The organism is Paludibaculum fermentans (assembly GCF_015277775.1).
Taxonomy (GTDB): Bacteria; Acidobacteriota; Terriglobia; order Bryobacterales; family Bryobacteraceae; genus Paludibaculum; species Paludibaculum fermentans.
In genome coordinates, this window is sequence record NZ_CP063849.1 from 1959201 (window position 1) to 2016871 (window position 57671).

33 protein-coding genes (2 of these 33 cut by a window edge) are annotated in these 57671 nt (G+C 63.2%); 18 read left to right on the top strand and 15 right to left on the bottom strand.

The window, feature by feature from the left end; translation table 11 throughout:
- From IRI77_RS07845 to IRI77_RS07865, 5 genes are all read right to left on the bottom strand, one after another.
- Window positions 1–1784, bottom strand: the 5' portion of a protein-coding gene (locus IRI77_RS07845) for a carboxypeptidase-like regulatory domain-containing protein (protein ID WP_194451518.1). It extends 1543 nt beyond the left edge of the window; 1784 of the gene's 3327 nt are visible here — the first part of the coding sequence; it begins with the start codon at window positions 1782–1784; the stop codon falls past the left edge of the window.
- A 185-nt stretch (window positions 1785–1969) separates the two neighbouring features.
- The gene (locus IRI77_RS07850) at window positions 1970–2707 is read right to left on the bottom strand and encodes an MBL fold metallo-hydrolase (protein ID WP_194451519.1); all 738 of its coding nucleotides are present in this window, start codon (window positions 2705–2707) and stop codon (window positions 1970–1972) included.
- Between the two features lie 102 nt (window positions 2708–2809).
- Window positions 2810–3607 (bottom strand): class I SAM-dependent methyltransferase, encoded by a 798-nt coding sequence (locus tag IRI77_RS07855; protein WP_194451520.1) that lies wholly within the window; start codon window positions 3605–3607, stop codon window positions 2810–2812.
- Between the two features lie 32 nt (window positions 3608–3639).
- The gene (locus tag IRI77_RS07860; RefSeq protein WP_194451521.1) at window positions 3640–5442 is read right to left on the bottom strand and encodes a gamma-glutamyltransferase family protein; all 1803 of its coding nucleotides are present in this window, start codon (window positions 5440–5442) and stop codon (window positions 3640–3642) included.
- A gap of 67 nt (window positions 5443–5509) precedes the next feature.
- Window positions 5510–7282 carry a family 43 glycosylhydrolase gene (locus IRI77_RS07865; RefSeq protein ID WP_194451522.1) on the bottom strand — a complete coding sequence of 591 codons (1773 nt, stop codon included), beginning with the start codon at window positions 7280–7282 and terminating at the stop codon, window positions 5510–5512.
- 105 nt (window positions 7283–7387) lie between these two features.
- On the opposite strand from IRI77_RS07865, the gene IRI77_RS07870 reads away from it, so the two are divergent.
- Window positions 7388–8989 carry a cellulase family glycosylhydrolase gene (locus IRI77_RS07870; RefSeq protein WP_194451523.1) on the top strand — a complete coding sequence of 534 codons (1602 nt, stop codon included), beginning with the start codon at window positions 7388–7390 and terminating at the stop codon, window positions 8987–8989.
- 7 nt (window positions 8990–8996) lie between these two features.
- Here the strand turns inward: IRI77_RS07870 and IRI77_RS07875 are convergent, their stop codons facing one another.
- Both IRI77_RS07875 and IRI77_RS07880 read right to left on the bottom strand, forming a co-directional pair.
- Window positions 8997–10034: an aldo/keto reductase gene (locus IRI77_RS07875; RefSeq protein ID WP_194451524.1), complete on the bottom strand. Its 1038-nt coding sequence runs from the start codon at window positions 10032–10034 to the stop codon at window positions 8997–8999.
- Window positions 10035–10143: 109 nt separating this feature from the next.
- Window positions 10144–10632 (bottom strand): hypothetical protein, encoded by a 489-nt coding sequence (locus IRI77_RS07880; protein WP_194451525.1) that lies wholly within the window; start codon window positions 10630–10632, stop codon window positions 10144–10146.
- Between the two features lie 465 nt (window positions 10633–11097).
- On the opposite strand from IRI77_RS07880, the gene IRI77_RS07885 reads away from it, so the two are divergent.
- The 4 genes from IRI77_RS07885 to IRI77_RS07900 all read left to right on the top strand — a co-directional run bounded on the left by IRI77_RS07885 (window position 11098) and on the right by IRI77_RS07900 (window position 20340).
- Window positions 11098–14547, top strand: coding sequence for a TonB-dependent receptor (locus tag IRI77_RS07885; RefSeq protein ID WP_194451526.1), 3450 nt, complete (start codon window positions 11098–11100; stop codon window positions 14545–14547).
- Window positions 14548–14813: 266 nt separating this feature from the next.
- Window positions 14814–17696, top strand: coding sequence for a beta-propeller fold lactonase family protein (locus tag IRI77_RS07890; RefSeq protein WP_194451527.1), 2883 nt, complete (start codon window positions 14814–14816; stop codon window positions 17694–17696).
- A 62-nt stretch (window positions 17697–17758) separates the two neighbouring features.
- Window positions 17759–18919, top strand: a complete 1161-nt coding sequence (locus IRI77_RS07895; RefSeq protein ID WP_194451528.1) for a WG repeat-containing protein — start codon at window positions 17759–17761, stop codon at window positions 18917–18919.
- 170 nt (window positions 18920–19089) lie between these two features.
- Entirely contained in the window at window positions 19090–20340 is a 1251-nt protein-coding gene (locus IRI77_RS07900) for a ComEC/Rec2 family competence protein (RefSeq protein ID WP_194451529.1), read from the top strand.
- Between the two features lie 577 nt (window positions 20341–20917).
- On the opposite strand, the gene IRI77_RS07905 is transcribed toward IRI77_RS07900, so the two are convergent.
- Window positions 20918–21583: a hypothetical protein gene (locus tag IRI77_RS07905; protein WP_194451530.1), complete on the bottom strand. Its 666-nt coding sequence runs from the start codon at window positions 21581–21583 to the stop codon at window positions 20918–20920.
- A gap of 348 nt (window positions 21584–21931) precedes the next feature.
- Entirely contained in the window at window positions 21932–22492 is a 561-nt protein-coding gene (locus IRI77_RS07910; RefSeq protein ID WP_194451531.1) for a YceI family protein, read from the bottom strand.
- A 290-nt stretch (window positions 22493–22782) separates the two neighbouring features.
- Here IRI77_RS07910 and IRI77_RS07915 point away from each other — a divergent pair, with 290 nt between their 5' ends.
- The 8 genes from IRI77_RS07915 (at window position 22783) to IRI77_RS07950 (ending at window position 32710) form a co-directional block, all read left to right on the top strand.
- A complete protein-coding gene (locus IRI77_RS07915) occupies window positions 22783–23670 on the top strand; it encodes an alpha/beta fold hydrolase (RefSeq protein WP_194451532.1) in 888 nt (295 codons plus the stop codon).
- A gap of 593 nt (window positions 23671–24263) precedes the next feature.
- The gene (locus IRI77_RS07920) at window positions 24264–24953 is read left to right on the top strand and encodes a type 1 glutamine amidotransferase domain-containing protein (protein WP_194451533.1); all 690 of its coding nucleotides are present in this window, start codon (window positions 24264–24266) and stop codon (window positions 24951–24953) included.
- Between the two features lie 131 nt (window positions 24954–25084).
- Window positions 25085–25609: a cupin domain-containing protein gene (locus tag IRI77_RS07925; protein WP_228486640.1), complete on the top strand. Its 525-nt coding sequence runs from the start codon at window positions 25085–25087 to the stop codon at window positions 25607–25609.
- Window positions 25606–26913 (top strand): c-type cytochrome, encoded by a 1308-nt coding sequence (locus IRI77_RS07930; RefSeq protein ID WP_194451534.1) that lies wholly within the window; start codon window positions 25606–25608, stop codon window positions 26911–26913. The genes IRI77_RS07925 and IRI77_RS07930 overlap by 4 nt, the downstream gene beginning before the upstream one ends.
- Window positions 26914–26943: 30 nt before the next feature.
- Window positions 26944–27417, top strand: coding sequence for a (2Fe-2S)-binding protein (locus tag IRI77_RS07935; protein WP_194451535.1), 474 nt, complete (start codon window positions 26944–26946; stop codon window positions 27415–27417).
- A complete protein-coding gene (locus IRI77_RS07940) occupies window positions 27410–29692 on the top strand; it encodes a xanthine dehydrogenase family protein molybdopterin-binding subunit (RefSeq protein WP_194451536.1) in 2283 nt (760 codons plus the stop codon). The genes IRI77_RS07935 and IRI77_RS07940 overlap by 8 nt, the downstream gene beginning before the upstream one ends.
- 250 nt (window positions 29693–29942) lie before the next feature.
- The gene (locus tag IRI77_RS07945; RefSeq protein WP_194451537.1) at window positions 29943–31229 is read left to right on the top strand and encodes an alginate export family protein; all 1287 of its coding nucleotides are present in this window, start codon (window positions 29943–29945) and stop codon (window positions 31227–31229) included.
- Between the two features lie 41 nt (window positions 31230–31270).
- Entirely contained in the window at window positions 31271–32710 is a 1440-nt protein-coding gene (locus IRI77_RS07950) for a methyl-accepting chemotaxis protein (protein WP_194451538.1), read from the top strand.
- A gap of 105 nt (window positions 32711–32815) precedes the next feature.
- Here IRI77_RS07950 and IRI77_RS07955 read toward each other — a convergent pair whose 3' ends face one another.
- On the bottom strand, window positions 32816–33679 hold the full coding sequence (locus IRI77_RS07955) for a PEP-CTERM sorting domain-containing protein (protein WP_194451539.1): 864 nt from the start codon (window positions 33677–33679) through the stop codon (window positions 32816–32818).
- Between the two features lie 18 nt (window positions 33680–33697).
- A complete protein-coding gene (locus IRI77_RS07960; RefSeq protein ID WP_194451540.1) occupies window positions 33698–34261 on the bottom strand; it encodes a hypothetical protein in 564 nt (187 codons plus the stop codon).
- A 248-nt stretch (window positions 34262–34509) separates the two neighbouring features.
- On the opposite strand from IRI77_RS07960, the gene IRI77_RS07965 reads away from it, so the two are divergent.
- A complete protein-coding gene (locus IRI77_RS07965) occupies window positions 34510–36399 on the top strand; it encodes a hypothetical protein (protein ID WP_194451541.1) in 1890 nt (629 codons plus the stop codon).
- A 73-nt stretch (window positions 36400–36472) separates the two neighbouring features.
- Window positions 36473–37441 carry an RraA family protein gene (locus IRI77_RS07970; protein ID WP_194451542.1) on the top strand — a complete coding sequence of 323 codons (969 nt, stop codon included), beginning with the start codon at window positions 36473–36475 and terminating at the stop codon, window positions 37439–37441.
- A 13-nt stretch (window positions 37442–37454) separates the two neighbouring features.
- Here IRI77_RS07970 and IRI77_RS07975 read toward each other — a convergent pair whose 3' ends face one another.
- From IRI77_RS07975 to IRI77_RS07990, 4 genes are all read right to left on the bottom strand, one after another.
- A complete protein-coding gene (locus IRI77_RS07975) occupies window positions 37455–38708 on the bottom strand; it encodes a mandelate racemase/muconate lactonizing enzyme family protein (RefSeq protein ID WP_194451543.1) in 1254 nt (417 codons plus the stop codon).
- 106 nt (window positions 38709–38814) lie between these two features.
- On the bottom strand, window positions 38815–41157 hold the full coding sequence (locus tag IRI77_RS07980; RefSeq protein ID WP_194451544.1) for a tetratricopeptide repeat protein: 2343 nt from the start codon (window positions 41155–41157) through the stop codon (window positions 38815–38817).
- A gap of 103 nt (window positions 41158–41260) precedes the next feature.
- Window positions 41261–42322 carry a uroporphyrinogen decarboxylase family protein gene (locus tag IRI77_RS07985; RefSeq protein ID WP_194451545.1) on the bottom strand — a complete coding sequence of 354 codons (1062 nt, stop codon included), beginning with the start codon at window positions 42320–42322 and terminating at the stop codon, window positions 41261–41263.
- A gap of 213 nt (window positions 42323–42535) precedes the next feature.
- A complete protein-coding gene (locus IRI77_RS07990) occupies window positions 42536–43612 on the bottom strand; it encodes a VWA domain-containing protein (protein WP_194451546.1) in 1077 nt (358 codons plus the stop codon).
- A 165-nt stretch (window positions 43613–43777) separates the two neighbouring features.
- Between IRI77_RS07990 and IRI77_RS07995 the strand changes: the two genes are divergently transcribed.
- From IRI77_RS07995 to IRI77_RS08005, 3 genes are all read left to right on the top strand, one after another.
- Window positions 43778–48094: an InlB B-repeat-containing protein gene (locus IRI77_RS07995; protein ID WP_267239373.1), complete on the top strand. Its 4317-nt coding sequence runs from the start codon at window positions 43778–43780 to the stop codon at window positions 48092–48094.
- A gap of 310 nt (window positions 48095–48404) precedes the next feature.
- Complete coding sequence (locus tag IRI77_RS08000; protein ID WP_194451548.1) at window positions 48405–55217, top strand: InlB B-repeat-containing protein; 6813 nt, start codon at window positions 48405–48407, stop codon at window positions 55215–55217.
- A gap of 108 nt (window positions 55218–55325) precedes the next feature.
- Window positions 55326–57671, top strand: partial view of an InlB B-repeat-containing protein gene (locus tag IRI77_RS08005; RefSeq protein ID WP_194451549.1) — the 5' portion only. The gene runs 342 nt beyond the window's last position; 2346 of the gene's 2688 nt are visible here — the first part of the coding sequence; the start codon lies at window positions 55326–55328; its stop codon lies beyond the right edge, outside the window.

Sequence of the window (57671 nt, forward strand, 5' to 3'; positions counted from 1 at the left end):
GAGTTCAGGGCGTTGAGCAGGAAGTCGCCGAAGTTGACGCCGGAGTACACGTTGGCATACGTGAACGAGCCGAGAGCGCCATTGTTACCGGCATAGTAGCGGTTCTGCTGATAACGAACGGCCGAACCACCCATCTTGATCAAGTGACGGCCCTTGACCCAGGTCAGGTTGTCGAAGTACTGATACTTGTTGTCCATCGTGGAACCGATGGAGGCGATGCTGCCAATACCCGTCAGGCCGTCACCCAAAGTGATGGAGCTGAGACCCGGGATGGGCTGGCCGCCGCCGATGCCGAAATCGGCATTGCCGTTGGTAAGCTTGCCGGACCAGTCGACCACGTTGTCGTCGATGCCGATGCGGCTAAAGCCGACGCGGAACTCGTTGACGATCGTCGTCGTAAAGGTACGGTTCCAATTGATCACCGCGGTCTGCGTCGGTCCCGTGGTACCGCCACCCATCTGTTCGATGAGGGGATTCAGGCTGGTGTATTGTTCGTAGCGGCCAATCGACCAGCGGCCACTGATGTTGTCTTTATCGCTGAGGCGGTAGTCGAGTTTGACGTCCGCCTGATGGTTCTTCGTCAACGCTGCCGTGCCGGCCTGGTAGTTGCTGGTGATACCTAGCGTGCCCGAGCCGGCCTGATTGGGCAGCGGGTAGTACGTGGGATCAGCGAACAACTTCTTGGCGACGGGATTGGTGATGCGCGAAACCGGAATCTGATTGTTCGGGAATGGGGTGCGGTCCGTCAGGATCGCACCGGTCGTCGGGTCTCGGACAATTTGTGGAGTGGACAGCTTCAGCCAGTCGCTGAGATCACCCGTTCGCCATGCGGACTTGGCCACGCTGGCGGTGGAAGCTCCGCTCGAGCGCTGCTCCGTGCCCTCATAGTCCATGAAGAAGAATGCTTTATCTTTCTTAATCGGACCACCGAAGGTGCCGCCGAAGATGTTGCGCTTGAACGGCGCGCGCGGCGTGAGGTTCTTGTTGCGGAAGAAGCCGTTGGAATCGAGCTTTTCGTTTCTCAGGAACTCAAACACATTGCCGTGGTACTGATTTGTTCCACTCTTGATCGACATGTTGACGATCGCGCCGCCGACATTTCCGAACTCGGCGCCGCCATTGCCGGTGATTACCTTCACTTCTTCGAGGGCATCCACGCTGGGCTGGTAGCCGATGCGGTTATCGATCGAGTCGTTCACATCGATGCCGTCGAGGAGGAAGTTGTTGGTTTGCTCGCGGTTGCCGTTGACTTGCGGCCGGCTGCCGCTGCCCTGGAACCGGCCCGAGGTATTCATTGCGTTCGGGCTGGTGCTGATCGCGCCAGGGATCAGCAGAGTGAGGCTGGCGAAATTGCGCCCATTCAGCGGGAGGGCGGTCAGTTTCGAGGCGCTCAGAGAGTCGCCCGTGGCCGTCGATTCCGTCTGGAGGATGGGCGCGACGTCTTTCACCTCTACGGTCTGGCTGGTGTCGCCGACCTCGAGCTTCACGTCCACGCGAGCGATCTGGTTGACCTCGAGCTTGAACGGCCCGAGGCTGGATTTTTTAAAGCCTGATACTGAGATGGTGAGGCTGTAATCTCCGATAGGCAGGAACGGCAGGTTATAGAATCCTGACTCGTTCGTCTGGGTTTCGGACGAGATGTTCGTCCCTTTGTTGGTCGCCGTCACTTTCGCGTTCGGGATGATCGAACCGCTGGGATCCGTTACCGATCCTGTGATGGCGCCCGTGATAGTCTGCCCTTGAATGCCGACTGGCAGGGCAAGCAGGCCAAGGCAAAATGCCAAGGTCACTCTATTGCAGGTCATTAAGATTTACCCCTGTGTCACGAGACTGTAGCAGGCAATGTTGCCCGAATCAAGGGGTAAGTGCATGAATAGACTGGGACTAGTTTAGGATTTAATAATCTTGAGACTTTCTCGCGGGAATCATTCCTGCGATAGTTGAATTGATTCATCGCCCACTTAGGGGGTTAGCTCTTGGCAAGGTCCGGCTTCGTGGGACGGCCCGCAACCAAGTCTTTCATGGTGTCGGCAGCCCCACGGATAATCGGGTCGCCGTGTCCCACACAGAGCACCTCGGCATGTACCATGTCGCACAGTTTTCCGACCGATTCACGGTTCTGCTTATTGTCCAGGGTGATTTGGGGCCATCCCAAAGCCACCTCCGGCCAGGTCACCACGATATCTCCCGCGATCAGGGCCTTTTTCTCCGGCCAGTAGAAGGTGATGCTGCCGGGCGTATGACCGGGGGCTCCCATGACGGTAAGGGGGCCGATGTGATCGCCATCCTTCAGGTTCTCGTCCACTTCGCAGGGCGGCGGAACGCCGAGGCCCAATACGAAGGCAACCTGCAAGTAGTAGATCTTCAGTGGCTTCTGCGGCCATAGCGTGGTGGTGGGCGGAACCTGGACCTTCTTACGGCCAGCCAGGATGTCGGCTTCCCAGGCGTGGGAGTAGACCCGCGCACCGGTGGCCTTCTTCAGGGCGGCCAGGCCGCCGAAGTGAGACTGGTGGGCGTGCGTCTGGATGATCGACTTCACATCCGACGGCTTCTTGCCAATCTTGGCCAGTTCTTCCAGTACGAGTTTGCCGGTTTTGTCGAGCAGCGTGTCGATGAGAATCAGGCCGTTGCCGTCATCGATCAGGTAGGAGCGGACGTAGCCGCCGCTGCTGTCCCCCAGGGCGTACAAGCCGGGTAGAATCTGCATTGCATCCTCCAGAAAGGGCGCCGGAATGATCCCGACACCGAAGTATGGGTAGGCTAACAGAAACTTAGGAAACAGGATAGGGGGTAGAAGGATGGGAAACGACTAAGGCTTGCGGGCGATGGCCAGCAGGTGCTGGCTGGCGCCGAGCAGGGTTTCCTCGCGCTCAATGCGGCGCAGGACCTCCAGCAGGAACGCCCGGCGGACCGGATCGCGCCAACGGGCTTCCAGGTCGGGTGCAATGTAGGCGGGACCTTCGACCCCGAAGATCTGGGGCTCGACGAAGCCGCCGTGCTCGATCTCAGTGCGCAGTTCGGCCGGCAGGTGGTAGTGGGCGGAGGTGAAGTAAGACGGGTCGCCCGAGTCGTTTTCGTGAATCCCGGAGTCGATTGTTTTCAACAGGATCGGCTGGAACAAGGGATCGTCGATGAAGCCGCGGTTGAGGCCGTCGAGGAAGGCCGTGAAGCGGCCGATGGCGGCAGCGGCCAGGATGCCTCCGCGCTTCAGGACGCGGCGGGCCTCCAGCAAAGCGGAGTGCCGGGCGGAGGGTTCGGCCAGGTGGTAGAGCGGCCCCATTAAGAGGATAGCGTCGGCCTGGTTGCCGGACCAGGGCAGGCGGCGGGCGTCGCCCCTGGTGACGCTGGCGATGCCGGTGCGCTGGGCGGCGATTTCGATGTGGCGGGGAATGGGGTCGAGCAGGTGGGTTTCGTAGCCCTGCGCAGCCAGGGCCTCGGAGTAAGGTCCGGTGGCGCCGCCAATGTCCAGGATGCGGGCGGGCGGAGGCGGCAGGTGGCGGGCGAGGATGTCGAGAGTCCGGGCGAATTCGAACTTACCGGCGGGGGTGGTCAGGCGAGCATCCTCGTCGTAGAGGTCGTAGAATTCGAACACCGCCGGGTCAAGCATACTTCCATTGTCCCATTGGCGGAGGAATTCGCCTACCAGGCGACGGCGGAGCGGTAGCCGTAGGGGTCGGCGCCGGCTTCGATGACGCCGTCGGGGCGGATGCGGATGGCGACCGGGGCGGCTCCGCTGCCGTAGCGGGAACGGATCTCCACGCGGTGCCCGCGCTGCATCAGATCGCGCTGGACGGTCTGGCCCATGCGCTCATCCAGGATCAGGTCAGCCGGACTCATGGCGTGGTTGTCGAAGCTCGAAACCAGGTGGCGGGTCTGATAGCGAGCCGCTTCCACCGCCTGTTGCGGGTTCATCCCGAAGTCCAGAATATCGAGCATGACCTGGAGCAGGGACTGGTCCTGGTTGTCGCCGCCAGGTGTAGCCAATGCCAGATACGGCTTGCCCTGGAACGTCACCAGCGTCGGGCTCAGCGTGACACGGGGCCGCTTGCCGCCGGCAACAGCATTCGGATGGCCGGCGATCAGGAGGAAACTCTGGGCGCGCTGGGTGAGCGGGATGCCGGTGTCGCCCGCGATGACGGCCGGAGTCCACGCACCCGAGGGGGTGGAAGAGAACACGATGCCATCTTTATCGGCGGCGGTGACACAGGTCGTATCGCGCTGCATGAGGGCGTCGTCGATGTTGGCGACCTTGCCGGCATGGGCGGAAGGATGCTCGCCCGTCTTCCCGTTGACGAGGCCCGGGCGGAACTCCGACGAGGCCTTGGGCCCGAGCAACTGGGCGCGCTGGCGGGCGTAGTCGAGGGTGAGCAGTTCGCGCGGCTCGGGTGTGAACTTGGGATCGCCATACCAGGTATCCCGATCGGCATAGGCGAGCTTCAGGGCTTCGACGGAGGTGTGGATATACTCCGGCGAGTTCCAGCCGAAGCGGGTGAGGTCCTGAAGTCCAAGGATGTTGAGCGCCTCGATCATGGAGGGCCCTTGGGACCAAAAGCCGGGCTTATAGACCGTGTAGCCGTGATAGACGCCGGAGACCGGCTCCTCGGGCACGAGGTGGAAGGCGGCGAAGTCCTCGTAGCGGAGGAGCCCCCCATTGGACTTGGAGAACTCGCCGATGCGGCGGGCAATGTCCCCGCGGTAGAAGAAGTTGCGGACGGCTTCGATGGCCTGTTTGCGCGAGGCGCCCTTTTCGGCGGCGATCATGGCCTGGATCGTTCGGGCGAGATCGGGTTGATGGAACAGGTCGCCCGGGCGCGGCACTTTGCCGTCGGGCAGAAACACGGCCTTCGAAGTGGGCCACAGGGCGAGGATGTGGCGGGTGGCCTGGATCTCGCGGACGCGCGGCTCGTCGATGGCCGAGGACTGCGCGAGCTCGAGCGCGGGCTGCGCGACTTCGGCAAAGGTAAGCGTGCCAAACTCCTGCAGGGCGACGAGCACGGCGTCGACCATGCCGGGCACCAGCGCGGCGTGCAGGCCGGCGGTGGGCAGCATGTGATCGAGGCCGTTCTCCTCGATCTCATAAACCTCCTCGGCCTTCAACTTGCGGTTGAGGAAGTAGTCGAAGGTGGCGGCCTTCGGCATGGTGCCGACGCCGGCGATGCTATAGACCTTGCCCTGGGCTGTCCGGATGAGGATGGGCGCCTCGCCGCCGAAGCCGAAGTGGGAGTACTCGGTGACAGCCGCGGCGAGGGTGGCGGCGACTCCGGCATCCACCGCGTTGCCGCCGCGATGCAGGATGCGGAGACCGGCCTCCGTGGCGTAGTCGGACCCGGCGGCGACAGCCCCATGCAGGCCGCGCGCGGAGTAGCGAACCGGGACGGTGGGCCGCTGTGCGGGGAGGAGGGCTGTCCATGCGGCGAAGACAACAAGAAGGTTCTTCAGCATCGGATCTGGCCAGTATAGCGGGCCAGGCCGTTGGACGGGACGCGGGCTACTGCAGTGAGCAGCGGCCTCAGCGAGCGGAGACGGCTGGACTCGGCAGGGTTTGCGTACCCGGAGTCCAGCCGCTGTCGTTGAAGGCGTCGACGGTGAAGTAGTAATCCGTCTCCCGGTTGAGGCCGTGGACGGAGAGTTCCTTCTGGCCGCGCACTTCGTAGCTGTGATAGAGCTGGCCGGGGGCGATGCCGTAGCGGACGATGTAGCCCTCCGTGTCGCGCGACATCGTCCAGCGGATCACCGCATTCCTGGGATCGCTGGAGTCGCGGTGGACCTCAAACGCCGGAGCGGCGGCCGGCGGCTTGCCCTCTCCGCTGCCGAAGAGGCGCAGATCGCGCACGCTGAACGGGCCGCCCGCGGGCATTTGGACATTGGTGAGCCGCACGTAGCGGGCAGTCGCCGGCGTGGGCAGTTGGAGATAGTCGTGGGGGACGTCCTTGAGGTTGCTGGAACGGTCGGCCAGGAGCTGCCAGGTTTTGCCGTCGAGCGAGGATTCGAGACGGTATTGGTGGTGGAGTCCGGCGGTACGGCCCAGGGTGGTGGACTCGTGCTCGGCGAAGTTGACCTGGATGGCTTCGAGGCGGCAGGTTTTGCCCAGGTCCACGCTGAGCCATTCGCCGGCATTGGCGGTGCGGGCGCTCCAGTAGGTCTTGATGTCTTCGTCGAAGGCTTTCTCAGGACCCAAGGTCTCGATGCTCGAGGAGGCTTGCGCCTTCTTGCCGAAGGAGAGCAGCATCCAGCCCGCGAAGGTATCGAGGGAATCGCCCTTGCGATCGTGGGGCGCGGCCTGGGGATAGTCGCCGAACAGGGTATTCATGTGGAGGACGCCGCTGGTGTCGAAGCCCACCGGGAACAGGCCGAGGCGGCGCTCGAACTGGTGCTTCATGGAGATGACCATGGTGGCGATGTGCCAGTAGCGGCCCTGCTTGTCGGCGAAGGTGCCGCTGTGGCCGGCGCCGGTGATGAAGCCGGTGGGCTTGAAGGAGAAGGGGCTGGAGGGAGAGTAAGTGAAGGGTCCGCGCGGGCTGGAGGCCGTGTACACGCCATCGGCGTAGGTGCGGTATTCGGTGCCGGGCGAGGCGTACTGGAGATAGTAGGTGCCGTTGTGCTTCGTCATCCAGGAGCCTTCGAGCCAGGGCCCTTCCTGGAAGAGGTTGCCGGTGGCCGCGCCAAGGTTGTCGTCGCCGCGCCGCTCCCAGCCATGTTGGGCATAGTTGGCGCGGAAGCAGACCCACGGCTCGCCGATGGGCTTGAACTGATTCTTCGCATCGAGCTCCATGCCTGAGATGGCGCCGTTGTAGGAAAGCCCGTAGTAGAGGTAGACGCGGCCATCGTCGTCGGCGAAGAGGTCGGGATCGCCGACATTGAAGGTCTGGCTGACAAACTCCCACTTGCCGCTCTTGGGGTCGGTGGTCTTGTAGAGTCCGATGTTGCAGGCGGTGTAGTAGAGCGTGTTGTTGTAGACCATGACGGCCGGAGCATAGGCCTCGATGGGCAGGTCGGAGGAGACCACGAAGGTCCAGTCGAGCAGATCCTTCGAATGCCAGTAGCCGCCGGACTTGGACGCGAAGAGGTAGTAGTCGTCGCCGAAGAGGACGATGGCGGGGTCGGCTGCCTCGCGGCGGCTGGGCTGGTCGACCATGAAGCGGTAGTCGAGGTTGAGGGGGTTGGCGAAGGTGCGGGGCCGCGCGGGTTCGGCGCCCGGGAGGAGCATCAGCGAAGCGCTTGCCAGGAAGAGGAAGGGGAGAATGGCGTGGCGGCCAGAGGGTGGGATTCGCTGAAAGCTCATTGGATGATCATATCCGGCGGAGGCCGGAGATGGGACGGGATATTGGGACCGTCTCGTCTGGATGAGCGGATTGCGATGGGCGGCCCACTGTGATTGACTCGTGGCATGAATTCGTTCGCCTGTCCGGGAACCGTGCTGCGTAGTTGGGTTTTTGCCGTTGCCGCCGGAGTGCTGTGCGCCCAGCCAGCCGCCAATTATCAGGGGAAGCCCTATCAGGGTCACGCCCAGGTGATTCCGGGCCGCGTGCAGATGGAACTGTACGACACTGGCGGGCCGGAAGTGGCCTTCCACGATACGGATGCCGATAACAACGGCAGTGGAAAACTGAACAAGGGCAACACTCCGGTTGAGCGATTCCGCCAGGACGAGGCGGTGGACCTCTCCTTTACAAAGCCGAAGATCGACAACACCGTGGATGGGGTTCAGGAGAAGGTGGGTGAACTCTACCTGGGCTGGACCGCGCCCGGCGAGTGGGTGAACTACACGGTGGACGTGCAGGTGGCGGGCGCCTATGCGGTGCACGCGCACATGACGTCGCGAACCGATAACGCGCAGATCCGCCTGGCGGTGGACGGGGTGGATGTGACCGGCGCACTGCGGCTGCCGACCACCACGCACTGGCACCTGTGGCGGACGGCCGCGAACCTGGCGCAGGTCCGCCTGGAAAAGGGCGTGCATGCCCTCAGGATTTCCGTCTTGAAGGAGGGCAACTTCAATCTCGACTACCTGGAGTTCGAACCCGCGGCCGCCGCGTCGACGGCGCACGTGTTCCCGGCGGTGGGCGCGATGGACCAGGTAAAGAAGATGGGGCGCGGGCTGAACATCATCGGCTACGACCCACTGTGGAAGGACCCCGCAAAGGCCCGCTTCCAGGACCGGCATTTCCAACGCATCCGGGAGGGCGGGTTCCAGACGGTGCGCGTCAATCTGCACGCGTTTTCGCACATGAACGCCGAGAACCGGTTGAGCGAGGCGTGGTTCAGGACAGTCGACTGGGCTGTGAATGCGGCCGTGGAGAACGACCTGACGGTGATCCTGGACGAACACAACTTCACCGATTGCGGACGCGATGCGGCGGCCTGCAGGCCGAAGCTGATGGCGTTCTGGGAGCAGGTGTCGGAACACTACAAGGACGCTCCGGCGAGCGTGGTATTCGAGATCCTGAATGAGCCGAACGGGCAGGTGACGGTGGAGCGGTGGAACGCCTGGGCGAAAGAGGCGCTGGCGGTGATCCGGAAGACGAACCCTACGCGCAACGTGATCATCGGGCCGGCGTCGTGGAACGGCATCGGCGCATTGAACCAGCTGGAACTGCCGGAAGATGACCGGCACATCATTGCGACGGTCCACTACTATTTGCCGATGGCGTTCACGCACCAGGGGGCTGCGTGGTCGAAAGAGACCGCGAAGCTGTCGGGGGTGACGTGGGGCTCAGAGGAAGAGAAGCGAAAGGTGGACGCCGATTTCGCAGGGGTTCAGGAGTGGTCGAAGGCGCACGGCCGGCCGGTTCTGCTGGGTGAGTTCGGGGCGTACGACAAGGGCGAAATGGACGCGCGGGTGCGGTACACGGCGTACCTGGCACGCACGGCGGAGTCGTTGGGCTGGACGTGGACTTACTGGCAGTTCGACTCGGACTTCCTGGCCTGGGACATGAGCAAGGATGACTGGGTGGGGCCGATTCACTCGGCCCTCGTGCCTCCGAAATAGACCGCGGCTAGGCCCGGCTGACGAAGCGGAAGAAGAGCGCCTGCTTGGAGACGGGCTCGGCGCGGTGCGCGATGGCGGCCATCTGCTTGTCGCTCAGAGGGGTGAAGGCGCGGGCAATCTGCACATTCTCCTCGAGCTGGGCGATGGAGTCGCAGCCCACAATGACAGTGGTGACAGGCAAGGTGAGCGAGTAAGACATGGCCTCGCGCATCGTGAGCGGGCCGGGTGTCGTGGCGATGACGGCGCCTTCCCAGGAGCGCTGCTGCCGTTCCAGCGGCGGCGGCGTCCAACTGGAGAGCAGTCGTCCACGGCCGGGCACTTTCATGCCGATGATGCCCATCTGCTTTTCGACGGCGAGCGGCAGGAGTTCGTCGAGAAAGCTGTAGTGGTATTTGTCGGCGGCGTTTAGCGAAATGAGGATCGTGTCGAAGGGGAAGCGCCGGATGGACTCCACGAGCGCTTCGGGCCGGAAGTGGCCGGTGACTCCGAGATAGCGGACCAACTTCTGCTCGCGCGCCTGGAGCAAGGCTTCCATGGCTCCGCCCTTGGCGAAGACGGCTTCCACGTCTTCCGGCAGGCCGATATCGTGGAGCTGCCAGAGGTCGAGGTGATCGGTGTTGAGGAGCTTGAGCGACTCCTCGAGCATGCGGAGGGAGCCGTCGCGCGTGCGCTCCTTGGTCTTGCTGGCGAGGAAGGCTTCGTTGCGGCGGCGTTTCATGACCTGGCCGACATAGCGCTCGCTCCAACGGTCTTTGCCGCCATAGATGGACGAGGTGTCGATGTAGTTGATGCCGAGGTCGAGGGCGCGATCGATGATGGGGACTGCGGTGGCGTCGTTGTTGGGGCGCTCGAGGGCAGCCTGTCCGCCCAGGCTGAAGAGGCCGGTTTTATAGCCGGTGCGGCCCAGGTTGCGCGTGGGCATGGCGGGCTGTGGCGGAGCCGGAGCGGCGGCGGCCACGCTGGTAGTAGTGCCAAGGAGGCCGGCGACGGTGGCCCCTCCAGCCTTCAGGAATGTGCGGCGTTCGCGAGGGGTGACTTTTTTCACGGTAAAGCTCCTGGGGCAATGACGGGTCCGGCGTGATGGAACCGGCTGGCATTGCGGTCTCACTATATCGGAGTGGGGGGCGGGTGGGAAGAGGAAGTGGCCGCGGAGGCTATTTCTCCAGCAGCCGGAAGCGGAAGATGACTTGCGCCGCGCCAGGCTGGATGGCCTCGGCGATGCGCAGTTCCGCGTAACGCCGCTGATTGGTCTGGACACAGAGATAGAGATCCTTGGGACTGCCGTCCACTCTCAGCCGGCTGCTCGAGTAGCGAGCTTGCACGCAGCCTGACAGACCGGGCTGCACCGAAGTGGGTTTGGCGATGAGGGCTCCGTTCCGGGGTTGGAGGTAGAGCCGGGAGCCGGATGGTTCCAACCGGAAGTCGTGGTCCTGCCCCGAAGGATGGCTTGGCGGCTCGGTCCCATCGCCATCGAGGGTCACCATGCACTCGCTGATGCCGGCGTCGAGGTCTACCGCGCAGTGGGGATCCACTTGCAATTCGCCCTGTTTGCCGGTTTGCGCGGAGGCGAGGACGACAGTGAGAAGAAGCAGCATGCCGGTTAAGGGCACGGTACCCCAGTTCCGCCGTGCAGTGAATCGCATATCTCACGGTAATCCATTGGTGGGGGGGGAGAGGGGCGAGATGGCGGACGAAACGAACTGCCGTATTCTTAGCAGGGTGAATTTGCCAGAAGCTGTCAATAGCCCTTTGGTAGCATTTTTCGGCTTTTCTAAATTGATGCAGTGCTCCAATCGATACAGCCTGTTTTACCCTTGCTTCTCACATAAGAATGACTTCTCTTTCTCTTCGTCCTGTCCGAACTGTATAGGAGCACAATCATCACCGTGACAGTGACTCAATCCTTCGGGCATAACTGAATGTTTTCCGAATATTCGCCTTGAGAGACCGTCGCTGCCTCGATCTTCCGATAAACATCTTTGGATATTCAATCCCGCTACTTATCGACAGATCGGCTCGAAAAAGCCACTTACGGATCAATCATCTCGATGGGTGTTGGGTTATTAAACATTAAGAGGGGTTCAACCCTAACATCAGGAGAAGACGAAATGAGCCGTTTCCGCTTTGTAGCGGGGGCTGCAGCCGTGTGGGCTGCTGCCGCCTTCTTAGCCGTGCCCCTGCGCGCGCAATCCGACCTGGGGTCCATCCAAGGGTATGTGCGAGACCCGTCGGGCGCCACCATTCCGAACGCCAAGGTAACCGTCAACAACGAGACGGGCCTGGAACGGGTGTCGACCACCAACGAGTCGGGCCGCTACGTGATCACGAATATCCCGCCCGGGTTCTACCGGGTGTCGGTGACCGCGACCGGTTTCAAGAAGTATGAGAGCAGCGGCAACAAGCTGGACCCCAGCGCCGCACTGGCCCTGGATATGAGTCTAACGATTGGGGCTGCGAACGAGTCGGTCGTGGTGACCGCCAATTCCGCGGCGCTGCAAACGGAGTCGGCCGCGATCCAGAAGGTGGTCACACGGCAGCAGATCGACAGCCTTGAACTGAACGGCCGGAATCCGATCTTCATGGCAAATCTGGTGCCCGGCACGAGGGGCGGCAATCTCTCCGCGCTGTCGTTCTCGTTCAGCCAGGGGCCCAACAACATCAATGGAGCGAGAACCCAGGACAGCCTCATTACTTTCGATGGAGCTCCGGCGGTCAGGACGCGATCGAACGGAACGAGCCTGGGCTCCGCCGATGTGGATTCCACTTCAGAGATCCAAATTCTCACCTCCAATTATGCCGCGGAGTATGGGCGGTCTTCCGGAGGGCAGATTCGCATTCTTACCAAGACTGGAACCAATGAGTTCCACGGAGCGGCTTATGAGTATCTGCGCAACACAGCGTTCAATGCCAATACGTGGACGAGGAACAATACGCTGGGCCAGGGCTTTGTGCCGCCGTTCCACTATAACCAGTTTGGCTACAACGCGGGCGGGCCTTTCTATATCCCCGGCCGGCTCAACCGGGACAAGAATAAGTTCTTCTGGTATTGGGGCCAGGAGTGGGTCAGGAATCGTTACCTGGACACCAATTCCATGACGGTGCCCTCGATGGCGATGAGACAGGGCGACTTCAGTGAACTATTGAACCCCACTAATGTCTACTACGGGAAAGTAGTACAGATCAAGGATCCGACGACGGGCAATCCGTTCCCGAACAATGTAATTCCCACGAACAGACTGAGTCCCAGCGGCGTGGGCATCCTGAGCGAGTTCCCGAAGCCCAACCTGACGGTGCCGATCAACACGAACCAGTTCTGGTACGCGGCGCTGCCGCATCCCCAGGATCAGCGTAAGGACACACTGGCCGCCGATATGAACCTGACGGACACGCAGCGCATCCAGTTCCGCCGGATGAACTACGCCTTCAACGAATATCAACCACTCGACGGTGGGACGCCGTTCACGCCCAAATACTTCAACCGGCCGAACCAGACCAATTCGGTGAATTATGTCTGGACGATTAGCCCGACGATGGTGAACGAATTCCTGGCCACGGTGAGCCTGGATGATGTCTACATCCCGGTGGATACGGCGAATTTTCTGGACCGCACGACGATCGGGATCAATTATCCATATATATTCCCGCAGGGCAAGCTGATTCCCACGCGCATTCCGACGGTGAATATGACGGGCTTCAGCGGGGTGAGCGGCGGACCGTACCCGTCGCACTCCACCGGGCCGATTTATACATTGTCTGACAGCTTCACGTGGATCAAGGGCAACCACACACTGAAGTTTGGGTTCTCCTTCGAGCGTTCCGGGGAAAACGACAACGACGAGATCAATGTGAGCGCCTGCCCCACGTGTACGAACAACCAGAACGGGCAGTTCAGTTTCACGGATACGCGGTCGGGCCAGCCGACCTCGGGCAACGCGGCCGCAAATGCGGCTCTGGGCCTGTTCGACACGTACTCGGAACTGGGCCAGCGGGCGTACACCATCTTCCGCGGCAACATGTACGAGGGCTTCGCGCAGGACCGCTGGAAGGTGAACCAGAAGCTGACGGTGGACCTGGGCATGCGCTACACGGTGGTCGTGCCCTTCCATGCGCAGTGGGGCAACATGATCGTGTTCGACCCGTCGCTGTATGATCCGGCCCAGGCGGTGCAGGTGGATCCGAAGACGGGCGCGGTGGTTCCCGGATCGGGTGACCGGTACAACGGCATGGTGATTCCCGGCAACGGTTGGCCCGATTCGGCAGCCGGCCGGTTCCCCGAAGCAAATGATCCGCAGTATGCCTACCTGTTCCGCAATGGCGTGTCGTCGGATCACTACTCCGACGTCCGCTGGAATCAGTGGCAGCCGCGGGTCGGCATCGCCTATGCGCTGAACCCGAAGACGGTGCTGCGCGCCGGAGCGGGGCGGTTCTTCACCAAGCTGGGCGTGAGCGATTCCATCTTCCTGGGCGGCAATCCGCCGTTCCAGCCCACCGCCAATGTGTCGTTCGGCAGCGTGGACAATCCGGGCGGGACACAGGCGAATTCCCTGCCCCTGACGGTGACGACGCAGAGCAAGGCGTTCAAGAATCCCGAGTCATGGGAGTGGAACTTCACGGTGGAGCGGGATTTCTTCTGGAAGTCGGTGGTGTCGGTGGGTTATGTTGGCCGCCGCGGCCTGCACCTGCAGCGCGAGGCGAACATCAACCAGCCAACGGTCGCCACGGTGCTGGCGAATCCGGGCGTAAACCTGGACGCGCTGCGTCCCTATGCCGGCTATAACTCGATCCGCGAGTCGGACAATGTCGCGAGCTCGATGTACAACTCGCTGCAGCTGAGCTGGAACCGGCGGTTCGCCAACGGCTTCTCGTTCGGGGCGGCGTACACTTACTCGAAGAGCATGGACGACGGTTCGGCGCAGCGGGACATCATTCCGGACACCTACGATGCGCACAACCTGTGGGGGCTCTCGGACTTCGACGTCACCCACATCCTGATCGTGAACTACCTGTATGAACTGCCGTTCTTCCGTGACCAATCCAAGCTGAGCGGCAAACTGCTGGGCGGCTGGCAACTGAGCGGCATTTCGCAGTTCCAGACCGGGACGCCATGCAGTGTGGCGAAGGGCAACGACTATGCGGGTGTGGGCCAGGACGGCAGCATGTCGTGCGCGGGCCAGTTCTGGAACATGAACGGGTCGCCCACGGTGGTGGGGCAGTTCGCGGCGAACGGGTCGAGCGATCCGAACCAATGGTTTTCGGTGACGAACTCAAACGGGTCGCCCATCTTCACCGCTCCGTCGGCGGGCACGTTTAATACGACGCAGGCGGTGCGGAACATCATCCACAATCCGGGCCTGCAGAACTGGAACATCGGCCTTTTCAAGAGGTTCAGCGTGACGGAGAAGACGGGCTTCCAGTTCCGGGCGGAGGCGTTCAATGCCTTCAACCATCCGAATCTGGGCGGAGCGAACTTTGACCCGACCAGCGCTTCGTTCGGCAAGGTGACCGGCAAGACGGGGGATGTGCGGAACCTGCAGTTGTCGTTGCGGTTCTTCTTCTAAAAGCGAACTAGCCTGGGAGCCGGTATACGCGCTCCGCTGGCCGCCGCTGCCCAAATGAAGGCTGTGGTGGCTGGCGGGGCGCGCATTGTTTGTGGAACCCAACTTAGTACCAATTCCGTACTGTTTTGTCTTGAAGTGAAACGGATCGGAGGATAGGATCACTTAGTCAGGACGGCCGCCGGTTCCGGCTTGTACCCCGGGCTGGGGGGTTTGCAATTGTCTTCCGGGGTTCGGGCCGCGGCGACTGCTGATTAGGAGGGGCCTACGTGAACACTCGTTTCGATGTCGTTCGAAAGGGCGTCAGAGTCGTCTTCTGCGTTCTCGCTCTCAGCCTCATGCTGGCCATGCACCTTGGCGCCAGCGTCATCACTTTTGGAACTTACCAGGAGTTCGGGTTTAGCGATGCCGGCATCAGTGCCACCGGCTGTGATCCGGCGGATCCTTCCGGACCGTTCTGCATCGAGAGTTCGGGTACCGTAGCCGGATTGCTGGGCGCGGCTCCCTGGACCTTCACGGCTCCCGTTGGCGGCGCCGTGCTCACGGTGACCGATGCGTTTCTTTCCGGAGAGCGGTTTGAAATCTTCGACTTCGGCAGCTCGATCGGCCTGACATCGGTGCCGGTGGATAACATCGATTGCGGCGATGATCCGGTGCCGTGCCTGGCGACAGCCGGCGTCAGTATCGGGATCTTCCACCTGGCTGCGGGCAACCACTCGCTGACCATCACGCCTACTATCTCCAACGGGGGCGGGTCCGCCTATTTGCTGGTGGATGCACCCCTGACGAATGTGCCCGAACCCGGTTCGTGGCTGCTGATGGGCCTCGGCTTGACCATGGTCGTCCTGGCGAAGCGCTGGCCTGCGATTGTCTTGCCCCTGAAGCGGCGGCGGAGAATGGGCATCCCCTTGATCTGCCTCGCCATCGCCGGATTCGCACGGCTGGTCTACCAGCCCATTCCGGTGCAGGGGGCAGGGCCCACGATGTTCAGCGGGCCCACCTCCTCCCAGCCGCTGGCAATCACGGCGGATGATGCTTTCCTGGTGGTCGCGAATCCTGACAACAACAGCGTGAGTTTCTTCGATGTGCGGTTGGACCGGAACCGGCGGCTGGCTGAAGTTCCGGTTCAGACGGAGCCGAACGGGGTGGCCATCCTACCCGACGGGTCGAAGGCGTACGCGGCGAATACGGTCAGCGGCACCGTGACGGTAGTCCCGCTCAATTTGAAGAACGGCGTCATCTTCAAGCCCACTAAGCACATCGTGGTGGGCACAGAACCGTATGGGTTGGCGCTGAGTCCGAATGGGCGGAAGCTGTATGTCTCGAATTCACGGTCGGATTCCGTGTCGGTCATCGATACAGCGACCGATACCGTGACGAAGACGATCTTTGGCGTCGGCCCGGAGCCTCGGGGCCTGGCGATCACGAACGATGGGGACGCCGACGATGCCGACGAGACGATCTATGTCACCCAGTTCCTGGCGCTGCCGGTCGCCGGAAAGCTGGACGGTCAGGACGATGCGAAGGCCGGGCACGTGACGGTGATCGCTGCAAGCACCGACACCGTGACTGGCAACATCACGATCAAACCGCTGGCGGACACGGGCTTCCGGGCGACGGGCGACGCGATTGGGCGGGTCCCGCCGGGCGATCCGGGCAATCCTGCGAATTTCACGTTCACCACAGGCGCGTATCCAAACCAGCTCAACAACATAGCGGTGAAAGGCGGGTTCGCGTTCGTGCCGAGCGTGGGGGCATCGCCGAACGGCCCGGTACGCTTTGATGTGAATACGCAGAGCCTGCTTTCAGCGATCAACCGGACAAGCGGCCTGGATGCGGGCCAGACCATCAACCTGCACCTGGCGGTGAAGAACCAGACGGGCAGCCCGAAACTGTTCAATACCCTGCCCTGGGCGCTTGCGTTCAAACACGGGGCGGACGAGGGGTATGTGGTGATCGCGGCCAGCAATGTGGTGGTCAAGGTATCGGTGAATCCGTCGACGGGCGCCGCGGCGGTACGGAACGATCCGGTGAACTCGACGCGCGTGCTGCAATTGCCGGTGGGCAGGAATCCGCGTGGGATCGTGATCAACTCCTCGGATACGCGGGCTTACGTAATGAACTACGTGTCGCGGGACTTGACGGTGCTGAACTTGGCCGGCCAGGAGAGCACGATGGCCACGGTGCTGTCAGCGAAGCAACCGGCGGCCGGGAGCCTGGCCGAGAAGGTCCAGATCGGCAAGGAGCTGTACAACACGTCGGTGGGGGTGTTCGATCCGCCGACCCTGGGGGCGCCGGCGATCACGGGCCGCATGTCGGCGAACGGCTGGGGCGCGTGTGCGACTTGCCATCCGTCCGGCCTGTCGGACAACGTGGTGTGGATCTTTGCTTCGGGCCCGAAACGGACGATTCCCCAACATACGAATTTCGACCTGACGGACCCGAACCGGACTTCGATGCGGCCGTTGAACTGGTCGGCCGAGCGGGATGAGCAGGAAGACTTTGAACTGAACATCCGGGCGGTTTCGGGCGGCGAGGGACTCATCGTGCAAGGTGACGGGGTGACTCCGGAGAGCGCCGTGACGAACCTGACTCCGCTGGCGAATGGCGGGCGCAGTCAACTGAAGGTACGCGGGGTAGGAGCCTGGGATGCGTTGAAGGCGTATGTGCAGTATGGCATCCGGCCTCCGGTTTCGCCGTTCTCGAAGTCGGATCCAAACGTGCTTGCGGGCCGGGCTTTGTTTGTTTCGGCCAACTGCCAGCAATGCCATGGCGGTCCGCAATGGACGACGGCGAAGATCCGGTTCACACCTCCACCGGTCGCCGGGCTGATCAGCGGAGGCGAAGAGATTAGCGGGGAGCTGCGGAATGTGGGGACGTTCAATTCGCTGGCGCTCAACGAGGTGCGGCAGAATGGAGCGCCGCCGCTGGGCGCGAACGGGTATGTACCGCCCTCGCTGCTGTCGGTCTTCGCGTTTCCGCAGTCCTTCCTGCACAATGGCGCGGCAATTAGCCTGGATGAAGTTCTGAATAGCGTGTCCCACCGGAGCGCAGGTACAAGTGGAGTGGACACGCTGTCGAGTCCCGCGGACCGGTCGAAGATAGTGGAGTTCCTGAAGACGATTGACGCGGCGTCGACGCCGGTTCCGTAGCCGCAAGTTCGCGTAATCAGGGCGGGGTTGAAGCTCCGTCCAGCTTAGGATTCAATAAAGAGATGCGTTCCAACTGGATTTCCGCCGGAGTTTCCGCAATTGGCAGCTTGGCGTTGCTGCCGTTTTTGGCGGGACAGATGCCGGGTGATAAGGAGATCTGGGAGAAGGACAAGAATTCGGACACGCCATTGTTCCGGTTCGTGGTTCAGGGCAAGGCCGGGTATATCAACATCGAGGGACGAGTGGTAATCCAGCCGCAGTTCCGGGTTCTGGGAGACATCGGCTGGGACGACTTCCACGAAGGGATCGCCAGCGCCGGATTTGGCGGCCGTTTCTGGGTCAATGAGCAAGGCAAGGAACTGGAGCCTCTGTCCGACGGCTCAGAGCGCACCGGCAAAGCGGCAGAGGGGATGATCCGCACCTATCGGAAGCTGAATGGCTCGAGGCAGGAAGGCTTTGTCGATTTCCAGGGCCGGAGAGTGATCCCCGAGAAGTTTGAAGGGACAACGGAGTTCTCGGAGGGCCTCGCGGCAGTACGCGTTGGCGGACTGTGGGGCTATATCGACAAGAGCGGCGCCTTTGCCATCGCTCCTCGATTTCTGGAGGCCGAACCCTTTTCGGAAGGGGCGGCCCGGGTGATAGCGGAGGGCCCCTGCATGAGTCCGTGGCGCGGTGGCTGCATCATAGGCGGTGTAGCGATTGGAGCCCCGGAGGGTACTGATGTACGACGGGCGAAGTTCCCGGGCTGCCGCTACTCCTACATCGACAAAAGCGGCGTCCCGCTGTTCGAGACGACATACGGATCCGCCGACAACTTCTCGGAGGGACTAGCCAGAGTTTCTGGCGCTGGGGGTTCCGGCTTCATTGACAAGACCGGGACGGTTCGGATTCCACTCCAATTTAGGCACGTCCGTCCGTTCTCCGATGGGATGGCGCGGTTCCTGAAAGGCCGGGACTGGGGCTACATGGACAAGGCAGGGCGGGAAGTATTCCCGGCGCAGTTTGAGTATGCGCAGGACTTCTCGGAAGGCGCGGCCGTGGTAGGCCGTCCGTTTGGGGCTGTGCACTTCATCGACAAAGGGGGGCGAAAGCTGTTCGACGCGGAGTACACCAGGGCGAGCGGATTCCGGTTGGGACTGGCTCATGTCTGTTCCGGGCACGATTGCGCCTATATTGACCGGACGGGCCAGGCCGTGTTCCGGTATCAGAGTGATCGCGAATAGGCAGCGGTTGCGGTCCAGCGGCCTTGTTACACCTCAAAGACTGACTCGGGGTGGCGGCCCGGATATACTCTTGAGTTCGGAGCAGAGCCTGGCGCTGGGATGGAGCCGGGCCTGATCGAGTGGGGCCGGTGCGCCGGATCGACTCTAGAACGCTCCGCCGAATTCTCGCCATGACACGCAAAGACTTCCTCAAATCGCTTTTTGCCGCTCCGCTTCTCGCCGGGGCGTGGGCCAAGAATTCCCTGTTGGGCCAGACGGTGGGTACGGTTTGTCCGCCCTGGCAGCCGGGCGGATTGGATATCCACCACATTGCCACGGGACGCGGCAATTCCACCCTGTTCATCTGTCCCGACGGGACGTCCATGATGGTGGACGCGGGCGCCACGTCGGGCGGTTTGAAGTACACCATTGCGCCGAAGCCGGACGACTCGCGGCGGCCGGGCGAATGGCTGGGGCGGTATGCGAAGCGGCACCTGCAGGCGGCCGGCCGGAATGAGATCGACTACTTCGTATTGACCCACCTGCATGGCGACCACATGGGCGATGTTGTGGCGGAGTCACCCACAGCCCGGTTGGGCGGGTACAAGCTGACCGGCATCTCCGATGTGGCGGAGATTGTGCCGATCCGGCGGATTCTGGATCGCGGGTATCCCGATTACTCTTACCCGGTGAAGCAGGAAGGCGCGGCGGCGCTGAACTATATCGAGTTCGTGAAGGCGCAGCAGAAGAACGGCGCCGTGGCGGAGAAGTTCCGGGCCGGATCCCGGCAGCAGATCCGCCTGCTGAGGAAACCCGCGGATTTTGGCGATTTCTCGGTGCGGAACCTGGCCGTGAATGGGGAAGTCTGGACCGGAGTGGGCGAGTCGACGCGGCACCATTTCCCTGCCCTGGAGACGCTCGCGCGGGCCGATTATCCGAGCGAGAACATGTGCTGCCTGGCTTTGCGGCTGAGCTACGGGCCTTTCGATTACTACACGGGCGGGGACCTGCCTAGCGGCATTAACGACGGCTCGGCGGCATGGAAGGACATCGAGTCGCCCGTGGCGCGGGCCGCGGGTCCGGTGGAGGTGGCGATTCTGAATCACCACGGGTATACGGACACGACGGGTGCGGAGTATGTGCGGTCGCTGCGGCCGCGCGCGTTCATCCTGATGGCCTGGGATTCGGCGCATCCCGCGATTTCGAGCTTGCAGCGGATGTATAGCACGACGTTGTATCCAGGGCCCCGCGATGTGTACGCGACGGCACTGAAGGCCGAGAACAAGATCGCGAATAAGGGACTGGCGAACCTGAAGAGCGACGACGGACATATTCTGGTGCGCGTATCGCCGGGCGGCAAGGAGTTCCGGGTGCTGATCCTCGATAACGCGTCAGAATCGGATCGGGTGAAGGCGGAGTTCGGGCCGTTTGCCTGTGGGTGATTTCGCAGGGGTTTTGGGCGGGACGACGGGCTCGTCCGGTTGATGGCTGGAGCCTTTGGGTTGATCCCACGTTGAAAACGCGTGGGTGTCCGGGGCCCTGTCCATTGAAGACGCGCTGGCAATTGGTCGCGATACTGCCTGAGTGGAGCCTTTCGGTGGCCATCCGCTCACTCACGTTCGCGGCTCCGTTCGCGGATCCGTGCGCTTTGGCGGCCCGTGGGGCGATGCGGGCATCCTCGCAGTCGCGGTTCGGAATGAACGCACGAATGGGCCGATCCGGGTTCGGGCTGGACGCTGGAATTCATGGGTGGCTTCGTTTCGTCAAACCGTGCGAGGCGGCGTTGTGCCCGGTGGCTCAGGGGGAGCCCGTCGCTGAGGCTTCGGGGACTGGGTGAGCGGACGGGTTGGGCAAGCGAGGGGAGCCGACACTATTCGCAACTCGTAGCAGAAGCCGCGCAGCCCCCCTGACGGTAATCAGGCGGTGTGGTTTTCAAGGATCTGGCGCCCGGTGAGGCGGAACGACGGAGATGGAACGGACGAACGCTGGAACCGGTTCGAGGGAACGGAGTGAGAGTGTTCAGGCCGCGGCTTCCACGGCGGGTTTGCCTGCCCTGACTTTCTTGAGCCACTTGGCAGTCAAGGATTTGCTGAACTGGACGGCGGTTTTGGTGCCGGTTGTGAAGCGGACGCGGGCCGTGACCTGGTCGGTATGGGATCCGCTGAAGACTTCGCGGAGTTGCGGAAGCAAAGTCGTCATCTCGGCCATTGGGGTGGATTCGGCGACCGCATGGATGGCAAAGGGACCCTGCAGTTGGAGGGTCGCGCGTTCGGTCTGGAGTTTGCGGAGTTCGTTCATGGCGCGGTAGAGCGAGCGCTCGAGGTCGCGGCGGTAGCGGGCGAAGTGGTTCAGGCGGGCGGCGTCGGTCTCGGAGAAGTCGATTGGGTCCGTTTCGGCGAGGATGGCGGACTCGAAGGTTTCGATGCGGCGGAGGTTCCAGGTGTGGGCGAGGATGCGGTGGAACACCTCCTCTTCGAGACAGGACTTGGGGTGGGTCTCGCGGAGAAGGCGGGCTTCGAGGGCGGCGAATTCGGCGCGGTCGTCTTCTGAGATGTGGGGCGAGCGGGCGGTGAGGCCGTGGCGGCGGGCGTTTTGGGCGGAGCGCGATTTGCCCTGGACGGTGACGGGTCCAGTGGAGAGTTGGGCGTTGGCCTGGTTGGCGGTGAGCTGGGCGGCGGAAGCCATGATGAAAGTCTCCTTAGAAATGCAAAAAGCCGGCAGGAAAGCCGGCGCGATTCCAAGGTAGCTGGCATGGTCAAGGCCGCTTCGCCTTCTCTTCATTGGCGTTGTTGCAAATAAAGGAAATAAAGATCTGCAAACCCTGTGATGGTCTTGCGGCCCCTGGCCGAAATCGGTGGATCTTCGCTCCAAACATGGCCAGAGGCCGAGGGAACAAACACGCGAGCAGCGGGCTCGCTGGAGCTACCATGCGGCCTGCCCTTGCGTCGAGTGGGCCGCATGGCTCCTGCTCATCGCCGATGGCGTGGACGAGCAGCAGGGACGGATTCCGCACTGCCCGTGGCAGTGGACTCGTCACTTTGCGTTGGAGACGAACTCAATGTCCAGGTCGACGAAAATGTCGTCGCCGACCAAGAAGCCGCCGGTCTCGAGCGCCTTATTCCAGGTAAGCCCGAAGTCCTTGCGGTTGATCGTGACGCTGGCGGTAACGGCAATTCGAACACTGCCCCATGGGTCTGGAGTCGGTGCCGAGATCTCGCCCACCTTCACCTCGACGGGCCGGGTAACGCTACGGATTGTGAGATCGCCGGCCACCACCGGACTCCCCGGGCTCCCCGAGATCCCGGTGGATTGGAAATGGATGGATGGGTAGCGCGCAACGTCAAAGAAGTCCGCATTGCGCAGGTGGGTATCCCGATCCACTTCACCGCTGTTTACCGAGGCCGGATCGATGTCAACCTCGATCCGCGACTCGGCGATATTGTCTTTGACCAGATGCAGTGTTCCGGTCCGCACGCGAAAACTGCCGCGGACCCACGCGATCGCCATGTGGCGGATCTTGAACTGAATCGAAGAGTGGGCCGGGTCGATCGACCAGGGCGCGACTGCTACTTCCTGAACGGCTTCGTTTGCCATGTACACCTCTGAGCTTCCTGTTGCAACCGGGTGACCAGAGTGCTCGAAGGTCGAATACAGGAGATACGAGCGAGCTTGTGGGCATCTGGCGGCCCGATGAGTCGAACACCCGACAGACGACCATGCAGCGCCGCATTTGCCAAGCCTCGGCCGGTCAATAGGGACCGTGCCTTTTCGCCGGCTTGGCGCCGCCCGGGTTGACGCCTCGTCCTTCGTCCGCACGACGTGGAAGAGCAATTGCTCTGTACTGACCGCGGCGAGCTTCCGGCGGCCGCGCCAAGGAGCAACCAATGAAATATCCGACCTCTTATCGCAAGATCCTGATCGACGGCCTTTCGATCTTCTATCGTGAGGCTGGCCCCACGAACGCTCCAGCAATTCTATTGCTGCATGGATTGCCTTCGTCCTCGCGGATGTTCGAGCCGCTCTTCCAGCGACTGAGCGATCGCTATCACCTGATCGCGCCCGACTACCCCGGGTTTGGCCACAGCGATTGGCCCGACCCGGCGAGCTTCGGGTATACCTTCGATCGTTACGCCGAAATCATGGACCAGTTCACCGAAGCGATGAACCTCCCGCGCTACACGCTGTACCTGCAGGATTACGGCGGCCCGGTCGGGTTTCGCATGGCGCTGGCGCATCCGGAGCGGGTGCAGGGGCTGATCGTTCAGGACGCAGTGGCCCACGATACCGGTTTGGGCGCGAATTGGAACGCGAGGCGCGCCTTCTGGGCCGACCGCGCTGCTAACGAAGAGAAGCTTCGCAGCAACCTCCTGTCTCTGGCCACGACGCGCACACGACATCTGGGCAACGATCCGAACGTGGAGCGATACGACCCCGACCTATGGACCGACGAGTTCGCTTTTCTCAGCCAGCCAGGCCAGGCGCAGATTCAGAGCGACCTGTTCTACGACTATCGCAGCAACGTGCAGGCATACCCGAAGTGGCAGGAATGGATGCGCCGCAACCAGCCACGTTTGCTCGTGATCTGGGGCAAGTACGATCTCTCGTTCGACTTGACCGAGCCGGAGGCATATCGCCGCGACGTACCAAATGCCGAGGTCCATGTGCTCGAGGCAGGCCACTTTGCGCTCGACACCGCCGCGGACGAAATCGCAGGCCTGGTCGCGGCGTTCTTGCCGCAAGAGGCGCGGAAACTCGCCGCGCAAGCAAAGTAATTGGAGGCGCAGGTGGCCGCAACCACGACGCACTCCACGGGGCCGCAGGTCCATCGATCGAACGCGTATCGAAGAGTGACGCCTGTCCTTCGTTCGCTGGACGTCCTTGGGCAATCGAAGATCTCGCAACTGGGGGCGAACGTGTGTGCGATCGAGACGGACGGCCCTGGAGAGGAGACCATGGAGAGGCTTCTCCCCACTCGGCACCAGGGCTCATTCTTCGTGGCTTGTCATCGAGATCGCAAAGACGCGCCTGCCGCGCTTGCGCACCCGTATCACCAGGGAGTGTCGACCCGCAGTGCCGATCATTCGACACTTGTTGACCGGCAAGCTGCGCCCGGCCGGCTGCGACTTGGGCTAAGCGCTTCAGATTCCCGCGTTTCCGGCGGCTGGAATGCCGCAACAGGGTTTGGCTGGCGGCATGCACTTACAGCCGGCGAGGGGATGGAAACTCACCAGGTGGTTGGCGCCCGGCTAAACCTCGCTGACGTCAGAGGGTCGGCAGCTCATCCAAAGGTGCTGTGCGGCTCAACGATTTCCTGGTGGCAGATTCGCGAACGAAGGAAGATCCAGTCCAACTAAGGAGCAACGAAATGAAAATCCTGATGGTGCTAACGTCACATGATCAATTGGGCGATACCGGCCGCAAGACCGGTTTCTGGCTGGAAGAGTTTGCCGCTCCCTATTTTGTATTCAGGGACGCCGGCGTTGAATTGACCCTGGCGTCTCCGAAGGGCGGGCAGCCCCCGGTCGATCCGAAGAGTGACCTGCCTGAGAACCAGACTACAGCCATGACCCGGTTCAAAGGGGACAAAGCCGCGCAACAGGCGCTGGCGCACACGGTCAAACTGGCCGACATGAAGGCGGAAGATTTCGACACGATTTTCTACGTCGGCGGGCACGGCCCCATGTGGGACCTGGCCGATAATCCCGTTTCGATCGCGCTGATCGAGGCCTTCTACAACTCCGGCAAGCCTGTCGCGGCTGTGTGCCATTCGCCGGCCGTGTTCCATCGCGTCATGTACAAAGGCGCGCCGCTGGTGAAAGGCAAGCGCGTCACCGGGTTTACCAACGGCGAAGAAGAGGCGGTACAGCTCACGAAGGTCGTGCCGTTCCTGGTTGAGGACGAGCTAAAGAGGATCGGCGGCCTGTATGAGAAAGCGGCCGATTGGGAAAGCTTCGCGGTGGTCGACGGCCGGCTGGTCACCGGGCAAAACCCGGCCTCGTCGACGGCCGCGGCCTGGGAGCTCCTGAAGGTACTTGCCGTGAGCAAAGCGGCGTAGGTTCGATTCAGGACGGCTGGGCGGGAGCGGTCGCCGCCGGTTTGAGACGACGTTTATCGAGTCCCTGGACGCCTGGGCTCGACGGGAGCATCTGCGATGCCGGAGCCAGAGCCACAGCAAGGAGCGATGAGATGTTTCGACGTATCTCGATCGGAGTGCTTTTCTGCGCGTTGTCGGGACTCTCCTGGGAGGCACAGGAGAACGCGCGCGCCAGCGACCGCCCGCTCCACCAACCAGGGCAGGCGGTCTTTCGGTCCGTGCTGCCGGAAGATATCGACTGGAAACCGTTCCCCGCCTTCCCGCCATCGGTCCGGCTCGCGGTGGTGGTCGGGGAGCCCTCGACCGCGCATCCCTACGTGGTGAGGGTCAAGGTGCCGTCAGGCGTGAAACTGATGCCGCACCGCCATCCGGAGGATCGGGTCTACACGGTCCTCTCTGGCGTGTTCTATATCGGCCTGGGCGAGACATTCGAGGCGGACAATCTGACCGCGTATCCACCTGGCAGCGTCGTCGTGCTTCCGGGCAACACGTACCACTACCATTGGGCGAAGTCCGGAGAGTATGTCACCCAGGTGACGGCGATTGGACCGCTGGGCCTGGAATACCGGAATGCGGAAGACGATCCACGCCGTGCCGCGCAAGGAGCGAAGCAGTGATCCGTCGCGTTGGTATCGCTGCCCTGGCCGTGGCAGTGCTGGCGCTCTGCGGCCTGCTGCTGCTGGCGCGGCGGAGCGAGATCGGGCCGCTCGGCAGCGCTGCTCAAGCAAGTTTCCCTGCCGCGGATATCGCGCAGGGGGCAGCGCTCGCTGCCGCGGGGCATTGCGCCTCCTGCCACACACAAACCGGAGGACCCGTCTTCGCCGGCGGCTATGCGGTGAATACGCCGTTTGGAAAGATCTACGGATCGAACATCACGCCGGATCCGGCAACAGGAATCGGGCTGTGGCCACTGGAGGCATTCACTCGCGCGATGAGGGAGGGTGTGTCGCGCGACGGATCGCATCTGTTCCCCGCCTTCCCGTACTACGCGTATACCAAGCTCAGCGACTCAGACATCCGGTCGTTATACGCGTTCCTCATGACGCGCACTGCGGTGAGGGCTTCCGTGCCGGGCAATACCCTGCCCTTCCCGTTGAGGATTCGCGCTTTCCAGGAGGGCTGGAAGATCCTCTTCTTTCAGGAAGGGCGCTACCAGCCTAATCGAGCGAGGAGCGATGAATGGAATCGCGGCGCCTACCTGGCGGAGGGCCTGGCGGACTGTTCGGGCTGCCACACGCCGCGGAATGCGCTCGGCGGAGAAGAGAGCCGCCGTGCTTACGCCGGCGCTGGGATAGACGGCTGGATTGCGCCCGCGCTGAACAGCGCCAACCCGTCGCCCATCCCGTGGACGCGCGAGGAGCTGTTCCAGTTCCTGCGCACCGGTTCCAGCCCGCTCCACGGCGCAACGAGCTCGACAATGACCGCGGTCATTCGCGACAGCCTGGCGTTGCCCATAGTTCCGGACTCCGACATTCGGGCGATCGCAGCGTACTTCATCGATGCGGATCAAGCGAATCCTCGCGCGGAGGGAACCGAGTCCAGGATACGAGAAGCGCTGGCCACTTCCTCACTTGGCAGCGGCCAGGAAGACGACCCGGATGCAGCGCTGTATGCCGCAGCCTGCATCGCCTGTCATTACAACGCGAGTTCCGGCCCTCTGGCCGCGCGCCCGGAACTGGCCCTGAACAGCTCGCTAACGATGCCGGATCCGGCGAACTTCATTCAGGTGGTATTGCAGGGTGTCGGCAGCACGGACGGCGCGCCGGGACTGGTGATGCCCGGATTTGCCTCCTCCCTGACGGATGCCGAGATCGCACGGCTGGCAGCGTATCTGCGGCGAACGCGGACCAAATTGCCGCCATGGCGCGACCTGGAGAGCAGGATCCGTGTGATTCGCAGGACGGCGGCCAAGCAGGAATAGCTTGCGTGGACGAAAAGGAGTGACACGAGCATGACCACCATTGAGCTGAACGGCGCCAAGGTTTCCGTTCACAGTCCGGAGAACACGCCTCTGCTTTGGGTGATTCGCGAGGAACTGGGGCTCAGCGGGACCAAGTTCGGTTGCGGGATCGGCCTTTGCGGTGCGTGCACGGTGCATGTGGAAGGGCGCGCGACACGAGCCTGCATCACGCCGATTCGTGCGGTTGCCGGGGCCCGGATCACGACGATTGAAGGACTCGATGCGCAGGGCAGGCATCCGCTGCAAACCGCATGGCTCGAGGTGCAGGCGCCGCAATGCGGCTACTGCCAACCGGGTCAGATCATGCAGGCCGCCACGCTGCTCAAGGATTATCCCGATCCCAACGACGCCGACATCAACGCCGTGATGGCGGGGAATGTCTGCCGTTGCATGAGTTACGTTCGAATCCGCAAAGCCATCAAGCTGGCGGCAGCAAGAATGCGGGAAGGGGCCTCACATGATTAGTTTGTCCGCCCACGGCCTCAGGAACACGCCTGATCCTTCGCGCCGCGGTTTTCTCATCGCCATGATGGGAGCGGGGGTGATGCTGGGATACGCGCGGTCGGGCCTGGGCGCAGTTCCGGCGGGCCGCGCCAGCGATCTATTCGAGCCCACAATCTGGTATGGGATCGATCCCAGCGGGACCGTGACGGTCAACATCGTCCGGGCGGAGATGGGCCAGCATGTCGGTACCGCGCTGGCTCGCATTGTCGCTGACGAGTTGGAGGCCGATTGGAACAAGGTCAGGACGGTCACGGTGGATTCCGACCCTAAGTGGGGGCTGATGATCACGGGTGGCAGTTGGTCAGTCTGGCAAAGCTTCCCCCTGCTCAGCCGCGCCGGCGCCGCGGGGCGCATCGCTTTGGTTGAAGAGGGCGCGAAACTCCTGCGTGTCCACCCAACAGCCTGTACCGCGCGTGATGGCGCCGTGCACGCCAACGGAAGATCGATTCCTTATGGAGACATCGTGGCGCGCGGGGATTTGCGGCGGACTTACACGCCCGAGCAGTTGAAAGGCATGCCGGTCAAGCCGGCACTCCAACGGCGCTTAATCGGCAAGGAGACGATGGCGCTGGATGTTCCGTCCAAGGTCGACGGCAAGGCCCGGTATGGCATTGATGCATCAGTGCCAGGCATGGTCTACGCCCGGCCGAAAGTGCCCCCGACGCGCTACGACTCCAAGGTGGTTTCGGTGGACGATTCGGCGGCCAGGCGCCTGCCCGGCTATCTGCGGAGCATTGCGCTCGAGGATCCGTCCGGAACGGCTCCAGGCTGGGTGATAGTTTACGCCGACAGCTTCACGACCGCGAATCGGGCGGCCGACCTGGTTCAGGTGCGATGGCAGTCCGGGCCCGCCGCCCAGGTGTCGGAGCGCGACCTCCAGCAACGCGCAGCCGAGCTCATTGCGGATCCCAAAGGGGGTTCGCTGATGGTCGACGACGCTGGTGTGGATGCCGCGATCTCGAGTGCGAAGCGCAAGCTGGAGCGGACCTATACGACCACCACGGTCATGCATTACGCCCTGGAACCGGTGAATGCCCTGGCCTTTGAAAAGGACGGCGTGTTTGAGATCCACACCGGGAATCAATGGCAATCGTCGATCCTGCCCGTGCTGGCGAAGGCGTTGGGCCGGAGCGAAGACAAGATCGTGATGCGCAGCTATCTGCTGGGAGGCGGCTTCGGCCGCCGCCTGGATGGCGACTATGCAGTCCCCGCGGCGCTGGCCGCCAAAGCGATGGGCAAGCCGGTCAAGATGATCTGCACACGAGCCGATGACATGCGTTTCGATTGTCCTAGATCCGCCTCACGACAGGTCCTGCGGCTGGCCTGGGGGGAGGGTAACCGGATCGCCGCGATGGAGCATCACGCGGCAGCCGGTTGGCCGACAGCCCACATTGCTCCTTACTTCATGCCGAAGGATGCCAAGGGCAACCTCTACGACCTTTTCGCCATCTCAGGCGCGGACCACTGGTACTCCGTCGGCGCACACAGAGTGCGCGCGCTACGGCACGACCTGGCCGACCGGACGTTCCGGCCCGGGTACCTGCGTTCCGTGGGCGCCGGCTGGACGAGTTGGGCCGTGGAGACTTTTATGGACGAGGCTGCCCGCGCCGCGGGCGTCGATTCGCTGGCGTTCCGTCTGAGTCTGCTCGATGGCGCGGGCCGTAACGCCGGGACGGCGCCCAACTCGATTGGCGGCGCGCGCCGCCAGGCCGCGGTGCTGGCCCGCGCTGCGCAAAAGGCCGGATGGGGGCAGCCCGTGCCGAAGGATGTTGGCATCGGCCTCGCATCGACCTTTGGACAGGAGCGAACCATGCCGACTTGGGTCGCCTGTGCAGCTCGCGTGCGAGTGAACCGGACAAATGGCCACGTTACGGTGGAAAAGCTGAGCCTCGTGATCGACGCGGGTACCATCATTCATCCAGACAGTGCGACGGCGCAGGTGGAGGGGGCCGCTTTGTGGGGCCTGGGCATGACCTTGTATGAGGGCACGGAGTTCCTGAACGGGCAACCGAAGGACACAAATCTCGACAGCTACCGGGTGCTGCGCATGGGTGACGTGCCGGAGATCGAAATCGAATTTATGCCTAGTACGGAGGCGCCAGTCGGGCTGGGCGAACCGGCAACTACGGCGGTCGCGCCCGCGATTGGGAATGCAATCTTCACCGCCACCGGCGCGCGGCTGCGGGATCTACCGATTCGTCCGGCAGCTGTCCTGGCCGCACTTCGCCGGCAGTAGGGTTGGTGGGCGCACGAGTAGGCGTCGCCCTAGCGGATCTGCCTCAGGGGACTTTCCCGATTGGCAGGGCGGAAGCCTACGCCGGTGGTCACCGGGAGGAACTGCCCGTTCTGAATCGCGGTACGCATCCGCACTGCCCAGGTTGCCGGCGTACTCCTGACTCGCGCGCATTTTCTCCACACATCTGGAATTCGGACCGATATGGGTACGCGGAGGCCGCTCTACGTACTCTCGAGTCCTGATCGCCACATTGATTTTGCTGATCGCCGCGCAGCGGGGTACCCTGGCGCAGACGGGCGGCCAACCGGAAGGCCTGATTTCGCGGTATGCGGGTTCTGAGCTGCCTGGATGGCTGAGGCTGGGGGGCGAGGAACGCGTGCGTCTGGAGGCGCTGGGCGGTATCGGTTTCAAGCCGGCCAGCAATGCGTACCTGTTGCAGAGGCTGCGGTTCAACCTGGAGGCGGCTCCGGTGCGGTGGCTGAAGTTCTCATTCCAGGCGCAGGACGCGCGCTCGTTTCTGACGAATGTTTCGCCAGCACCCAGTTCCCAGAAGGATCCGCTGGATCTGCGGTTGGGGTATGTGCAGATTGGTGAAGCGGAATCCGGGTGGATTAGTGTCCGGGCGGGACGGCAGAGCCTGAGCTTTGGCGAGGGGCGGCTGGTGGCGGATCCCAACTGGTCGAATGTCGGCCGGACCTTGGACGGAGTTCGCGTGACTGTTCACTACCGGGGGCTGCGGCTGGATGGGTTCAGCGGCGCATCCGACCGGATCTACACAGATGGCTTCGATACCCCAACGCCGGGCCAGCATTTTCACGGATTGAACGGATTACTGGACCGGTTGATTCCGAATGCCGTGCTGGAGCCCTATGTCTTCTGGCGGCTGGAGCACGATATCCGGGGGGAGAAGGCCGGGCCCGGCCACCTGGATACCAAGACCGCGGGCTTCCGTTGGGCGGGCAGGCTGCCGGCCCGCATGGACTATGGTGTGGAGGTTGCGGTGCAGCGCGGGCGGCAGGCAGGCGAGCCGGTGGCCGCGTGGGCCGGGCACTGGGTGGTGGGGCACACGTTGAAGGAACAGCGGCACCGTCCGAGGGTTTATGTGGAGTTCAACCGGGCGTCCGGCGACAGGGACGCGCGAGACGGTGTGCATGGCGCGTTTGACCCGCTGTTCCCCAGTGCGCATGACAAGTTCGGGGTGGCGGATCAATTCACGTGGACGAACAGCGTGCATGCGCGGTCGGGACTGCAATACAAACTGCGGCAGAACCTGACGATCGGCACGGCTTACAACTCTTTCTGGTTGGCGGACCGCCATGACGGCATCTATAGCGGCGGCAAGGTGGTGATTGGGTCGAACGGCCAGCAGGGCTCGCACATTGGGCAGGAGGCGGACTTCCAACTGCAGTGGAGCGCCACACGGCTCACGGCGGTGGACGCAGGTTTTGGGCATATCTTTCCGGGTGAGTTTCTTCGTAAAGCGGGGCGCGGCTCGGCGTACAACTGTTTTCTGCTGGGCATCACCCAGCGGTTTTGAGATTCGCGAGTGCGGATCCAGAGGGTGACGGGAATAAAACAATGAAAGTATCAACGAAGCTGTATGCGGCCGTCGGCGCGCTGGCAGCGATCGGCCTTCTGGCCACGGGGTCCGGCTTCTGGTATCTGCGCGAGTTGGGACGAGAGTTGGCGGAGGCGACCGGCAAGACCGCCGTCAACCTGGATCTGATCAATGCGACGAGGGCACGGTCGTGGGAGATGGTGTCGGCGCTGCGCGGCACGTTCATCCTGCAGTACCTGAAGCTCGGCAGCGGGGCGGAACAGAGCGCACAAAGGTGGACGGCGGCGTTCCGGCGAGCCCATGCGCAGATCGAGGAACTGCGGGCCACGGTCTCGACCCAGGACGACAATGTGGATCTGGATCGATTTGCGGGCAGCCTGGAGGAGTTCGGCAAGACATCGCAGGAGTATCTGCGGTTGTCGAGGAGTGGGGCATTCGAGCAGGTGGGCGGGCTGGCGCCCGCAATTGCGCGCTTCACGACGGAGGCCGATGAGTCGTTGAACCGAATGAAGGACAGGCAGCGTGGACTGCTGCGCGCGTCGCAGGCGCGGGCGGATTCGTTGAGATTGTGGAGCCAGGCGATCAGCGGCGCGATGAGCGGGGTCCTCGTGCTGATTGTGGTGCTGGTGGGCTTCGTTGTACGCGACATTCACCGGACCCTGGTGGCGGCGGTGAGTGAGCTGGCAGCCGGCGCACATCAGGTGACGGCCGCGGCCGGTCAGGTGGCGCAGGCCAGCCAGTCGCTGGCACAGGGGTCGTCGGAGCAGGCGGCCTCGCTGCAGCAGACGTCCGCCTCCACGGAAGAGGTGAACGCCATGGCGCAACGAAGCAGGGAGAATTCGACCATGGCGGCGGGCCTGGCCACGCAGTCGAGGGAGAAGTTCACGCAGACGGATGCCTCGTTGGACGAGATGGTCGCGGCGATCGCGGAGATCAACACGCAGAGCGACAAGATCTCAAGAATCATCAAGGTGATCGACGATGTCGCGTTCCAGACGAACATTCTGGCGCTGAACGCGGCGGTGGAGGCGGCGCGGGCCGGCGAATCGGGCATGGGGTTCGCAGTGGTGGCGGATGAGGTCAGGAACCTGGCGCAGCGCTGCGGCCAGGCGGCCAAGGACACGTCCACGCTGATTGAGGAGTCGATCGCGAAATCGAAGAAGGGTAAGAGCAAGGTGGATGAGGTGGCGGCCGCGGTACGCAGCATTTCGGCGGACTCCACACGGATCCAGTTGCTGGTGGAAGAGGTGAGCCAGGGCAGCAAGGAGCAGGCTTCGGCGATGGGGCAGATTGGGAAGGCGGTCGTCGAAATGGAACAGGTGACGCAGGGAATCGCAGCCAACGCGGAAGAGGGCGCATCGGCGGCGCAGGAACTGAATGCGCAGGCGGAGACGCTGCGGGATGTGGTGCGGAATCTGAGTGTAATGGTGGGCGGTGCGACGGCACGCGGCAGGAACTGAGGTGGCTGAACTTGTCCGGCCGCTGGGCTGCGGCGGTCAGGCAGCTTGGATCGGAACGGCCCGCCCGGTGAGGGACGGGCCGAAGAGATCAACGAACAGGGCGGATCAGGAACGCAGCCGACGGCGTTTCCAACCGGCCAGCGCCAGCCCGGCGGCGCAGAGCAGATAAGTTGCGGGCTCCGGCACGGTGGAATTCGTGGCATCGGGCCCGTAGGTGAGGCCGGCGGCCGCGTAGCCGTCGCCCAGGATCGGCCCGGGGGTGACCGAACCCGGAGCTCCAGGCAGAATCTCATTCAGCGTGGAGGCTCCAAAGTTGTCGATGTTGATCGCGTAGAAGCCACCGGTGGCCTGGTTGAAGGCCACACCACCGAGGAAGCCGGTGCCCAGCGGCGGTGAGGTGGCAGAGAAAGCCCCAGTGGCGATAGTGATGCGCATGAGGGTGGAGTTGCCCATGAAGTCGTTCACGAGACCGTAGAGGTCCCCGTCAGCTGAACTGTAGGTGAGTCCGCCGGTGAGACCTTCGCGCACCGAGAAGAGGAAGGTGGAGGTATGACCGGCAGGATCGAGCCGGTAGATGCTGGAGTAGCCATTGCTGTCGTTCTGCACGGCATAGAGGCAGCCGTCGGACGGATTCCAGGCCAGACCGCCGAAGAAGCCGTCGCCCAACGAGAACTCGGAGGTGAGGGCGCCCGTCAGATCGAAGGAAAACAGGCTGGAGGCCCCGAGGCCGTCACTGGCGATGGTGTAGAAGCGGCCGGCGGAGGAGCTATAGGCCAAGCCGCCGGTGAAGCCCAGCGAGCCATCGCTCAGCGTGAAGAGCGGTGAAGCGGGACCGGTCGGATCAAACGACGAGACCTGCCTGGGGACTCCATTGATGTCGCCGGAGATGGCATACAGGGTGGCCGCCTGGCCGGGCAGGGTGAGTGCCAGGCCAAGAACGGCGACCGCGGAGAGGGAGAAGATTCGCATGGCTGGGACGCTGTGGGGTTACGGAAGTAAGTCGACCAGGTAGCCGCTGAAGGTGATGTCGCCGGAGGCCGGCACGCCCAGGTTAGCGCTGCGGGCAACGCTGATCTGGACACCCGCACCGGGATCGCAGTAGATGCGAATCAGGCGGGAGGCAATGGAAGTCGCCTGAAGGTTGAGCGAATCCGTGGCGACAGGTGTCTCCAGAGGCATGTAGTACAGGGCGGTGGAATTGCCGGCGGAAGTTGTCTGCAGAGTCACCCGGACGCGCTGGCCCGCCATGGCCGGAATGTCGGCGGTGAAGTACTCGAGCACGAGACGCTTGTTGGCGGGTACGGTATAGAGGTTGGCGGCTGGCAGGAGGTGGGGAAAGTACGACCCATCAAAGAAGGTGACCGCCGCATGCAGGTAGACCGGCTGGCGGGCGCCGAGGTCCTGGTCCTTCACGGGCACGGACTGGGTGGTGGTGTTGGTAATCCGTACGGGCGAAGAGAACTGGGCCTGTGCCGCCCGCGGCAGCAGGGCCGCCGTGAGGGTGAGACCGAGGAACAAAGCTCTCCGAAAAGGTGATGTGGACGTTTTCATGGTTTTCCTTGTGGGCGCCGATTGCGCCGCCTGACCAGTGTGGGCGGCGACACGCGGCAGCGGGCGTTATCGCGGCGTGAATTGACGTTACGTAACGCAGCATATTGTTATTTCTCAATACGATAGGAAGAGGAAAAAGAAGCCGCCCGTTTGCCGGGACGGGGTCCGCTATAATGACGTTTGTCATTGCCGCGTGCTTGCCGGGAGGCTCTGTTCCGTTAAAATCGTCAGAATTTGTGCCCCCGGAGTTGCCCCCGCGGGAAGAAGAAGTGCGCGCGGCGCTGACGCGGATTCTGGCCAGTCCTCGCTTCGCCGGCGCGGAAAAGCTAAGCCGGTTTCTCTCCTTTATTGTGGAAACGACCCTGGCTGGGGCGGGCGCGGAGATCAAGGAATACCTGATCGCGCTGGAGGTCTACCAGCGGCCGGAGTCGTACAATCCGCGAGTGGATTCGATCGTCAGGGTGGAGGCGTCCCGGCTGCGGACGCGATTGAGCGAGTATTACGCAGCCGAAGGCCAAACTGAAACAATCCGGATCAGCCTGAGCAAGGGCCGCTATGTACCGGACTTCGAGCGGCGGCCAGCAGCGCCGCCGGCACCAGAGGCGCCGTTCCCTGCTCCGGTTCCGTCCAAACGATCGTGGCGGTGGGCTGCCCTGGCTGCCATGGTTGCGGTCTGCGGGGCGAGCTTCGCGGGCTGGCATTTCTGGAGAGCGAATGAGCATAGCCGGGATTTGGGCCGGGCGATCGCCGTGCTGCCATTTGAGGACTTCAGCGAGGAATCCGGCAATGGCCGTTTCGCGGCCGGCCTGGCCGTGGAGATTGCGGACCGCCTGGGCCAGGCTGGCGGATTGCAAGTGGCCGGACGGACTTCGGCCGACCGGTACAAGGGGAAATCCGACAGTATTCACAGTATTGGTCAGCAGTTGGGCGTGGGCTCGGTGCTGGAAGGCAGCGTCCGGCGGGAGGGCGACCGGCTGAGGATCACGGCGCACTTGGCCAGCACCAGGGATGGCTTCCACCTGTGGTCGGCTACATACGACCGGACAGCCCGGGATCCGCTGGCTATTCAGGCCGAGGTGGCCAAGCTGATCGAGACGGAAGTGCGTGCGAGGCTGCTGGAAGAAACCACGAAGGCCGCACGAGGCGACGGCAAGGCGGAAGCCGTGCGGCTGAGCCGTGAAGGCTGGGATCGCCTGACGAATGGAACGATGGATTCGATGCTCGACTCGCGCGGCGACGCGGGCGTACCCGGCGGGATGTTCGCGCAGGTGACGGAATCGATCCGGTTGTTTGACCGCGCGGTCGCCCTGGATGCGGAGTGCGCCTCGGCCTACGCCGGCCTGGCGGCTGCGTGGCTGGGCGCGGCTGAGTTCGACGATCAGGCCATACAGCACGTGCGGCCGGCGGCGGAGCGTGCGCTGGCACTGGACGAGCAGTCGCCGCAGGCACACTTTGCGCTAGGCTACCTGAAGTTCTTCCACGAGTGGGATTTTCCAGGTGCGCGAGAGGAGTTCCTGCGGACCTTGGAATCGCGCCCCAGGGACGCGCTGGCCACGCGGTTGTATGCGGACGCGGCTACGCTGACCGGCGACCTGGAATTGCCGCTGGCGCGGCTGCGTGCGTTTGCGGCTACCGATAGGGATGCCCTGGCGATCCATGCCGAGATCGGCATCCTGTTGTACCACCTGCGCCGCTTTGAGGAACTCGCCGCGTACTCCGCCGGGGTACAGCGGGATCACCCCAATTTCGCGTTGAGTTACTGGCTGGGCGGCCTGGCCAACGAGCAACTGGGACGGCTGCAGTTGGCCGAAGCAGGGTTCCGGAAGTGCCTGGAACTCTCGCCCGGCGACCTGCGCGGCAGCCTGGCGCTGGCCCACATCCTGGCGCGAACCGGGCGCGCAAAGGAAGCGCACAAGTTGATCGACGAGCTCGAGTACGGTCAGAACAGAACGATCCGGCCCTATGGCGCGGCGCTGGTCGCCGTCGGGCAAGGGGATCAGGCCGGCACGCTGGAGCAACTGGAGCGGGCGTTCCAGCAGCACTACTCCGGACTCGCCTTCATGAAAGTGGATCCACGCTTCGATGCGGTGCGGTCGAACCCACGCTTCACCGGCATGCTGCGGAAGCTGCGCCTGTAAAACGGGACGGCTGCGGGCCGGGCGGGCGAGATTCCAGGTGCCGATTCGCGGTGTTTCGGATAGGATACTCCGTATGCAGAGTCTCCTGTCCCTTCCTCGTGCCGGCTGCCTGGCGGCGTTGATCAGTCTTGTTTGCGCGACCCAGGGGGCAGCGCAACCGGGGGTCTTCTCCAAAGCGGAGCTGATCAAGTACACGCCGGACTGGAAGGGCGAGCGGTTCGCGGACGGCCGCCCCAAGGTCTCCGACAACATCCTGAAGCGGATAAAGGACGTGAGCCTGGAAGAGGCGTGGGCGGTGCTGCGCAACGAGGGCTTCACGTTCCAGTACGAGGACAACTGGCTGTCGATCCATCCGGAGAAGACGCTGGTCGGCCGGGCGCTGACGGCCTCGTGGATGCCGGGCCGGCCGGATATTCACAAGGTGATCGCGGAGCAAGGCAAGAAGGACGGCCGCATCGGAGGGCAGAATGCCTGGCCGGTGGACCTGTTGCAGCCGGGCGATGTCTATGTCTGCGACCACTTCGGCCTGAAGATCAACGGGCCGTCGATCGGCGACAACGTCGGGAATTCAATCTATGCGAAGAGCGGCAACGGCATCGTGTACGATGGCGCGGTGCGCGATATTGACGGGTTGGAAGAGCTGGAAAACTTCACCTCCTTTGTCCGCTCGTACCATCCCTCGCATCACTTCAGCGGGCTGGGTCCGGGATTGAACTCGACGCTGGTGGGCATCAACGCGCCGACGCGGATCGGCCAGGTGCTGGTGATGCCGGGCGACGTGGTGCTGGGCAAGAAGGGCGGCGTGGTCTTTATCCCGCCGCAGTTGGCTGAGAAGGTGGTGACGACATCAGAAGTCGTGCGGCTGCGGGACATGTTCGGCCACCAGAGGCTGCGCGAGGGCAAGTACACCGCGGGACAGATCGACACACGCTGGGCGGATGCGATCGAGCGCGACTTCTCGCAGTGGCTGCGCGACCACATGGACAAGCTGCCCATCGCGAAGGAGCAGATTCAGGAGATCCTCAAGGCCCGCACCTGGTAAGCGGACCCGACCGTCAGGCCTCGAACCACTTCGAGCCCGGCATTTGGGACTTCCTGGCGGCCTCTTCGTTCATCTCGACGCCGAGGCCCGGACGGTCTGTGACCGTGACAAAGCCTTTGTCGATGATCTCGCCTTCCTTGACGAAGTCGCGCCAGAGCTGCTGGTGGCCGATCCAGTGCCACTCCAGCACCAGGAAGTTGGGCACCGCGGCGCAGACGTGGCACGAGGCCATGGTGCCGATGGGCGACACCACGCAGTGCGGAGCAAACGGCACGTAGTAGGTGTGCGCCATGTCGGCAATTTTGCGGGCTTCCAGCAGGCCGCCGCACTTCTGGATGTCGGGCATGATGATGTCGGCGGCGCGCTTTTCCAGCAGTTCGCGAAAGCCGTGCCGGAGGAAGAGATTCTCTCCGCAGCAGATGGGTGTTTTGGTCGACTGGCGGATGTCGCGCATGACATCGATGTTCTCGGCCGGGACGGGCTCTTCCAGCCAGAGCAGGCGGAAGGGTTCGAGTTCGATGGCGACGCGTTTGCCGGTGGTGGCGTCGTAGCGGCCGTGCATGTCGACCGCCAGTTCGACGCCCTTGCCGAGCGTCTCCCGGACGAAGGCCACTTCCTTCACCATTCGGTCGATCTCAGCGTTGTTGGCGGTCCAGTTCACGCGATCGAAGCGGTTGGGATCCCTGGCTTCGTCGATGTCGATCTTGGCGGCGGTGAAGCCCATCTTCTCGATTTCGTTGAGCTTCTGCCTGGCCAGCGGATCGTCGGGATGATGATTGGCGGAGTCGCAGTAGATGCGTACTTTGTCGCGCACCTTGCCGCCGAGCAACTGGTAAACCGGCAGGCCCACCGCCTTGCCCACCAGATCCCAAAGGGCGATCTCAATGCCGCTGAGAGCCGTGATGTACTGGCCCGACTGGGCTCCGGCGAAGACCCCGGCGGTGCGGATGCGCTCCCACAGTGCCTCGACGTTCAGCGGGTCCTGCCCGATGAGGATGCGGCGGAAACCGGCGATGATGGCGGCCCCGCCGAGGGCGGCGTCGGTCGCCTCGCCCTGGCCGATCAGGCCCTGGTCGGTGTAGATGCGCACGTGAAGCTGGGGTCCATGCACCGTGACGTAGGCGGTGCGGATGTCGGTGATCTTCAGCTTCGGCCGCCCGTGGGGCGAAGTGTTCTGCTGCATGGCGGCGGCGAGACCGCTGAGCGAGAGGGCGCCGGTCGCGCCGATGGAGGCCTGCAGCATGCTGCGGCGGGAGATCAATGACATGGGTGGACCCTTCCAGAAACGGAGTTTCAGCTTCGGAAGTGCCATATTATCGGCTCGCGCCGGAATGCGCAATCAGACGAGGTAAAGATTCAACGGCGGCGCTCCGTTAGCGCCTGGTGGCTGGATTCTGGGCGATGCGCTGGCGGAGCTCTTCAGCAAACTGGAAGTTGCCCGGATTGGGTACGAGGGCCAGTGCGCGGCGAGCAGCATCGACCGCTTCGGGCATGCGCCCGGATTCCGCGTAGAGGCGGCTGAGCAGGGCCAGCATATTGGGATCCCTGCTGCCGGCTAGTTTGACGGCCTGTTCGGCCTGGGGCACGGCTTCCTTCACGCGGCCCATGCGATAAAGGGCGAGCGCCAGGTTACGCCGCGCGTTGGCGTCGGTGGGTTTGTACTCGACGCTCTTCTGCATGTGAGGCAGCGCGCGGTCGATCTGGCCCAACTGCGCCAGGGCAGCTCCGAGATTGGAGTGGGCTTCGGCGTAATCGGGGCTGTACTGGAGCGCCTTCTCGAAGTTGGTCACAGACTCCTCCACACGGCCCGCGCTGAGCAGCAGGCCGCCGAGGTTGTTGTAGGCGTCGGGAAAGTCAGCGGAGAGGGCAATCGCCTTGCGGTACTCCCCGACGGCCTCTTCCGGGTGGCCGGTACGGCTGAGGGCCACACCCAGGCTGTTGTGGATCATGGGGTCGTCGGCATCCTGGGCCAGGGCTTTGCGGAAATCGGCGATGGCCGGCTCCAGACTTCCCTTCCTCAGCTCCTCTTCGGCGACATCGATGAGGCGGTAGTAATCCGTGACGGGCGCGCTGATCTTCATGAGGCCATCCTGCGGGATGTTCACGAACTCCGGAATGTTCACAGCCCGGTTGGCGGCGGTGGAGTTGTCGATGAGGATGGCTGGGCTGTCGTTGCCCTGTTCGTCGATGTGCGTGAGGAAGAGCTGGGTGTAAGGAGACCGGCTCTTGGAAGAGAAGACGAGCCAGCGGCTGTTGGGTGAGAAGCTGTGCCAGGAGTTCATCAGCCGGGTGTTGGCGTTCATCAGCCGCGGTTCACCGCCGGCGGCGGGTACGATGTAGAGCTTGCCGTCGGGCCGCATCAGCAGTCCATTGGCGCATTTGACGAAGATGAGCCAGCGCCCGTCGGGGGAGATCTTGGGGAAGCTGTTGCTCATGCCGTTGTTGGAGGCTCCGGTCACGGGCTGGGCGACGCCGCCTTTGCCGCCGTTGAACGGGATGCGGTAGATCTCGAACTTCATCTGGGTTTCGTTCGGATCGTTGGCGCGCTCGGCCAGCTTCACCCCCGCTGGATAAGGGTCCTTGGCTTCGGCCCGGGCGAAGTAGAGGTACTGGCCGTCCGGGCTCCAGACGGCATTCGTGTGGACATAGCGGGGGTCGTCCGCGCCCGGCAGCGGCTCCAGACGAGCCGTGGCGCGGCTGTACCAGGCCAGGATTCCGCGGGTCGGGTAGAAGACCTGCAGGAAGCGGTAGTCCTTGAAGTTGGCGACGTAGTAGTTGGAATTGAAATCGCGCCGGTAGATGCGGCGCTGATAGTCGGACTCGGCCTTACCGGGGTCGTTGATGGTGGTGACGACGTACTGGCCGGTGGGCGAAACCTGCGACATGAAGCCGACGCGCAGTTTGCCGCCGAGCTTGCCGCGGAAGGCGCTCCAGGCCACCACGTTTTCCTTGGTGATGCTGGTCTGCGGTTTGACGGGGTAGAGCGCGTAAAGGCCCTTGTCGTTGCGTGGCCCATCGAGATCCATGCCCATGGTCTTGCCATCACCGGAGAACGAATGGCAGTTGGCACAGGAGTGCATGCCCTCCAGCACGACGCGGCTGCTGGTCTCGGCGACATTCCTGAGCCGCCAGGCGATGAGCGGGATGGCGGTGGAGGCGAGGGGCTTGATGACGCCCTTTTCCGCATCGGAGGGCATGAGCGGAACATCGCGGTAAAAGATGGGCGCACCGACGGGATCGCTCGAGGTTTTGATGGTTACGCGCCCCTGCGAGACGGGCTTCGCCGGATCCGCCGCGGTGTAGCCGGAGAGGGTGAGCGTCGCCTCGCCATCGGCGGAGTACTTCTTGATGGCGGCCCAGGTGGCGGCATCGGGTTTCCAGGTGTGACCGACGGCCTGTTCCGGCGTGAGCACCGGCGGTTTGTTGGTGGGCGAGATGCAGCGCGGATCGATTCTTCCCAGGGTATAGCGCTCCCCGGCGGAGCGCGCATGGAGTCCCGGCTGACCGCCGCTAAAGGTCACGTCGATCGTCCAAGTGGTGGCTTCCGCCGCCGCGTCGCGCCACTCAAACGTGGGCGAAGGGAATTCCGGAGGGAAGACGGCACCGTTGAGCGGATAGTCGACAGTGATGGCGGGCTTGGCCGGTGGATGGTCCTGTCCGGCAAGGGCCAGCAGGAGCATGGCTCCAAGAGTGACGCGAGCGAAAGTGGAAATCAATGCGGGCATCCTGAAGCCGGTGAGCAGGCTGGTAGCATCTTATCGTGTTTCAGGAACCGGCCCAACTGCCTCTTTTGGCCAACGGAGGAGGGAGCCGCGACCCTTATGTTCCAGCCCGGAGCATGGCGTCAACTTTCGCGCGGATAGTGGCCGCCGCCTCAGGCACATGAAGCACATCGCATTCCGAGCCCAGGATGTGCGGGTGGCCGCACTCAGCCATCTTTGCTTTCAGCTCCAGGGTGAGGCGCGTCACTTCTTCCACAGGCATCACCGAGTCCGAGTAGAACATTTTGGTGGGCAGGTTCCCAAAGAGGACGATCTCTTGCCGAACGACGGCCGCATCCTCCCACAGCTTGCGGCTGCTACCCAAGCTTAGGATGGAGGGTTTCAGTTCGGCGGCAAACTGCCGCACCATGTCGCTGGTGAGCGTTCCGCAATTGTGGAAGATCAGGTCCACACCATGCGCGGCGAGCAGGGCCCGCAATTGGCGGTTGGGCTCCAAGACGAAGCGCTCGAGCAGGCCGGAGCCTCCACGCAGTTGGCGCGGAGAGAGGTAGACGGTATTCGCCGCGGGCTCGCAGACGATCATGGCCTTCGCCCCTGCCGCAATCTGCGCACGTGCGGAACGCAGGACGGTTAGCAGGGCCAGTTGCAGGCAACGCTCCACCAGCCGGACCCCGTCGTCTTCCTCGGCGGTCACGCCGTTGCCCGCCATGGCGACGGGCGCGATGGGATCGGCGACGAGCTTCGTCATCAGGGAAAAGGGCCCGATCAGCATGCCGACCGGCAGTAGACCGGGGCAATCCGCGATGAAGCGGACAGCGCCCTGATTCGCCTGAATCCTGGTAGAGAACGGCCGGGCATCGGCGAGGCGTAGGGCCGGGATGAGCTCACTGGAGGGCGGCTCGGCAAAGTGGAACGAGTCGACTAAGTCCTCGGGTATGCCGCAGAAGGCCAGCAGATCGGCCTTCTCCAGCCGCAAATCCATGAGAGGAAAGGCGAGCGGCGTGTTGTACCGCCTGGCGGCCGCGGCCACCACCGGCCCAAGCCGTCCGGCGTCGAGGAGGACCGCCTCCGGATCCTCCTGCTCCTGCAGGAGCAAATCCGCCCCGACGGGCATTCGCAGGCCCGCCTCCGCCAGATCCAGATAGAACCGCTGATCCATCGCACTTCCCGGCTGCCGGACGCACCCGGCATCCAGAAGCCTATCACCGTCCAAAGAATTCTGTTATCGATGAGCAGGAGCGTGGTCTATCTGAGCGGCTGCGCAATGTGTTGCCGCCAGTTGTCCTGCTGGCCGTATGGACTGGCGCCGCTACCGCCAGGCGCAGCAGATCCAGCGCGAGTTGGAACAGGTTGGCACGCTGTAGCTGGCTTGCTACTGAGCAGCGCCTGCCCAGTAGCCGGGCCTGGCCCGAAGGAGGAAATCGCCCTCGCGTTTGAGCTTCAATTCGATACGGTGGTAGCCCGGCGTCCGGTCTTCGGGGGTAAAGCTAAGCACGTATTGGGTTTGCAGCTCGGAGCCGAGCTTCTGCACCACCTCTTCCAGGGCGGCCTGGCGGGTGAAGGGCATGATGGTTCCTCCGGTGAGCGTCGTCAACACCTGGGCGGTGTTGGACTTATCCAGCCGGGCCAATTCCTCGCCGGCGGCCAGGACGTCAACGCGCTGCTCCGGCGGAGTTGAGCGCGGCTGGCGGTCAAGGGTCGGCGGGCTGGCAGGTTCGTGACGGCCCAGGGTGGAGCGCCGCATACCGATGGGCAAGCGCGTAATGGGATTGGACTTGGTGGTGAATCCCGTGACGAATGCCGAGTAAGTGAACGCGTAGACGCTCACGGCGGAAGATTCGCACATGCGGGCAACAGCTTCCAGGCTAGTCTCGCTGCCCCTGTCCTTCGATTCGGAGATCAGCAGCAGGACATGGCGGGAGTTCGGCCGGGTATTCAGGCGGCCGACCGCTTCCGAAACCGCGTCCAGCATACGGCCAGCCCTGGGTTCGGCCGGCTTTAAGCGGCTGAGCGCAGCATCGATGGCATCATTACTATTAGTGCACTCCTGCAGCCAGTCCACTTTTTCCGAGAAAGTGACCACGGCGGCGCAGCCCCGCTCGCCGATGATGAGCGGCTGAATCATGGCTCCTATTTTTCGAACCTTCTCCAGGACCGGCGCGGAAATGCCCGAAGTCTGGACCGCGATGACGAGGGAAATGGGCGCCAGGCCGCTGCCCAGGGAATCGACGATGAGCTTCTGCGGCTGGCCGTTATCCAGAAGCTGAAAATCCGCGGTATCCAGGCCGTCCAGGGTATTTCCCTTGGCGTCAGTGACCAGGACAGGGACCTGGACGAGGCGGGATTGCACATCGAATTTCTGGGGTTGGGCGGAGGCCAGCAGGAACATGACACCAGTCAACAGCCCCAGCCGGCCAAGGAGAGGGAGGAACGGGGGGGGCGAGTGCATGGTGACCATTAGACGTCCGATAGTCGACCGAAGTTGCGAAGGACTGCTGGCATTCCTCTCTCCGGGGGTAGGATCATCCTGAATTAGGGGCAGTCCTTCGAAATGGCCTTTCATTTGGCTTTGCGGTTGACTTCATGACCGGGCGCAGTTAGTTTTACTGGAGAGGTGGTCTTGCGGTCGAATTCCCGTCTTTTCCCTGCCCTGGCATTCGTCTTTTTTTCCTGTGCACATTCATTTGCGGCGAGCCAGCCCGGCATTGCCGCCGGCAATGGCGCGAATCCTGACCTTTCGATAAACATGGTGCACACCACCAGCTTTCTGCAGGGTCAGATCAATGCTGTTTACCTCATTCATGTGGAAAACGCGGGCACCGCGCCCACGGCCGGCACCATCACCGTGGTCGATTCCATGCCTTCCGGCATCACCATTCTGTCGATGTCGGGGCCAGGCTGGACTTGCGCGGCAAACACCTGCACCCGAAGCGATAGCTTTCCCGCCGGTCAGATGCTGCCCACCATCAGTGTTTTCGCCAGCGTGGCAAACAACGCACCACCCTCTGTCAGCAATATAGTCACGGTTTTCGGCGGTGGTGACACGAACATCGCAAACAACATTGCCAACGATGTGGCAACGATCGCCGCCAACGGCTGGGTGCTGGGTTGGGGCTATGAGGTTAGCCCGGGGAATCATATCCCGGCAGGCCTGAACGATGCTGTCGCAGTATTCCCAGGGCCAAACCACGCCATTGCACTTCGCAAGAATGGCACGGTGGTGGTTTGGAATTACGCCAGCGTCGACACCCCGGCGGCGGTCCGGGCTCTCTCCGGAGTGGTCGCCGTGGCGGCAGGCAACCTCACCGGCTACGCGCTGAGAAGCGATGGGACGGTTTATGCCTGGGATCTATACACCGGAACTCCGGTGAGCAACACTGTGTCGAACGTCGTGGCCCTCGCGGCAGCCGACCAGATTTGTCATGCCCTGAATGCGGACGGAACCTTCAGTACCATCGGCCCTCTCTTCTGGGCGTCCGATTGGTACCCACCGGCCGGCACCGCGAATGTCGTACAGATCTCCGCCCGCCAGAGGTCGTTTGTAGGATTGACCTGGGATGGCAAGGTGGTGAGTTGGGGCGCCTCTGCACCGCCGACGCCCGCTGGACTGGGGCCGCTGGCTCGGGTGGAGGCCCTTGGGGGCTATACGGCCGCTGGCATCCGGCAGGACGGAACCGTGGTCGCCTGGGACAACGGAAGCGGCGAACCCGGCGCCACCGTCCCTTCCGGCTTGAATAACGTGGTGTCGCTGGCCGGAGAAGCTTACGCGATGGCCCTCAAGGCGGACGGGACCATCCAGGCGTGGGGTGTGTCCGGTGAGAACCAGGTCGAATTCGCAGCCAGGGTTTCCCAGGCTCGGGCCCTCGTAGGCAACGGCTCCTATGCCATGGCGATCCTCTCAGCTCCACCCGTCAATGTCACGGTACAGGCACGGGCTGCCGGCGTGGATCTCGCCAGCCCCCTTTACGGACAGCCGCAGCTCATTTTTGACGGCATCCAGTTTGGCACCTCGCGCACCTTCCAGGTCGCGCCAGGGAGTTCGCACGACATTGCATTCCTCCCCCCTGACCCCGCCAGCAGCATCACTACGCGGTTCTACTTCAAGAACTGGAGCGATGGCGGTGCGATTGCGCGCACTGTGTCCGCAGCGGCCGACACAACATTCACAGTCAATCTCGGCACGCAGTTCAGGCTCGACACCTCGGCTTCAGCCGGCGGGGCGATCAGCCCGGCCACGTCATTCCATGAAGCCGGCAGCTCGGTCCTGATTAAAGCAACACCCCAGGCGGGCTATGTTTTCTCCTATTTCAGTTGGCCGAACACTATCGAGACCAACAACCCCACGCGGATGACCATGACGGCGCCGATCAGCATGACGGCGAACTTCGAAAAGCCCGCCGGCCCGGTAGCCCGCCTCAGCCTGGAGCAGGTGCACAAACCGGTGCAAGGCCAGCAGAACGCAGTCTATGTCGCCCGGGTATCGAACGTAGGCGTGGCTGACTTGAGTGGCTTCAATCTGTATTTCCAGGGCATTACGGTGGTAGGGACCATCGGCACGGGCTGGACCTGTTCCGGCAAGGCATGCAGCCGCACCGATTCGTTGCCGGCGGGGCAGAGCTTTCCGGCCATCCTCGTGGTCGCCGCCATCGACAAGACGGCAACCGGGAAATTTACGGCGACGGTAAACGGATTCGACGAGGCTAATTTGCGGGCTATCACCGCCTCAGCGTCCTCGAGCATCTCCGGAGCAGGTAATGCGGTGGTGGGATGGGGGGACAATTCATCCGGACAAGCCGGACCGCCGTCCGGGGTGTCCAACCTCGTCGACGTCTCGGCTGGCTTCAAACACAGCCTGGCGCTGAAGGGGGACGGCACGGTCGCCGCCTGGGGCGACAACTCGAAATTGCAGACCAGCGTGCCGCCCGGTGTCTCCAGCATCATTGCCATCGCCGCCGGAGGGAACCATAACCTGGCGCTGAACGGCGGGGGTGGGGTGATCACCTGGGGTGACAACACGAGCGGACAGACCTCCGTGCCGGCCGGCCTCTCCAATGTCATCGCCATCGCCGCCGGCGCCAATCACAGCCTCGCCCTGACCAGCCAGGGCACAGTCATCGCCTGGGGCGCCAACGGCAGCGGGCAAGCGTCTGTCCCTTCCAGCGTCATTGACGCAGTCTCCATTGCAGCCGGGGGAGACCACTCGCTGGCCGTACTCAGAAACGGAACCGTGGTCGCCTGGGGCAGCAACGCCGCCGGAGAAAGCACCGTACCAGCCGGCTTGAATAGTGTGAAATCCGTCTCGGCCGGCGCCGAGTTCAGCCTGGCGCTGAAAGACGATGGGACGCTGGCCGCCTGGGGCACCAGCCCCGCGTCGATCCAGACCGGGATTCCAGCCGATCTCGCCGCGGTCCGCGTTCTCGCCGCCGGCGCGTCGCACGTCCTCGCCCAGCAATGGGATGAGACGCTGCGCGCGTGGGGCGACAACGCCCACGGCCAGACCGTCCTGCCCGCCGGACTCACCCTCGTCGACGCTATCGCCGCCGGCAGCGCGCACAGCCTCGCCATCGCCTCGGCGCCGCCCCTCGTTGACATCACATTCGCAACCCAGCCACAAGGCGCTGTTTATGTGGTCGACGGCGTCAGCTACTCCTCTCCACAGAAGTTCCAGTGGCCGGCGGGCAGCAGCCATTCCGTGGCCGCCTCATCACCCCAGTCGGCGGCGCCCGGTACGCAGTATGTCCTCCAGTCATGGTCTGACGGCTTTGCCGGCACCTCCCGGACCCTCGTGGTGGGCGCACCGCAGGACTTCGGCCTCTATTTCAAGACAAGGTACCTGCTGACGACTTCCGCCACAGCCGGCGGCAGCATCATCCCCTCCACCGGCTACCTTGACGCAAGCAGCCCCATGGCGGTCATTGCGGTCCCGGATCCTGGATTTGTCTTCAGCGGTTTCAGCCTCGATCTGACCGGTTCGGCGAATCCCCAGTCGCTCACCATGTCAAAGCCCGCTACCGTCACCGCCCGGTTCACCGCCGTCAGTCCGCAGCCCCCATCCGTCGATCTGTCGCCCACCACGGGTTCCGGAGCCTCCGCCTCGCTCACGGCAACCTATCTGGCCCCGCTCGGGTACCAGAACCTCTCCTGGGTCCAGTTGCTGCTGGCCGCCGCACCCGACGGCGGAGGCCAGCCCTACTGCTTCATCCACTTCGATGTCCAGGGTGATGCGTTCTGGGTCTACGGCGACGGCGGTTTCTTCGTCGGACCCGTCGCCCGCGCCGCCACCAGCGCCCAGTTGCAGAACTCGCTCTGCGCGCTCAATACGAAGACATCCACTGTCACCGGCAATGGCGTCGCGCTCACCCTGAAGGCCGATGTCGTGTTCAAATCAGCCGCCGCCAGAAACATCTACCTGCGCGCGTACACCCAGGGCGATCTCGACACAGGCTGGGTCCTGAAAGGCACGTGGACTTCCGCGGCCATCCCCCTGGGTTCGAAGAGTGTCCTGCCCGCTTCCGGCTCCGCCGCCCAGCCGAGCTTCGCGGCCTCGTTCACAGATCCGGCTGGGTTTGAAGGGACCACCGCCGGGTGGTCACAGTTCCGGGTGGCCGCCGCTACCGATGGAGGCGGGCAACCCTTCTGCTTCGTCCACTACGACCGGGCGGGCAACGGGTTGTGGATGTACTCCAGCGATGTCGGGTTCTTCCTGGGACCGGTCAGCCCGGGCGCAGCCTCCACACTCCTCGACAGCAGCGCCTGCGCCGTGAAAACCTCCTCCACAGCCACCGCCCAACAGTCGGGCGCCTTGCAGGTAATCATCTCCCTCACCCTCAAGGCCCCCATGGCGGGACCAAAGAACCTCTACCAGCGCAGCCTCGATCCCTTGGGACGCGATTCCGGCTGGATCAAAACCGGTACATGGACCATCCCGTAAAACCACAAATCCGCGCACCCGGTCCAAATGGCCCTTCGTACCCGCTACAAACAAATTCTAATAATGTAGTACGCTCCCGGCCCGCGAGCCCCATGAGATTGAACGGCAATACCGCTATTTATCTGTAAGCAACCTTACGTTTCTCACGGCGTTTCCACGCCCGCCGGGCCCGGCAATAGCCTCTTCCGCGCCGTTTTTGCAAATACTGTCCGCGCCCGATATGCGCACGCTTACGTGTCAAAGTTGTACAGATTCGGCGTATCGGTTGACTTAGTCCGATTACGCATGTAGGTTTATTCCAGAGGTAGCCTTGCGCTTCAATTTCGGTCAATTTTCCAGCCTGGCACTTTGCCTTTTTTCGATCGGACATTTCCTAGCTTCGGGTCAAACTCAGGACCCCCGCGCGGCCGCCGCCACGCACGACGTCCTGGCCGCCGGCTCGCCCGGCCCGGATCTCTCCGTCAACCTGACCCATACCAGCGCGTTTCTGCAGGGCCAGACTAACGCGGTCTACCTCATCCGCGTCACCAACGAAGGCGGGACCGCCACCACCGGCACCATCTCCGTCGTCGACATGATGCCCTCCGGCATCACCATCACGTCGATGTCCGGACCCGGGTGGTCGTGTCTCTCGAACACCTGCAACCGGAACGACTCCGTACAGCCGGGCCAGATGCTGCCCACGATCACGGTGCTGGCCAGCGTGGCGGCCAACGCGCCCCCGTCGGTCAGCAACATGGTGACTGTCTCCGGCGGCGGGGATCCGATTATTACGAACAACATCGCCAATGACGTCACGACCATTGCCGCCGAAGGCCGCCTGCTGAGCTTTGGGTACTACTACTCACCCTCCTCCGGGACGCCCAAGGACCTCTCCGACGTGGTGGCCGTCTCCGCCGGTTCTGACCGGGCGCTGGCCTTGAGGAAGAACGGCACCGTCGTGGAATGGGCCAACAGCGGCCTCCTGAGTTCCCCCGTGGCTCAGGGTTTGACGAACGTGGTGGCGGTTTCGAGTGGCTACTACTACAGCTTTGCGCTCTTGAGCGACGGCACTGTCGTCGCCTGGGGCTACGGTTCCACCGCACCGCCGGCGACAGGATGGTCGAATATTGTCGCCCTCGCAACTGCCGACGCTTTCTGCCTGGCTCTGCGCGCCGATGGCACGGTGAGCGGCGTCGGGACCGACAACAACGGAGAGTTGTCGATTCCCTCAAATCTCTCCAATGTAATCCAGGTTTCCGCCAACAGCGGAATGGTGCTCGCCCTGCAGTCGAACGGGGCGGTCATCCCCTGGGGCATCTACGCGCCGCAAACTCCGGCCGGACTGGAACCCCTCACCCGAATCGCGGCCCTCAGTTCGGTCACCGCGGCCGGCATCAAGGCTGATGGCACCGTCACAGTTTGGAGCAACAACCCGAATCAGCTCACCACCATCCCTTCCGGGGTCAACAATATCGTAGACATTACGGGCAAGCAGCTCGTCATGGCCGTGAGGAACGACGGCACCGTGAAGGCGTGGGGCAATACCGGCTACGGACTCACGGAGTTTGCCGCGAACCTCGCACATACCAGGACAATCAGCGCCTCCTTTTATTACGGACTCGCCATCCTCGACAAGGCGCCCGTCCTGCTCAAAATCCAGACTGCCGCAAAAGGCCTCGATCTCACCAGCTACTACTACTATTCGGGTCCACTCGTCACTTTGGACGGCGCAGCCCTCACGATGCCTTACTCAGCACTGGTAGCGCCCGACAGTACGCACACCATTGCCACCGCGGTCACGCAAACACCTAGCGGTGGGGGTATCCAGTTCCTCTTTGCCAATTGGAGCGACGGCGGCGCGGCTTCCCACACCGTTACGGTCCCGGCCGACACCTCGTACACCGCTAACTACACGGTCAAGTTCCAGCTGTCGACCTCAGCCGGCACGGGCGGAACCATCAGCCCCGCGCCCGCTTCCACATTCTACGACCCCGGCACCACGATCCTGGTTCGGGCTACGCCGTCGGCCGGGTATGTCTTCTCTGGCTTCTATCTCAGTTCAGCCGGAACAGAGCAGAACAACCCAACCCGGGTGGAGATGAGCGCGCCTGTCAGCATCACGGCCAATTTCCTTGCGCTAAAGGACGCCGGCCTGCGGATTTCCCTGAAACCCATGCGCCAACTGGTTCAGGGGCAGCAGAATGCCGTCTACATCGGCCGCCTCTTCAATGACGGCCCAAATACCATTTCTGGACCCCAGGTCCAGTTCTCCGGGCTCACCGTCGTCAGGATGTCCGGCACGGGATGGGCGTGCGCCAACGCCACCTGCTCCCGGACTGACTCGCTCGCTCCAGGCAAAGCCTACCCGGCAATCCTGATCATCGCCGCGGCAGACTCCACTGCCACCGGGACAGTGACGCCAAGCCTCGCTCTCAACACATACCCCTACAACAGCGCGGCCCGAGCCCCGTCCAAAGTCTACGGGGCCGGCAATGCCGCCATCGGTTGGGGCAACAATGCCTCTGGACAGGCGACCGCCCCAGCCGGCCTCACGAACCTGGTCGACATAGCCGGCGGCATCAGCCACAGCGTAGCCTTGCGCGGCGACGGAACGGCAGTGGCCTGGGGCGATAACTCGAGACTGCAGACGACTGTGCCCGCCGGCCTCGTCAACCTGGTCGCCATCGCGGCCGGGGGGAATCACTCCCTGGCGCTGATGGAACTCGGCAAAGTAGTAGCTTGGGGCGATAACGCCAGCGGCCAGTCCACCGTCCCTGCCAACCTTGCGGATGTGATCGCCATCGCAGCCGGAGCCAATCACAGCCTCGCGCTCACCGGCAGCGGAACCGTCGTCGCCTGGGGCGCCAACTCCAGCGGCCAGTCCACCGTCCCCGCCACGGTGAAGTATGCCGTGGCCATCGCGGCCGGGGGCGATCATTCCCTGGCCGTCCTGCGCGACGGTACGGTCATCGCGTGGGGTAGCAATGCCGCCGGGGAAAGCACTGTGCCCTCGGGCCTGGCCAGAGTGGAATCTGTCGCCGCCGGCACTCAGTACAGCATGGCCCTGCTGGATGACGGTGCCGTCATCCCCTGGGGCAGCGTTCCACCCTCCATCGTCAGCGGCATGCCCGCCGGCCTCACCAACGTCAGAGTCCTGGCAGCCGGGGGCGCCCATGCGGTCGCCCTCCAGTGGGATCAGACCCTGCTGTCGTGGGGCGTGAACACCAATGGTCAAACCTCTGTACCACCCGGCCTCACCCAAATCACCGCCGTCGGCGCCGGCGGCACCCATAGCCTGGCCATCGCCGCCACACCAGCCGTCGTCAATGTGTCGTTCGCTACAAATCCTTCAGGTGCCACCTTCACCGTCGATGGTGCGCCCTACACCACCAACCAAAGCCTCCAATGGACCTACGGCAGTACGCACACCGTCACCGTCCCCTCCGCTCAACCCGGCCTGACGCCCGGATCTCAGTTCGTGCTCTCCAGTTGGTCAGACGGCTCTTCCCTCACCACCCGCACGTTGACGGCGACCCAGAACGCATCCTACACGCTGACGTTCAAAACACAGTACGCGCTCACCACCTCAGCCTCGGCCGGCGGCACCATCAGCCCCGCCACTGCCTACTTCGATGCCAACAGCACCGTCACCATCAGAGCAACCGCCAATCAGGGCTATGCCTTCGCGGGCTTCGGCGGCGACATCTCCGGCTTGTCGAATCCGCGCACCATTGTCCTGAGCAAACCCCTAAACGTCTCGGCCACCTTCGTCGCTCCTCAGGGTAAAGCAAAGCTCAAACTCGACCTGCGGCATACCAGCGCCTTTCTGCGCGGTCAGACCAATGCCGTCTACCTCGTTAGAATCGCCAACGATCCCACGGGCGGCTCCACCTCGGGCCAGGTACAAATGACCCCCACCGTGCCCTCCGGACTCCAGATCACCTCCATGTCCGGACCCGGCTGGACCTGCACGGCCAGCTCCTGCAGCCGCGGCGACGTGCTCAGCGGTGGACAGTCTTATCCCGCTATCACCGTCCTCGCAAAGATCGACAACCTCGCGCCGAGCAGCCTCACCTTCCAGGCCGTCATCTCCGGCGGCGGCACCTCGGGAGTAACCACCGCCAGCGATACCGCGGCGGTCAATTCCATCGCTTACCCCATTTACTGGTCCAACTATTACACCTACTACTACAACACCGATAAGCCCTTCCCCGAAGGGCTGAATGATGCGGTCGCTGTCGCCACAGGCAACAACTTTAACGTTGCCCTCAAGAAGGACGGCACGGTCGTAGCTTGGGGCTCAAACTCGAATGGCGAATGCAACGTGCCCGCCGGGCTGACAAACGTCGTCGCCATTGCCGCCGCAAACTACTCCACCGTGGCTCTCAAGGCCGATGGCACTGTGGTTGCCTGGGGCACCAGCCAAGTGGTCACAGGTCTACCAGCCGGCCTCAGCAATCTCGTCGGCATCGCCGACGGCAATGATTATGCCATCGGCCTCAAGGCTGATGGCACCCTCGTGACGTGGGGACAACCGTCTTACTATCTGGATCTAACGGCCATCGCCCAGGTTCGCAACGCTGTTGCGGTGTCCGCACAATACAATGCCCTGGCCTTGACCGCCGATGGCATCCCGGTTTCGCTCAGCACCGAGTCTTCCTCCCTGCCCCCACCCTCCCTTTCGAATGTGGTCTCGGTATACGCCAACTCTGGATACGGCGCCATCACGCAGGATGGCTCACTCACCTTGTGGGCTAATTCGAACAACTCCACCGTCCCCGCCGACTGGGTGAATCTCTCCTCCGTCGCCCTCGGCGGCAATTGCCCCCTGGCGCTAAAGCAGGATGGCACCCTCTCACAGTGGAACTGTTCCTTCTCCTACACCACCACCCAGCCGAAGGACGTCCCCAACGTGACGGCCCTGGTCGGCACCGGCGATCGCGCCATCGCCCTCACTTCGACACCCCCGCAAGCGCAACTCAGTGTCAGCGCTGGTTCCGGCAGCTTCACGGTCGATGGCACCGTCTATCAGCAGCCCCAAACCTTCACCTGGCCCTATGGCAGCGTCCACTCGATTTCCGCCTCCTCGCCAATCGATGGCGGAGCCGGCATACGATCCGTGTTCTCAAGCTGGTCCGATGGCGGAGCCATCTCTCATAGCTTCGTCGCTGCATCGGCCAACTCAATGCAGCTAACTGCCTCCTTCAAGACTCAGTACTACCTGACGACCAAGGCCACCCAGGGTGGCACCATCAGCCCGCCCAGTGGCTGGTACGACGCCAACTACACGCTCGTCTTCGCCTCACCCGACCAGGGCTACACCTTTAAGGACTTCACCGGCGCCACAATACAGAGCGGAACACAGGGCTATCTGTACCTCAACGCCCCCACCACGGTAACGGCCAACTTCGTCTCTCAAACCACCGGGCCGAAACTGGCCATCACCAGCACCCATACCGGCAGCTTCACCCAGGGCCAGCAAGGCGCTACTTACACCCTCACCGTCAGCAATGCCTCCGGGTCGCCAGCCACCACCGGCACCGTCTATGTCACGAATTCCCTGCCCGCCGGCCTGACAACCATCTCCATCAGCGGCAATGGCTGGAGTTGCCAGAACATGACCACCTGCTACCGGTCCGACGCCCTCGCGGGCGGCTCCAGCTACCCGCCCCTCATCGTCACCGCGAACGTCGCCATCAACGCCACCTCCCCGCAGGTGAATCAGGCCACAGTCAGCGGCGGCAACTCGCCGCAAGCTTCCGCCACGGATTCCACGGCCATACTTACCCTGGTCAACCTCACCAGCAACCCCAGCGGGATGACCATCGTGGCCGACGGCACCTCCTACACCACCCCGAAATCCCTCGGCTGGGCGGCCGGGTCCTCCCACACCTTGAGCGTCGGTTCACCCCAGACCTTCGGCAACACGCGGTACTCCTACCTGAGTTGGAGCGACAGCGGAGCCCAGTCCCACAACGTCACTACCCCGAGCGCGTCCACCACCTACTCGGCCAATTTCAAGACGCAGAACAAGCTCACACTCGCTGCCACCGCCGGCGGTAGCATCAGCGCCTCTCCGGCCTCAGCCGATGGGTGGTATGACACCTCGCAGGTCCTCCAGATCACCGCTACGCCGGCAGGCCTCAACACGTTCTCCGGATTCTCGGGCGACCTGATCGGCACGGTAAACCCGCAGTCCATCGCAATGGTCGTCCCCCGCTCAGTGACGGCGAACTTCGCAGCCGTCAATCCGCAGCCTACGGCAGTGAGCGTCTCGCCCGCGTCGGGCTCCGGAACTTCGGCCTCGTTCACGGCCACCTACTCCGCCGGCCTGGGCTACCAGGATCTGTCGTGGGTACAGTTGCTCATCGCCACGGCTTCCAACGGCGGCGGCCAGCCCTATTGCTTCGTTCACTTCGACGTCCAGGGCGACTCGTTCTGGGTCTACGGTGACGGCGGCTTCTTCGTCGGACCGGTCAAACGCGGCACCACCAGTGCCCAGTTGCAGAACTCGCTGTGCGCCTTGAATACCAAGACCTCCACGGTCACCGGCAACGGCACGACCCTCACCGTGAAGGCCGACATTGTCTTTAAGGCGGCCGCCGCGAAGAACGTCTACCTGCGCGCCTATACGCAGGGCAATCTCGACACCAACTGGGTGCAGAAGGGCACCTGGACGACAGCGTCCTCCGCCCTGGGCGCAATGTCAGTCCTGCCCGCTTCCGGCACCGGCTCTCAGCAGACCTTCGCAGCCTCATTCACGGATCCCATCGGCTTTGAAGGAACCACGGCCGGGTGGTCGCAGTTCCTGGTGGCCGCGGCCACCGATGGCGGCGGGCAACCCTTCTGCTTCGTCCACTATGACAGGGCGGGCAACGGGTTGTGGATGTACTCCGGCGATGTCGGCTTCTTCCTGGGACCGGTAAATCCGGGCACGGCGTCGAATGCGCTGACCAGCAGCGCGTGCTCGGTCGATACGTCCGCATCCACCGTTACCAATCAATCCGGCACAGTCAAGGTGAGTGTTCCGGTCACGCTGAAGGCGCCGATGTCCGGAGCCAAGAACCTCTACCAGAGGAGCCTCGATCCGCTGGGCCGCGACTCCGGTTGGAGCAAGGCCGGCACCTGGACGATCCCGTAAAGTTCCGCACGGCCGGGCTGGCTCTCCGTGCCGGCCCGGCCGTGCTGTGTTCTTTGATCCGCCGGTTCCCTGCGAAATCCGCTTTCGCCTGGTTAGAAAAGGAAGTTCATGATTCGCGCCAGTGTTTGTCGTGTTTTGCTGTTGGCGGCCACGCTCAGCCCGACCCTCCGCAGTGAAACTCCCGGCGTTCCCAACCTGACTGTCTCGCTCACCCACACCTCCGCCTTTCTCCGTGGTCAAACCAACGCGGTCTACCTGATCCGCGTCACGAACGTAGGCACGGCAGCCACCTCGGGACCCATTTCCGTCACCGACGCGCTGCCATCAGGCCTCACCCTCACCTCGATGACCGGTCCCGGCTGGACCTGCCTGGGCAGCACCTGCACCCGCGCCGACATCGTGCAGGCCGGCCAGATGTTGCCGACCATCACCGTCCTGGCCACTATCGGCGCCAACGCCCCAAACTCCGTCAGCAACACGGTCACCGTCGCTGGAGGCGGCGATCAGAATGCCGCCGACAATTCGGCCACCGACCTGACGTCCATCGCCTCGGAGGGCTGGCTGCTGGCCATGGATGACGGCACCGATTACACCTCGGGACTCTGGGTACCACACGACGTCTCCGATGCGGTGTCCGTCGCGGCATCGAAGTACGGGGGCATCGTCCTCCACAAAGACGGCACCGTCTCGGCCTGGACGTTCAATTACCCAGGGAACCTCATCGTCCCCAGCAACCTCACCGGCATCGTTGCCGTAGGTGTCACCTACTGGAACTTCTTTGCTTTGAAGAGCGACGGCACCGTCACCGGCTGGAGCCCGTGGGCCGAAGTGCCGGATACCACCAGCCTCACGGACATCGTCGCCCTCAGCGCGGACCCCTGGATGACGTATCCCGTCATCGCGCTCCACGCCGACGGCACTGTCACTGCGCTCGGATACGGAACCAGCCCCGAACTCACCGTGCCTTCGGGCCTCACAGGTGTCGTCCAGGTCAACACCAACTCCGGCTGCGTCGCCGCCGTCACCGCCCAGGGATCGGTCGTCACCTGGGGCAGCGGCGTTCCGCCCACCCCCGCCGGACTCGGTAGACTCACCCAGGCCGCCTGCCTTGGCGATTACAGCGTTGCCGCCATCCGACCCGACGGAACCGTGGTCGCCTGGGACAAGTACGGGACCAGCGCCGTGGCGAAAGTCCCAGCGGGCCTGGATCACGCCGTCGCGCTCACCGGAGCTTACACCTTCGCGGCCGCCGTGCGCGACGATGGCACCGTACAAGCCTGGGGCCGAATCCCAGGCGGCCTCGGCTTCAATTACTTCCCTAATGCGCCGCAGGCGCTCAGCACCCTCACCCACACTCGGTTGCTGGTGGCTACCATGGACTACGCCGTCGCAATCCTGTCCGCGAAGCCAATCCTCCTGCACGCCACCACTTCGGCCCCGCCCCTGGCCGATACCAATGGCCACCTCGTACACGGTGCTTTCTTCATCGACGGGTACCGGCCCCACTTCGGGCCGTTCATCTCCCTGCGGGTTTCGCCCGGCAGTACCCACACCCTCTCCACTGAGGCTACCCAGGTTCCCGATGGCGGAACCGTCCGCTTCGATTTCGACAGTTGGAGCGACAACGGCCCGGCCACCCACCAGATCACTCTCGGCGACGCCGATGCCAGCTACTCACTGGTTTGGAAGCCGTACTTCCTGCTTGAGACGATCACTAGCGTCGGGGGAACCGTCACACCGGAGACCGCATTCTGGCCGGCTGGCGCCCAGGTCCAGGTCACGGCCACGCCAGCCGCGGGCTACACCTTCACTGGATTCTCGGCCCCGCTCAGCGGAACCGCCAACCCGCAGACCATCCTTTTGTCCGGCCCCTCCTCCGTCACCGCCTCGTTCATCGGCTCCGGACTGGCGCCACCTGTCATCGATTCCCCCGGCTATCTCGGATCCGACGCCACCGCGTATCTCAACCCCCATTTCACGCCGGGCACGCCGGACCAGCAACTCGCCTGGGTGCAGATTCTCTTCGCCGCGGCACCCGATGGGGGCGGCCGGCCCTTCTGCTTCCTCCACTATGACGTGCAAGGCAATGGCCTCTGGTTCTATGGAGACCAGGGATTCTTCGTCGGTCCCCATGCCCCCGGCGCCGTCACGGGCAATCTTCGCAATGGCCTTTGCGCGGTGAGTACAGAATCCACTGTGGCGAGCTTCTACCTCAGTACGCTCACTGTAGCCACGAATATCACCTTTAAGTCCACTGCCGCGTTGAAGGTCTACTTCCGCGCCTACACCACCGCCGGAGTCGACACGGGCTGGATTCAGCGCGGCACCTGGTCGGCCAAACTGCCCGCGCTGCCAGCGATGGCCGTCTCTCCGAACGGCCAGTCATCCGTCAGCCCTTTCTTCAGCGCACTGTACCCCGACCCGCCTGGCTTCGAAGGCGTCAATCAAGGCTGG

Bases quoted from the DNA above. Each gene is read 5' to 3' on its own strand.
- IRI77_RS07905 (WP_194451530.1), bottom strand. From the start codon at position 21,583: ATGGCTTCCGCCGCCCAGCTCACCGCCAACCAGGCCAACGCCCAACTC.
- IRI77_RS07910 (WP_194451531.1), bottom strand. From the start codon at position 22,492: ATGGCAAACGAAGCCGTTCAGGAAGTAGCAGTCGCGCCCTGGTCGATC.
- IRI77_RS07935 (WP_194451535.1), top strand. From the start codon at position 26,944: ATGACCACCATTGAGCTGAACGGCGCCAAGGTTTCCGTTCACAGTCCG.
- IRI77_RS07880 (WP_194451525.1), bottom strand. From the start codon at position 10,632: ATGCGATTCACTGCACGGCGGAACTGGGGTACCGTGCCCTTAACCGGC.
- IRI77_RS07860 (WP_194451521.1), bottom strand. From the start codon at position 5,442: ATGCTGAAGAACCTTCTTGTTGTCTTCGCCGCATGGACAGCCCTCCTC.
- IRI77_RS07960 (WP_194451540.1), bottom strand. From the start codon at position 34,261: ATGAAAACGTCCACATCACCTTTTCGGAGAGCTTTGTTCCTCGGTCTC.
- IRI77_RS07850 (WP_194451519.1), bottom strand. From the start codon at position 2,707: ATGCAGATTCTACCCGGCTTGTACGCCCTGGGGGACAGCAGCGGCGGC.
- IRI77_RS07950 (WP_194451538.1), top strand. From the start codon at position 31,271: ATGAAAGTATCAACGAAGCTGTATGCGGCCGTCGGCGCGCTGGCAGCG.
- IRI77_RS07970 (WP_194451542.1), top strand. From the start codon at position 36,473: ATGCAGAGTCTCCTGTCCCTTCCTCGTGCCGGCTGCCTGGCGGCGTTG.
- IRI77_RS07885 (WP_194451526.1), top strand. From the start codon at position 11,098: ATGAGCCGTTTCCGCTTTGTAGCGGGGGCTGCAGCCGTGTGGGCTGCT.
- IRI77_RS07925 (WP_228486640.1), top strand. From the start codon at position 25,085: ATGTTTCGACGTATCTCGATCGGAGTGCTTTTCTGCGCGTTGTCGGGA.
- IRI77_RS07940 (WP_194451536.1), top strand. From the start codon at position 27,410: ATGATTAGTTTGTCCGCCCACGGCCTCAGGAACACGCCTGATCCTTCG.
- IRI77_RS07870 (WP_194451523.1), top strand. From the start codon at position 7,388: ATGAATTCGTTCGCCTGTCCGGGAACCGTGCTGCGTAGTTGGGTTTTT.
- IRI77_RS07895 (WP_194451528.1), top strand. From the start codon at position 17,759: ATGCGTTCCAACTGGATTTCCGCCGGAGTTTCCGCAATTGGCAGCTTG.
- IRI77_RS07975 (WP_194451543.1), bottom strand. From the start codon at position 38,708: ATGTCATTGATCTCCCGCCGCAGCATGCTGCAGGCCTCCATCGGCGCG.
- IRI77_RS07915 (WP_194451532.1), top strand. From the start codon at position 22,783: ATGAAATATCCGACCTCTTATCGCAAGATCCTGATCGACGGCCTTTCG.
- IRI77_RS07955 (WP_194451539.1), bottom strand. From the start codon at position 33,679: ATGCGAATCTTCTCCCTCTCCGCGGTCGCCGTTCTTGGCCTGGCACTC.
- IRI77_RS07990 (WP_194451546.1), bottom strand. From the start codon at position 43,612: ATGCACTCGCCCCCCCCGTTCCTCCCTCTCCTTGGCCGGCTGGGGCTG.
- IRI77_RS07900 (WP_194451529.1), top strand. From the start codon at position 19,090: ATGACACGCAAAGACTTCCTCAAATCGCTTTTTGCCGCTCCGCTTCTC.
- IRI77_RS07985 (WP_194451545.1), bottom strand. From the start codon at position 42,322: ATGGATCAGCGGTTCTATCTGGATCTGGCGGAGGCGGGCCTGCGAATG.
- IRI77_RS07920 (WP_194451533.1), top strand. From the start codon at position 24,264: ATGAAAATCCTGATGGTGCTAACGTCACATGATCAATTGGGCGATACC.
- IRI77_RS07865 (WP_194451522.1), bottom strand. From the start codon at position 7,282: ATGAGCTTTCAGCGAATCCCACCCTCTGGCCGCCACGCCATTCTCCCC.
- IRI77_RS07855 (WP_194451520.1), bottom strand. From the start codon at position 3,607: ATGCTTGACCCGGCGGTGTTCGAATTCTACGACCTCTACGACGAGGAT.